The 56676-nt window shown below is 73.9% G+C and carries 50 protein-coding genes (1 of these 50 cut by a window edge); 32 read left to right on the plus strand and 18 right to left on the minus strand.

Annotated elements, in window-relative coordinates; genetic code table 11:
• Both ACIQ9G_RS20610 and ACIQ9G_RS20615 read left to right on the plus strand, forming a co-directional pair.
• Positions 1-3594: HAMP domain-containing protein (locus ACIQ9G_RS20610; RefSeq protein ID WP_403611365.1), on the plus strand; the 3594-nt coding region annotated here is incomplete at its 5' end.
• A gap of 97 nt (positions 3595-3691) precedes the next feature.
• Positions 3692-6208 (plus strand): SpoIIE family protein phosphatase, encoded by a 2517-nt coding sequence (locus ACIQ9G_RS20615; protein ID WP_403611367.1) that lies wholly within the window; start codon positions 3692-3694, stop codon positions 6206-6208.
• A gap of 9 nt (positions 6209-6217) precedes the next feature.
• On the opposite strand, the gene ACIQ9G_RS20620 is transcribed toward ACIQ9G_RS20615, so the two are convergent.
• Complete coding sequence (locus ACIQ9G_RS20620; protein ID WP_403611369.1) at positions 6218-6547, minus strand: STAS domain-containing protein; 330 nt, start codon at positions 6545-6547, stop codon at positions 6218-6220.
• Between the two features lie 350 nt (positions 6548-6897).
• Here ACIQ9G_RS20620 and ACIQ9G_RS20625 point away from each other — a divergent pair, with 350 nt between their 5' ends.
• A complete protein-coding gene (locus tag ACIQ9G_RS20625; RefSeq protein WP_403611371.1) occupies positions 6898-7299 on the plus strand; it encodes an STAS domain-containing protein in 402 nt (133 codons plus the stop codon).
• 147 nt (positions 7300-7446) lie between these two features.
• Here the strand turns inward: ACIQ9G_RS20625 and ACIQ9G_RS20630 are convergent, their stop codons facing one another.
• Positions 7447-7932 (minus strand): MarR family winged helix-turn-helix transcriptional regulator, encoded by a 486-nt coding sequence (locus ACIQ9G_RS20630; protein ID WP_403611372.1) that lies wholly within the window; start codon positions 7930-7932, stop codon positions 7447-7449.
• Between the two features lie 173 nt (positions 7933-8105).
• Here ACIQ9G_RS20630 and ACIQ9G_RS20635 point away from each other — a divergent pair, with 173 nt between their 5' ends.
• The 6 genes from ACIQ9G_RS20635 to ACIQ9G_RS20660 all read left to right on the plus strand — a co-directional run bounded on the left by ACIQ9G_RS20635 (position 8106) and on the right by ACIQ9G_RS20660 (position 14106).
• Positions 8106-9275: a PP2C family protein-serine/threonine phosphatase gene (locus ACIQ9G_RS20635; protein ID WP_403611374.1), complete on the plus strand. Its 1170-nt coding sequence runs from the start codon at positions 8106-8108 to the stop codon at positions 9273-9275.
• A gap of 218 nt (positions 9276-9493) precedes the next feature.
• Complete coding sequence (locus ACIQ9G_RS20640; protein ID WP_403611376.1) at positions 9494-10396, plus strand: STAS domain-containing protein; 903 nt, start codon at positions 9494-9496, stop codon at positions 10394-10396.
• Positions 10393-10812: an STAS domain-containing protein gene (locus tag ACIQ9G_RS20645; RefSeq protein WP_403611379.1), complete on the plus strand. Its 420-nt coding sequence runs from the start codon at positions 10393-10395 to the stop codon at positions 10810-10812. Before ACIQ9G_RS20640 ends, ACIQ9G_RS20645 begins: the two co-directional genes overlap by 4 nt.
• On the plus strand, positions 10812-11252 hold the full coding sequence (locus ACIQ9G_RS20650; RefSeq protein WP_403611381.1) for an anti-sigma regulatory factor: 441 nt from the start codon (positions 10812-10814) through the stop codon (positions 11250-11252). Before ACIQ9G_RS20645 ends, ACIQ9G_RS20650 begins: the two co-directional genes overlap by 1 nt.
• Positions 11252-12346, plus strand: a complete 1095-nt coding sequence (locus ACIQ9G_RS20655) for a SpoIIE family protein phosphatase (RefSeq protein ID WP_403611384.1) — start codon at positions 11252-11254, stop codon at positions 12344-12346. Before ACIQ9G_RS20650 ends, ACIQ9G_RS20655 begins: the two co-directional genes overlap by 1 nt.
• Complete coding sequence (locus tag ACIQ9G_RS20660; RefSeq protein WP_403611386.1) at positions 12343-14106, plus strand: PP2C family protein-serine/threonine phosphatase; 1764 nt, start codon at positions 12343-12345, stop codon at positions 14104-14106. Before ACIQ9G_RS20655 ends, ACIQ9G_RS20660 begins: the two co-directional genes overlap by 4 nt.
• Positions 14107-14148: 42 nt before the next feature.
• Here the strand turns inward: ACIQ9G_RS20660 and ACIQ9G_RS20665 are convergent, their stop codons facing one another.
• Positions 14149-14622, minus strand: coding sequence for a MarR family winged helix-turn-helix transcriptional regulator (locus tag ACIQ9G_RS20665; protein WP_403611389.1), 474 nt, complete (start codon positions 14620-14622; stop codon positions 14149-14151).
• A gap of 243 nt (positions 14623-14865) precedes the next feature.
• Between ACIQ9G_RS20665 and ACIQ9G_RS20670 the strand changes: the two genes are divergently transcribed.
• Both ACIQ9G_RS20670 and ACIQ9G_RS20675 read left to right on the plus strand, forming a co-directional pair.
• Positions 14866-16230 carry an NAD(P)/FAD-dependent oxidoreductase gene (locus ACIQ9G_RS20670; protein ID WP_403611392.1) on the plus strand — a complete coding sequence of 455 codons (1365 nt, stop codon included), beginning with the start codon at positions 14866-14868 and terminating at the stop codon, positions 16228-16230.
• 81 nt (positions 16231-16311) lie between these two features.
• Positions 16312-18594, plus strand: coding sequence for an FUSC family protein (locus tag ACIQ9G_RS20675; RefSeq protein ID WP_403611395.1), 2283 nt, complete (start codon positions 16312-16314; stop codon positions 18592-18594).
• 111 nt (positions 18595-18705) lie between these two features.
• On the opposite strand, the gene ACIQ9G_RS20680 is transcribed toward ACIQ9G_RS20675, so the two are convergent.
• The 4 genes from ACIQ9G_RS20680 to ACIQ9G_RS20695 form a co-directional block, all read right to left on the minus strand.
• Positions 18706-19137 (minus strand): hypothetical protein, encoded by a 432-nt coding sequence (locus ACIQ9G_RS20680; protein WP_356194037.1) that lies wholly within the window; start codon positions 19135-19137, stop codon positions 18706-18708.
• A gap of 112 nt (positions 19138-19249) precedes the next feature.
• A complete protein-coding gene (locus ACIQ9G_RS20685) occupies positions 19250-20086 on the minus strand; it encodes a DUF1206 domain-containing protein (protein ID WP_403611398.1) in 837 nt (278 codons plus the stop codon).
• Positions 20087-20257: 171 nt separating this feature from the next.
• A complete protein-coding gene (locus tag ACIQ9G_RS20690; protein WP_403611401.1) occupies positions 20258-21127 on the minus strand; it encodes a SigB/SigF/SigG family RNA polymerase sigma factor in 870 nt (289 codons plus the stop codon).
• 223 nt (positions 21128-21350) lie between these two features.
• The gene (locus ACIQ9G_RS20695) at positions 21351-21803 is read right to left on the minus strand and encodes an ATP-binding protein (RefSeq protein ID WP_403611404.1); all 453 of its coding nucleotides are present in this window, start codon (positions 21801-21803) and stop codon (positions 21351-21353) included.
• A gap of 278 nt (positions 21804-22081) precedes the next feature.
• Here ACIQ9G_RS20695 and ACIQ9G_RS20700 point away from each other — a divergent pair, with 278 nt between their 5' ends.
• On the plus strand, positions 22082-22303 hold the full coding sequence (locus ACIQ9G_RS20700; protein ID WP_403611406.1) for a 3-deoxy-D-manno-octulosonic acid transferase: 222 nt from the start codon (positions 22082-22084) through the stop codon (positions 22301-22303).
• 369 nt (positions 22304-22672) lie between these two features.
• The gene (locus ACIQ9G_RS20705) at positions 22673-23128 is read left to right on the plus strand and encodes a cyclic nucleotide-binding domain-containing protein (RefSeq protein ID WP_403611408.1); all 456 of its coding nucleotides are present in this window, start codon (positions 22673-22675) and stop codon (positions 23126-23128) included.
• 30 nt (positions 23129-23158) lie between these two features.
• On the opposite strand, the gene ACIQ9G_RS20710 is transcribed toward ACIQ9G_RS20705, so the two are convergent.
• Together ACIQ9G_RS20710 and ACIQ9G_RS20715 are read right to left on the minus strand one after the other, a co-directional pair.
• Entirely contained in the window at positions 23159-24469 is a 1311-nt protein-coding gene (locus ACIQ9G_RS20710) for an MFS transporter (protein WP_403611411.1), read from the minus strand.
• 89 nt (positions 24470-24558) lie between these two features.
• Complete coding sequence (locus ACIQ9G_RS20715; RefSeq protein ID WP_403611414.1) at positions 24559-25275, minus strand: TetR/AcrR family transcriptional regulator; 717 nt, start codon at positions 25273-25275, stop codon at positions 24559-24561.
• A gap of 166 nt (positions 25276-25441) precedes the next feature.
• Here ACIQ9G_RS20715 and ACIQ9G_RS20720 point away from each other — a divergent pair, with 166 nt between their 5' ends.
• Together ACIQ9G_RS20720 and ACIQ9G_RS20725 are read left to right on the plus strand one after the other, a co-directional pair.
• Positions 25442-26659, plus strand: a complete 1218-nt coding sequence (locus ACIQ9G_RS20720) for a saccharopine dehydrogenase family protein (protein ID WP_403611416.1) — start codon at positions 25442-25444, stop codon at positions 26657-26659.
• Positions 26660-26784: 125 nt separating this feature from the next.
• Positions 26785-27036, plus strand: a complete 252-nt coding sequence (locus ACIQ9G_RS20725) for a WhiB family transcriptional regulator (RefSeq protein ID WP_403611419.1) — start codon at positions 26785-26787, stop codon at positions 27034-27036.
• 165 nt (positions 27037-27201) lie between these two features.
• On the opposite strand, the gene ACIQ9G_RS20730 is transcribed toward ACIQ9G_RS20725, so the two are convergent.
• Complete coding sequence (locus tag ACIQ9G_RS20730; protein WP_403612614.1) at positions 27202-28569, minus strand: M1 family metallopeptidase; 1368 nt, start codon at positions 28567-28569, stop codon at positions 27202-27204.
• 237 nt (positions 28570-28806) lie between these two features.
• Between ACIQ9G_RS20730 and ACIQ9G_RS20735 the strand changes: the two genes are divergently transcribed.
• Positions 28807-29157, plus strand: coding sequence for a DUF488 domain-containing protein (locus tag ACIQ9G_RS20735; RefSeq protein WP_403611420.1), 351 nt, complete (start codon positions 28807-28809; stop codon positions 29155-29157).
• Positions 29158-29238: 81 nt separating this feature from the next.
• Here the strand turns inward: ACIQ9G_RS20735 and ACIQ9G_RS20740 are convergent, their stop codons facing one another.
• Together ACIQ9G_RS20740 and ACIQ9G_RS20745 are read right to left on the minus strand one after the other, a co-directional pair.
• Positions 29239-30912: an FAD-binding dehydrogenase gene (locus ACIQ9G_RS20740; protein ID WP_403611423.1), complete on the minus strand. Its 1674-nt coding sequence runs from the start codon at positions 30910-30912 to the stop codon at positions 29239-29241.
• A 24-nt stretch (positions 30913-30936) separates the two neighbouring features.
• Positions 30937-31560 (minus strand): TetR/AcrR family transcriptional regulator, encoded by a 624-nt coding sequence (locus ACIQ9G_RS20745; RefSeq protein WP_403611425.1) that lies wholly within the window; start codon positions 31558-31560, stop codon positions 30937-30939.
• A gap of 155 nt (positions 31561-31715) precedes the next feature.
• On the opposite strand from ACIQ9G_RS20745, the gene ACIQ9G_RS20750 reads away from it, so the two are divergent.
• The 3 genes from ACIQ9G_RS20750 (at position 31716) to ACIQ9G_RS20760 (ending at position 34460) form a co-directional block, all read left to right on the plus strand.
• Positions 31716-32348: an alpha-ketoglutarate-dependent dioxygenase AlkB gene (locus ACIQ9G_RS20750; protein ID WP_403611428.1), complete on the plus strand. Its 633-nt coding sequence runs from the start codon at positions 31716-31718 to the stop codon at positions 32346-32348.
• 92 nt (positions 32349-32440) lie between these two features.
• Positions 32441-33196: an MBL fold metallo-hydrolase gene (locus ACIQ9G_RS20755; protein WP_403611431.1), complete on the plus strand. Its 756-nt coding sequence runs from the start codon at positions 32441-32443 to the stop codon at positions 33194-33196.
• Between the two features lie 28 nt (positions 33197-33224).
• Positions 33225-34460, plus strand: coding sequence for a DUF4032 domain-containing protein (locus ACIQ9G_RS20760; protein WP_403611434.1), 1236 nt, complete (start codon positions 33225-33227; stop codon positions 34458-34460).
• A gap of 1 nt (position 34461) precedes the next feature.
• Here ACIQ9G_RS20760 and ACIQ9G_RS20765 read toward each other — a convergent pair whose 3' ends face one another.
• Complete coding sequence (locus ACIQ9G_RS20765; protein ID WP_403611437.1) at positions 34462-35334, minus strand: universal stress protein; 873 nt, start codon at positions 35332-35334, stop codon at positions 34462-34464.
• A 246-nt stretch (positions 35335-35580) separates the two neighbouring features.
• On the opposite strand from ACIQ9G_RS20765, the gene ACIQ9G_RS20770 reads away from it, so the two are divergent.
• The 4 genes from ACIQ9G_RS20770 to ACIQ9G_RS20785 all read left to right on the plus strand — a co-directional run bounded on the left by ACIQ9G_RS20770 (position 35581) and on the right by ACIQ9G_RS20785 (position 42115).
• Positions 35581-37257 (plus strand): FAD-dependent oxidoreductase, encoded by a 1677-nt coding sequence (locus tag ACIQ9G_RS20770; RefSeq protein ID WP_403611439.1) that lies wholly within the window; start codon positions 35581-35583, stop codon positions 37255-37257.
• Positions 37254-38720 carry an ATP-binding protein gene (locus ACIQ9G_RS20775; RefSeq protein ID WP_403611442.1) on the plus strand — a complete coding sequence of 489 codons (1467 nt, stop codon included), beginning with the start codon at positions 37254-37256 and terminating at the stop codon, positions 38718-38720. The genes ACIQ9G_RS20770 and ACIQ9G_RS20775 overlap by 4 nt, the downstream gene beginning before the upstream one ends.
• The gene (locus tag ACIQ9G_RS20780; RefSeq protein ID WP_403611445.1) at positions 38717-39067 is read left to right on the plus strand and encodes a UBP-type zinc finger domain-containing protein; all 351 of its coding nucleotides are present in this window, start codon (positions 38717-38719) and stop codon (positions 39065-39067) included. The genes ACIQ9G_RS20775 and ACIQ9G_RS20780 overlap by 4 nt, the downstream gene beginning before the upstream one ends.
• 99 nt (positions 39068-39166) lie before the next feature.
• Positions 39167-42115 (plus strand): helix-turn-helix transcriptional regulator, encoded by a 2949-nt coding sequence (locus ACIQ9G_RS20785; RefSeq protein ID WP_403611447.1) that lies wholly within the window; start codon positions 39167-39169, stop codon positions 42113-42115.
• Positions 42116-42235: 120 nt separating this feature from the next.
• On the opposite strand, the gene ACIQ9G_RS20790 is transcribed toward ACIQ9G_RS20785, so the two are convergent.
• On the minus strand, positions 42236-44029 hold the full coding sequence (locus ACIQ9G_RS20790; protein ID WP_403611449.1) for a M4 family metallopeptidase: 1794 nt from the start codon (positions 44027-44029) through the stop codon (positions 42236-42238).
• A 311-nt stretch (positions 44030-44340) separates the two neighbouring features.
• Between ACIQ9G_RS20790 and ACIQ9G_RS20795 the strand changes: the two genes are divergently transcribed.
• The 8 genes from ACIQ9G_RS20795 to ACIQ9G_RS20830 all read left to right on the plus strand — a co-directional run bounded on the left by ACIQ9G_RS20795 (position 44341) and on the right by ACIQ9G_RS20830 (position 53339).
• Positions 44341-45576: a serine hydrolase domain-containing protein gene (locus tag ACIQ9G_RS20795; protein ID WP_403611451.1), complete on the plus strand. Its 1236-nt coding sequence runs from the start codon at positions 44341-44343 to the stop codon at positions 45574-45576.
• A 75-nt stretch (positions 45577-45651) separates the two neighbouring features.
• Positions 45652-46329: an AIM24 family protein gene (locus ACIQ9G_RS20800; protein ID WP_403611453.1), complete on the plus strand. Its 678-nt coding sequence runs from the start codon at positions 45652-45654 to the stop codon at positions 46327-46329.
• Positions 46330-46498: 169 nt separating this feature from the next.
• The gene (locus ACIQ9G_RS20805; protein WP_403611455.1) at positions 46499-47716 is read left to right on the plus strand and encodes a tetratricopeptide repeat protein; all 1218 of its coding nucleotides are present in this window, start codon (positions 46499-46501) and stop codon (positions 47714-47716) included.
• Positions 47713-48753: a polyprenyl synthetase family protein gene (locus ACIQ9G_RS20810; RefSeq protein ID WP_403611458.1), complete on the plus strand. Its 1041-nt coding sequence runs from the start codon at positions 47713-47715 to the stop codon at positions 48751-48753. Before ACIQ9G_RS20805 ends, ACIQ9G_RS20810 begins: the two co-directional genes overlap by 4 nt.
• A gap of 82 nt (positions 48754-48835) precedes the next feature.
• On the plus strand, positions 48836-49795 hold the full coding sequence (locus ACIQ9G_RS20815; protein ID WP_403611460.1) for a threonine/serine dehydratase: 960 nt from the start codon (positions 48836-48838) through the stop codon (positions 49793-49795).
• 386 nt (positions 49796-50181) lie between these two features.
• The gene (locus tag ACIQ9G_RS20820; protein WP_403611463.1) at positions 50182-51804 is read left to right on the plus strand and encodes a serine/threonine protein kinase; all 1623 of its coding nucleotides are present in this window, start codon (positions 50182-50184) and stop codon (positions 51802-51804) included.
• Positions 51805-51844: 40 nt separating this feature from the next.
• Positions 51845-52816, plus strand: coding sequence for an LLM class F420-dependent oxidoreductase (locus ACIQ9G_RS20825; RefSeq protein ID WP_403611466.1), 972 nt, complete (start codon positions 51845-51847; stop codon positions 52814-52816).
• A 97-nt stretch (positions 52817-52913) separates the two neighbouring features.
• Entirely contained in the window at positions 52914-53339 is a 426-nt protein-coding gene (locus tag ACIQ9G_RS20830) for an SsgA family sporulation/cell division regulator (protein ID WP_403611470.1), read from the plus strand.
• 77 nt (positions 53340-53416) lie between these two features.
• On the opposite strand, the gene ACIQ9G_RS20835 is transcribed toward ACIQ9G_RS20830, so the two are convergent.
• Positions 53417-53914, minus strand: a complete 498-nt coding sequence (locus ACIQ9G_RS20835) for a DUF6328 family protein (RefSeq protein ID WP_403611473.1) — start codon at positions 53912-53914, stop codon at positions 53417-53419.
• A 151-nt stretch (positions 53915-54065) separates the two neighbouring features.
• Between ACIQ9G_RS20835 and ACIQ9G_RS20840 the strand changes: the two genes are divergently transcribed.
• On the plus strand, positions 54066-54434 hold the full coding sequence (locus ACIQ9G_RS20840) for a hypothetical protein (protein ID WP_403611475.1): 369 nt from the start codon (positions 54066-54068) through the stop codon (positions 54432-54434).
• A gap of 33 nt (positions 54435-54467) precedes the next feature.
• Here the strand turns inward: ACIQ9G_RS20840 and ACIQ9G_RS20845 are convergent, their stop codons facing one another.
• The 3 genes in view from ACIQ9G_RS20845 to ACIQ9G_RS20855 are tightly spaced (at most 13 nt apart) and all read right to left on the minus strand, a layout consistent with a single transcriptional unit that may run on beyond the window.
• Positions 54468-55445 carry an aldo/keto reductase gene (locus tag ACIQ9G_RS20845; RefSeq protein WP_403611478.1) on the minus strand — a complete coding sequence of 326 codons (978 nt, stop codon included), beginning with the start codon at positions 55443-55445 and terminating at the stop codon, positions 54468-54470.
• Positions 55446-55458: 13 nt separating this feature from the next.
• Positions 55459-56061 (minus strand): TetR family transcriptional regulator, encoded by a 603-nt coding sequence (locus ACIQ9G_RS20850; protein WP_403611481.1) that lies wholly within the window; start codon positions 56059-56061, stop codon positions 55459-55461.
• Positions 56062-56066: 5 nt separating this feature from the next.
• A protein-coding gene (locus tag ACIQ9G_RS20855; RefSeq protein WP_403611484.1) for an MFS transporter crosses the window boundary here: on the minus strand, positions 56067-56676 show its 3' end. Its footprint extends 884 nt past the window's final position; only the last 610 of its 1494 coding nucleotides appear in the window; the start codon falls outside the window, past its right edge — the gene reads right to left on this strand; the stop codon is at positions 56067-56069.

Consider the following 56676-nt stretch of genomic DNA (forward strand, 5'->3'; position numbering starts at 1 on the left):
ATCCTCGAACTGAAGAACACCATCAACACGATGGTCGACCAGCTCTCCGCCTTCGCCGACGAGGTCACCCGCGTCGCCCGCGAGGTCGGCACCGAAGGACGACTCGGCGGCCAGGCGGACGTCAAGGGCGTCAAGGGCACCTGGCGCGACCTGACCGACTCGGTGAACTTCATGGGCGGCAACCTCACCGCCCAGGTCCGCAACGTCGCCCAGGTCGCCACGGCGGTGGCTCAGGGCGACCTGTCCCAGAAGATCACCGTCGACGCCCGCGGCGAGATCCTCGAACTGAAGAACACCATCAACACGATGGTCGACCAGCTCTCCGCCTTCGCCGACGAGGTCACCCGCGTCGCCCGCGAGGTCGGCACCGAGGGACGCCTCGGCGGCCAGGCCCACGTCCGTGGTGTCTCGGGCACCTGGAAGGACCTCACCGACAACGTCAACGTGATGGCGTCGAACCTGACCGGTCAGGTCCGCTCCATCGCCCAGGTCGCCACCGCCGTGGCGCGCGGCGACCTGTCCCGGAAGATCACGGTCGAGGCGGCCGGCGAGGTCGCGGCCCTGGCCGACGTCATCAACACGATGGTCGACACGCTGTCCGCGTTCGCCGACGAGGTCACCCGCGTCGCCCGCGAGGTCGGCACCGAGGGACGCCTCGGCGGCCAGGCCCACGTGCCCAACGTGGCCGGCACGTGGAAGGACCTCACCGACAACGTCAACTCGATGGCGAACAACCTCACCGGCCAGGTCCGCAACATCGCGCTGGTGACGACCGCGGTGGCCAAGGGCGACCTGTCGAAGAAGATCGACGTCGACGCCCGCGGCGAGATCCTGGAGCTGAAGACGACCATCAATACGATGGTGGACCAGCTCTCCGCGTTCGCCGACGAGGTCACCCGCGTCGCCCGCGAGGTCGGCACCGAGGGACGCCTCGGCGGCCAGGCCGAGGTGGAGGGCGTCTCGGGCACCTGGAAGCGCCTGACGGAGAACGTCAACGAGCTGGCCGGCAACCTGACCCGCCAGGTGCGGGCCATCGCCGAGGTCGCCAGCGCGGTGGCGGAGGGCGACCTGACCCGCTCGATCACCGTCGAGGCCTCCGGCGAGGTCGCCGAGCTCAAGGACAACATCAACTCCATGGTGGGGTCCCTGCGCGAGACCACCCGGGCCAACCAGCAGCAGGACTGGCTGAAGACCAACCTCGCGCGGATCTCCAGCCTGATGCAGGGACACCGCGACCTGCCCGTCGTGGCCGAGCTGATCATGGAGGAGCTGACGCCCCTGGTGTCGGCCCAGTACAGCGCGTTCTACCTCGCCGAGGACGGGGCGCGCGGGCCCGAGCTGCGGCTGGTCGGCGCCTACGGCCGGCCCGACGACGACGAGCGGCCCACCCGCTTCTCCTTCGGCCGCTCGCTGGTCGGCCAGGCCGCGCGCAGCCGCCGTACGATCCTGGTGGACGAGCTCCCGCAGGGCTACGTCACCATCTCCTCGGGGCTCGGCCAGGCCGTTCCGGCCGCGCTGGTCCTGCTGCCGATCCTCTTCGAGGACCAGGTCCTCGGCGTGATCGAGCTGGCCTCGGTCACCCCCTTCACGTCGATCCACCGGGACTTCCTGGAGCAGCTGCGGGAGGCCATCGGCGTCAACGTCAACACCATCGTGGCGAACGCCCGCACCGACGAGCTGCTGGACGAGTCGCAGCGCCTGACCGCCGAGCTCCAGTCCCGCTCGGCGGAGCTGCAGGAGCAGCAGGAGGAGCTGCAGCGCTCCAACGCCGAGCTGGAGGAGAAGGCCTCGCTGCTGGTGGCGCAGAACCGCGACATCGAGGCGAAGAACCTGCAGATCGAGCAGGCCCGGCAGGAGCTCGAGGCCCGCGCGCAGCAGCTGTCGCTGGCCTCCAAGTACAAGTCGGAGTTCCTGGCGAACATGAGCCACGAGCTGCGCACCCCGCTCAACAGCCTGCTCATCCTGGCCCAGTTGCTCGCGCAGAACCCCTCGCGCAACCTCACCCCCAAGCAGGTCGAGTACGCGGGCATCATCCACTCCGCCGGTTCGGACCTGCTGCAGCTGATCAACGACATCCTCGACCTGTCGAAGGTCGAGGCGGGCAAGATGGACGTCGCGCCGGAGCGGGTGTCGCTGCGGCAGCTCATCGAGTACGTCGAGGCCACCTTCCGGCCGATGACGACCCAGAAGGGCCTGGACTTCGGGGTGACCACCGCGGCCGGCGCGCCGGCCGACCTGCTGACCGACGACTCCCGGCTGCGGCAGATCCTGCGCAACCTGCTGTCGAACGCGGTGAAGTTCACCGAGCAGGGCAGCGTGGAGCTGTCCATCGAGCCCGCGGCGGACGAAGCGGTGCCCGCCGGCGTGGTCCGCGGCGGGGCCGTGGTGGCGTTCCGGGTGAAGGACACCGGCATCGGGATTCCGGAGCAGCACCTGGAGTCCATCTTCGGCGCCTTCCAGCAGGCGGACGGCACCACGAGCCGCAAGTACGGCGGCACCGGCCTCGGTCTGTCCATCACGCGGGAGATCGCGCATCTGCTCGGCGGCGCCGTCACCGTGGACAGCGCGCCCGGCCGGGGCAGCATCTTCACCCTCTTCCTGCCCGTGGCGCGTCCCGACTTCGAGCAGCTGCTCACCCTCGGCCGGGCCCCGGAGAGCGAGCCGGCCGCGCTCGTCCCCGCCGCGGCGGCCCCCCAGCTCGTCGCACCGGAGCGGCCGGGTTCCCCCGGACAGCGCCGGCGCCGCCTGCTGGTCGTGGAGGAGCGGCCGCGCGGACTGCTGACCCTGGTCGCCGAGAGCGTGGTCGCCGACGTGGCCCGGCACACCCCGGACGACGGGGCCGCGCTGCCCACGATGGACGTGATCACCGCGGTCGGCGCCCACGAGGCGGCCGGTGCCCTGGCCGACGAGTCGTGCCACTGCGTCGTCCTCGACCTGGACATGCCCGACGGGGAGGCGTCCCGCTTCCTTCAGGCGCTGCAGGGCGACTCGGCGCTGGCCGGCGTGCCGGTGCTCATCCACAGCGGTCAGCGCCCCGACGTGGCCCGTGCCCAGGCACTGCGGTCGCACGAGGACGACGGGTCGCTGGAGTTCCTCTCCAGCCTGGACGAGCTGCGGGAGCGGATCGCGCTGCACCTGTCGGCCGAGGAGCCCGGTGACGTGCTGTCCCTGGTGCGGCCCGAGGACCCGCAGGACCTCGCGCCGCCCGTCGACGACGCCTTCGTCGGGCGTACCGTCCTCGTGGTCGACGACGACGCCCGCAACCTCTTCGCCCTCAGTGGCATCCTGGAGCTGTACGGCTTCCGGGTGCTCCACGCGGAGAACGGGCTGAAGGGCATCGAGACGCTGGTCGGCAACCCGGACATCGCCTTGGTGCTGATGGACGTGATGATGCCGGAGATGGACGGGTACACGGCCACGGCGGAGATCCGCAAGATGCCGCAGTACGCGGAGCTTCCGATCATCGCCGTCACCGCGAAGGCGATGCCCGGGGACCGGGAGAAGTCCCTGGCGTCGGGTGCCAGTGACTACGTCACCAAGCCCGTCGACACCCACGACCTGATCGCCTGCGTCCGACGCTGGTTGTCCGCATGAGCGCGCCGTCGTCCGTCCCGCCCGCGGGCGGGACGGGCGTGGTCCGAGGCCGTCCGGACCGCGCCCCGGGATCCCGCAGCGGAGGAGCATTCGCATCGTGACCACGTCCGAACAGCCACGTGAGCCGGCCGGCGCCGAGCCGTGCCCGGAGGAGGCGTCGGCGATTCCCCCGCAGCCGGAGCTGACGGACGTCGCCGACCCCGCGCAGCCGGAGCAGACGGACACCGCCGACCCAGGGCAGCAGACGGACGCGGCCGACCCCGCGCTCCGCGACCTGCCGGGCGGCGTCTCTTCCGGCTCCCCCGTCGGCAGGCTGGCCGCCACGGTGGAGCGGCTGCGCCGCGAGGTGCGGGACGCCCAGGCGGAGGCCGAGGGCCGGGCCCTGATCGAACTCGCCAAGGGCATCCTGGTCGAACGTCTGGGCTGCGGGCCGGCGCAGGCCGCCCGGCAGCTCGAGGAGCTGACCGACCAGGCCAAGGTGACTCCGCTGGAGTTCGCCGTCGAGGTCATCAACCAGGCCGCCCACGACCGGGTGGCCGAGGTGACCGACGCCTTCATCGCCGCCGCGACGGCAGAGGAGAACGGGTCGGCCGCCGTACGGCTGCGGGCGGCCGAGAGCGGGGCGCTGGCCGCGGACGACACCCAGGCCGTCGCCGACTCATTGCTGGAGCACGCCCTGCGCCCGCTCGGCGCGGTGGCCGTGGCGGTCTGGGCCGCGGGGCCCGACGGCTCGCTCACCCTGGCGGGCAGCGCCGGCTTCTCCCCCTCCGAAGGCACCCGGTGGCGCTATGTGCCCCCGGAGGTGGACACCGTGGCGCGGCGCGGCCTCACCGCGCGCGAGGGCCAGTGGTTCACCTCGCTCGCCGAGACCGGCCTGCCCACCATCGGACGGCACGTGCATCCGGACGGCGGCCGGGTGGCCGTACCCGCCGGCACCGGCGGCCGCATCCACGGTGTGCTGGAGATCGCCTGGCCGGGGCCGCTGGAGCCGCAGCCGCCCCAGGTGGTCCGCCAGCTGGAGGCGTTGGCCGAGCTGTGCGCGCACACGCTGGAGACGTACACGCAGCACCAGGACCTCACCACGGAGCCGCGGATCCTGCCGGACGCCGCCGAGCTGATCGACCTGGCCGACGGCCTGCACGACCCCGCCCTGGTGCTGGTGCCGCACATCGACGCCTCCGGGCAGCTCGTCGACTTCCGCATCCAGCACGTCAACGACCGTTTCCTCGACCCCGGGGGCCGGCCGCGCGCGGTGATCAACGGTGCGCTGCTGCTGGAGGCCTATCCCATGGCCGCCGGGAAGAGCGAGCTGTTCCAGCGCGTGGAGCGGGTGTACGCCACGGGCGAGTCGTTCCGCGCCCAGCGCATGCAGCTGACCGCGCTCGTGGACCAGGTGCCGCTGTCGGCGGTCGCGGACATCAGCATCAGCCGGCACGGAAACAGCGTGCTGCTGATCTGGCGTATCGAGGACGAGACGGCACGGCTGGCGAGCCTGCTCCAGCACGCACAGCGCCTCGGCCGTATCGGCGGTTTCGAGGAGAACGTGCTCACCGGCGAGATCACCTGGAACGGCCAGCTCTTCGAGCTGTACGGGCGGCCCCCGTCGAGCACCCCGGTGCCGCTGGAGGAGCTGCCGGCGCATGCGCACCCGGACGACACCGAGGCGATCCGCCGGTTCCTGCGCACCCTGCTGCACCACCTGCGGCCGGCCTCCGTGGCGTTCCGGCTGCAGCGGCCCGACGGGGTGACCCGCCACATCCGGGTGGTCGCCGAACCGGTCCTCGACACCGACGGCCGGCTGTTCGTGGTCCGCGGCGCCTACCAGGACATCTCGGCGCAGCACTGGACGGAGGTGGCGCTCGCCGCGACCCGGGACCAGCTGGCCCAGACCGAGCAGCAGTCCAGCGAGCGCAACCGGCTGGCGCTGCAGTTGCAGCACGCCATCATGCCGCCGACGCAGGCGCCGCTGGAACTGTCCGACCTCCAGGTGGCCGTGCGCTACCGGCCCGCGGAGACCGAGCAGCTGGTGGGCGGCGACTGGTACGACGCCGTGGTGCTGCCGTCGCGGAAGGTGCTGCTGTGCGTGGGCGACGTCTCCGGGCACGGCATAGAGGCCGCCACCAGCATGGTCGTCCTGCGCAACGCGCTGCGCGGCCTGGCCGTGACCGGCGCCGGGCCGGGCCAGCTGCTGTCGTGGCTCAACCTCGTGACGCGCCATCTGACCGGTGCCGTCACCGCCACGGCGGTGTGCGCCCTCTACGACCCGGAGCGGCGCAGCCTGCGCTGGGCCCGGGCGGGCCATCTGCCGCCGGTGCTGGTGCGGGACACGGAGGCGGCGCCGCTGCCCATGGTCAAGGGCATGTTGCTGGGTGCGCTGTCGGACGCGGTGTTCGAGGAGGCCGAGATGCGGCTCGCGCCGGAGGACACCCTGCTGCTGTACACGGACGGCCTGATCGAGCGCCGGGACTGGTCGGTGGTGGAGTCGCTGGCCCATCTGCTGTCCACGGCCCGCACCGCGCCGAGGACCCTGGACCAGCAGCTGGACCGCCTGCTGACCTACAGCAAGTCGGACACCGACGACGACACCTGCCTGGTGGGCATCCGGGTCACCTGATCCGGCGGCCTACCCGGCCGCGGGCAGGTAGTCCTCCCAGCGGGCCTCCGGCCACAGATCGGTGGCGAGGACCATCAGCCTGCGCGGCTGGACGCCGAGGCCCGCCACATGGAGCCGGCCGCCGTCGGGGCCGAAGGAGTCGCGGGCGGTCAGGATCAGGTGCAGCACGGCGCTGTCCACGAAGCGGACGTCGACGAGGTCGAGGGTGAGGTCGCGGACGGTACCGGGCAGACCCGCGACGGCCGCCTCCACGGCGGGCCGGGTCTGGTCGTCGATGTCGGTGTCCACGGTGAGCGTCGCGGCGGTGGCGCCGCGGTTCAATGAGACAAGAGTGCCCATCTGTATGGCCCCCCTCTCTGACGGGGGTGTCGGGCCGCGTACGGCCCGGGGGCTGACTCCACCGTGCCACGCATGGGCCGCCGAGTCGAACGACCCGGCGGGGGCGTACGCATGGCCGGGGCATTACGGGGTACACGCGCGGGGCGGTGAGAAGTACGGGAGCCGCAGGTGAGGGGGTACGGCTTGGGACCCGGCGTCCGCGGCACGTCCCCTCCCCCTGTGGCCCGGACGGACCATCGCTCGTCGGCGCCGATGAGAGCTTGATCACGCACCCGGGCGGATTCGGGGTGCATCGAAGGCGCCGGCAGGGGTAACCAGCCCCTGGCCGTCTGCACCCGTTGGAGGTACCCGTGCCCATTGCCCAGAATCCTCTGTCCGTCGAGGTCACCGTCCCCCGTAAGGACGTCGCCCTGCTCACGGTCGAGGGGTACCTGGACGTAGACACCGCGACCGAGTTGCAGGCCCATCTGGCCAACCAGCTCCACCACGGCCGTCGGCACTTCCTGCTCGACCTGTCCGGCGTCCCCTTCATGGACTCCTCCGGGATGAACATCATCCTGCGCGTGTACCAGGAGGTCCGCGACAAGCCGGGCAGCGTGCACATCATCGGGCCCACGCCCGCCGTGCGGCGGATTCTCGACCTCACCGGGGTCAGCATCACCGTGCCGGTGTCGGAGGACGTGGACGAGGCGCTCGCCCTGGTGGACAAGGAGCCGGGGCAGCCCGAGGAGCCGGGGGACCAGCAGGCCTGACGCGCCGGAAAGGCCCCTGGGCGGTTCGCGGGAGGAGGTGCGCCCGTACGGGCAACAGTTGTCGTTTGACAACTGTACCCGTGAGGCAACAAAGTGAGCGGGTTCAGTCACGCGGGAGGGACCACAGATGTGCCGGCGAGGAGGCCGTCAGGCCGTGCGGGCGTCGTCCGCGGCGCCGCTGCCGTGGATCTGCGCCGCCGCGGCGTCGCAGAACGCCTCGAGCCCGGTCAGCAGCGCGGCCCGCTGCGCGACGGGCATGCCCTCGAGGACCGACTGCAGCTCCGCCTCCCGGCGGGCGCGCAGGTCGCCCAGGAAGGCCCGGCCGCGGCGGCTGAGTTCCAACTGCACCTCGCGGCGGCTGCTGGCGGCGGTCTGCCGCCGTACGAAGCCCACCGCCTCCAGGCGGTCGCACAGCCGGCTCGTCGACGGCGGCGTGGAGCCCAGCGCGTCGGCGAGGGTGCGCAGGTTGATGCCTTCGTTGTGCTCCAGGATGAACAGCACGCGCAACTGCGAGGCGGACACCGGTGCTGTGGAGGCGCGTCCCCACAGCACCTCCAGCAGCTCGGCCGTCTCCGAGGTCACACGCGCCGCCTCTGAGGGATGCGGGCGCGGGTAGGAGGACGTCACGGTCACACTCTCGCAGGCTTCCCGGAACCTGTCAGCTCACCGGAGCCGGGACAGCGGTCCGCACACGGATCATCATGGAAACAACGGGCCGCGGCCACCACGGCACGGACGCGGCGCCGCAGCCCGGTGTGCGGCACACGGCCGCGTACCGCGACACAGAGAATGGCGTAACCGACATCGTGAACAGACTCGTGGCCGCCGAGCGCGCCCTGCGCTCCGCGGCTCCGCACCAGGTGGTGGACGCCCTCCGCGAAGTGCTGTGCAGCCAGTACGCCGCGCGGGACGTCGAGTTGCTGATGGCCGACTACGGGCTGACCGTGCTGCAGCCCGTGTCGGACTCCCCGCACATTCCGGACCCGCTGCCGGTGCACGGCAGCCCGGCCGGCCGCGCGTTCGGCGCGCAGGAGCCGTTCCTCGAGGACCGCGACGGCCTGACCCGGGTGCACCTTCCCGTCACGGTGCGCGGCGACCGGCTCGGCGTGCTGTCCGTCACCGTCCCCTCGGCGGCGGCGAGCGGTGAGCTGCTGGCCGAGCTCGACGAGCTGGCCCGGGCACTGGGCCACGAGGTGGTCGTCGCCGAACGCGACACGGACGTGTTCACGCGGGCCCGCCGCCGGGACCGGCTCACCCTGGCGGCCGAGATGCAGTGGCAGCTGCTGCCGGCCCGCTCCTGCTCCGGCGCCCAGTACGCGCTGGGTGCCCAGCTGGAGCCGGCCTATGCGGTCTTCGGCGACAACTTCGACTGGAGCGTCTCCGCCGACCGGCTGATCCTCTACGTCACCAACGGCATGGGCGAGGGCATCGAGGCGTCGCTGCTGACCAACCTCGGGCTCAACGCGCTGCGCAACGCGCGCCGGGCGGGCATTCCCATCGCGGACCAGGCGGCCCTCGCCGACCAGGCGATCTACGCGCACTACCGCGGGGCGGCCTACCTGTCGGTGCTGCTGCTGGACCTGGAGCTGTCCACCGGCCGGCTGCAGGTGGTCGACGCGGGCTCGCCGCGGATGCTGCGGGTGCGCGACCGCTCCGTCACGCCCGTGCCGTTCGAGCAGCAACTGCCGCTCGGCATGTTCGAGGAGACCGACTACATCCCCCAGCAGTTCACGCTCCGGCCGGGCGACCGGCTGGTCTTCGTGAGCGACGGGGTCTACGGCGTCGCCGCGCCCGGCGGCGAGGAGTACGGCGAGCGGGCGCTGAACCGGGCCATCACGTCGGCCGGGCTGCTGCCCGCGCCCGAGGTACCCGGGGCGGTGCTGCGGCAGCTGACCGGGCACCGCGGCAGACCCGAGCCGGACGACGACGCGCTGGTCGTCTGCGTCGACTGGTTCGGCAAGCAGCCCGCGCCGTAGGCCGGCAACCCGAGCCACCGGCCCGAACAGCGACTCCGACTTCACACACGCGTACGAGCAGAGGGGTGGATGCCTTGCCCCGACCGGATCGCGTGGACGGGACGAGGTGTCGTACGAGGTGGGCCCGTGGTTACAGTTGTCGCCCGGCAAAGGTCGCACCGCCGCCCCGCTGCACCAGCGGGTCCGTGCGGTGCCACGTGGATGAGGAGTGGAGCTAGGTGCCGGAGCACGAAGCGGCGGAGCAGCACGGATCACCGGCGCGCGAGGTCGGGGAGTTCCTGCACCGCCGCCGGGAGCAGATCGCCCAGCGCTGGGCCGAGGAGGCCCTCTTCCGTGCCGTGTTCACGGTGTCCCGGGACGAGGCGGTGGAAGCGGGCCGGGACGTGGCCGACGCCCTGGCCAGGGTCGCCGCCTCCGGGCACGTGGCGGACCCGGCGGACGACGGCTTCACCGTGGTGCGGGAGCAGCTGGCCCGGATGGGTGCCGCGCGGTCCCGGACCGGCCTGACCCCCTCGCAGGTGTCGAACGACGTGGACGCGCTGCGGCCGCCCGTGGTGGAGCTGCTCGTCGCCGACCTCGCGGACGGCCCCGCCGAGTGGGTGCGCGAGTGCGCGAACGCCCTGACCGTGCTCATGGGCACGCTGCGGCTGGTGGTGCAGCACGCGGCGCTGAGCGACGGCCAGGCCCTCATCGACCGGCAGCGCCTCCAGCTGCTGGAGGCGGCCACCCCCGTCGTCAGCCTGTGGGACGGCGTCGTGGCGGTCCCGCTGATCGGGACGCTCGACAGCGCACGCAGCCAGGTGGTGATGGAGAGCCTGCTGGAGGCGGTCGTCGAGCAGCGGGCCCGCTTCGCGATCCTCGACATCACCGGGGTGCCGACCGTGGACTCGCTGGTGGCCCAGCATCTGATGAAGACGGTCGCGGCCGCCCGGCTGATGGGCGCGGAGTGCGTGGTCTCCGGAATCCGGCCCGCCATCGCGCAGACCATCGTCCACCTCGGCCTGGACCTGGGCACGGTCGTCACCCGCGCGACCCTCGCCGACGCCCTGGCCCACGCCCTGCGCCGGCTGGGCACGGACATCGCCACCCCGACGGCACCGGACGGTGTGGGTCAGCGGTGATCGACGACTTCGCCCGGTCCGCCACGGGGCACGTCCCGGTGCTCCGGCTCGGTGACGTGCTCCTGATCACCCTGCAGGGAGATCTGTACGACAGCGCGGCGGAACAGCTCCAGCGGGACATCGGCGAGACCGTCGTCCGCACCCGCGCCACCGGTGTGGTCATCGACATCTCCGGCGTGGAGGTCGTCGACTCCTACCTGGGGCGCGTCCTGGCCGAGATCGCGGGCAAGGCCGGGCTGCTGGCCGCGCGGACCGTGGTGTCGGGCATGCGTCCCGCGGTCGCGATCACCCTGGTCGAGCTGGGCCTGACCCTTCCCGGACTGCGCACCGCGCTCGACACCGAGGACGCCCTGCGGCTGCTCGCCGGGCAGGATCCCGCCGCCGGCCCCGGCGGCACCTCCCCGGGGAGGGCCTGATGGAGACCGCCGCGGACATCCGGGCCTGCCTGCCGATCCGCTCGGACCGGGACCTGGTGTGGGTGCGCCAGCACGTGCGCCAGGCGGCCGGACGGCTCGGCTTCGGGCTGGTCGACCAGACCAAGCTGGTCACCGCGGCCAGCGAACTGGCCCGCAACACGCTGGTGCACGGCGGGGGCGGGGAGATGGAGGCGGACCACGTCGTCACCGGCCGGGCGCACGGACTCAGGCTGGCCTTCCGCGACGAGGGGCCGGGCATCGCGGACCTGAACCGGGCGCTGACCGACGGCTACACCTCCGGCGGCGGTCTGGGCATGGGGCTGGGCGGTGCGCGCCGCCTGGTGCACGAGTTCACCGTCGACAGCGCCCCCGGCGCCGGTACGACGGTCACCGTGACCTCCTGGGTGGCCCGTCCCCCGCATCCGCGTGAGGAGGCCTGATGCCGCGGCTGTGGGACGTTCCGGTGCACGACTCGACCCGGGTGCGCGACGCCCGGGTCGCGGCCGAGGGCGCCGCGGCGCTCGCCGGGCTCGACGATAGGCGTACGGCGGCCGCGGCGCTGGTGGCGACGGAGCTGGCCACGAACCTGCTCAAGCACGCCGGCGGGGGCCAGGTCCTCGTCGACGTCGTCGCGCCCCCGGTTGCGCGGGCGGGCTCGGGGCATCCGTCGCTCGTGCAGATCACCGCGATCGACCACGGCCCGGGCATGGCCGACGTCTGTGCGGCCCAGCGGGACGGCTTCTCCACCGCCCACTCGCTCGGCGCCGGCCTCGGCACCTGCAGGCGCGTCGCCGACGACTTCGCCCTGCACAGCGCGGCCGGCCGGGGCACCGTGGCACTCGCCCGGATCGGCCCCGCGGCCCCGCGGCGGGACGGTCCCGATCCGGCGCCCGCGGGCCACTCGGCCGGCCCGGAACGGCCGGCCCCGGTGCGGGCCGGCGGGGTCAACGTCCCCTTCGCCGGGGCCGCGTACTCCGGTGACGCCTGGACCTGGGTGCGGTCCGGGGACCGGCTGACCCTGATGCTGGCCGACGGTCTCGGCCACGGCCCGGAGGCGGCCCGCGCGTCGTCCGAGGCGGTGCGGACGCTGCACCGCGCGGCGCACCTCGGGCCCGCCGAACTGCTCGGGCGGCTCGACGAGGCGCTGCGCGCCACCCGGGGCGCGGCCGTCGCCCTGGCCCAGCTCGACCTGCGGACCGGGCTCCTGCGCTTCGCAGGCATCGGCAACATCGGCGCACGGCTGCGCGAGGGCGACGGCTGGCGCGCCCTGCTGTCGCGGCCCGGCATCGTCGGTCTGCACCGGCCTACGACCCTGACCGAGCACGAGGCGCCCTGGACGGCGGACCGGCTGCTGATCCTGCACAGCGACGGTCTGCCCAGCCGGTGGACGCCCCCGTCCGGACCCGTCCTGCCGGCGGCCGATCCCGCCGTGACGGCCGCCGTGACCCTCCGCGACACCAGCAGCCCCGCCCACCCGGTACGGGACGACACCACCGTGGCCGTCCTGACTCCGACCCCGCCGGACCGCCCATGAAGCGCACTTGGCAGATCACCGACGTCACCGACGCGGCCCGGGCCCGCATCGCCACCGCGCGGCTGGCCGCCGCGTACGGCGTGCCCACGCTCGAACGGACCCGCCTGGCCACCGCCCTCAGCGCCCACCTGCGGCAGTGCCTCACCAAGGGCGGCACCTGGCGGCTGGACCTGGAGGCCCCCGCGCCCGCCGACGGGGACGCGCTGCTGCACGCCACCGTGACCCCCTCCCCCGGCACCGGTCCCGCCGGGGACCCCCCGTGGCACACGACGGTCACCTGCTCCGAGGCCGCGGACGCCCCGGACGGCGAGGTGCCGGACGACCCGGCCACGCTGGCCGAGGCGCTGCTCGGGGCCGACGAGGACACCGCGCTGACCCTGGAGAAGCTCGCCGAGCAGGAGGAACTGGTCTCCTTCCACCGGGAGGAGCTGCACCAGACCAACCAGGGCGTCCTGGCGCTGCACGGCGAACTCGACGCCGCCGGACGGGCCCAGCGGGAGGCCTTCGCCGCCGAGCGCAAGGCGCGCACCGAGGCCGAGGCCGCGCGCCGCCGGCTGACCTTCCTGGCGGACGCCAGCGCCGTCCTGACCGCCTCGCTCAACCACGACGAGATCGTGCGCCGTCTGCCCGACCTGCTGGTCCCCGAGTACGCCAGCAGCGTCGACGTCTGGCTGTTCGAGCAGGAGGACCAACGGCACCGCTCCGCGCCCCACCCCGCCGCCGCCGTGATCGCGGCCCGCACCGGGCGGCCGCAGTACGCCGCCGACCGCCCCGGCGGCCTGCCCGGAGTCGACGACCAGCCGCCGTCCGCACTGGATCCGGAGCGGCCCCTGCTGTGCGTTCCGCTGCCCACCCGGCGGGCCCCGCTGGGCGTGCTGACGCTGTCGCCCCCCGGAGAGCACTGGGATCCCGACGACGCCGTGATGCTGATCGAGCTCACCCGGCGTGCCAGCATCGCCATAGACAACGCGCGGCGCTTCGAGCACAACCGCGACATCGCCGAGACCCTCCAGCGGGCCCTGCTCACCGACCTGCCCACCACCCCCGGGCTGGGCCTGGCCGCCCGCTATCTGCCGGCCACCCACGGTCTCAACATCGGCGGGGACTGGTACGACGCGTTCCGGCAGCCCGACGGGAGCCTGATCACCGTCATCGGCGACGTGACCGGGCACGGGCTGCACGCGGCCGTGATGATGAGCCAGCTGCGCACCGCGCTGCGGGCCTACGCCGTCGACGGCGGCAGCCCGGGCCAGCTGCTGACCCAGCTGCACACGTTCCTGCACCATCTGCAGCCCGACCTGTTCGCCACCGCGGTCATCGCGCGGTTCCGCCCCGGTGATCCGAGGCTCACCTGGGCCGCCGCGGGTCATCCGCCGCCGGTGCTGCGGATGCCCGACGGTCAGGTGCGGATCCTCGACGCCAAGCCCGGCGCGATGCTGGGCATCCCGCTGCGGCAGGAGATCCGGGACCACACCGTCCACCTCTCCCCCGGTGCGACGCTGGCGCTGTACACCGACGGCCTGGTGGAGCGGCGCGCGCAGGGCATAGACCCCGGCATCGAGCGGCTCGCCGCGGCGCTCGCGGCGTGCGACTCGGCGGACCTGGACGCCGACCTCGACGGCTCGGCGGACCGGCTGCTGCCCCCGCTGCTGAGCGACTCCGAGCGCGACGACGACGTCTGCCTGCTGCTGTGCCACATCGACAGCGGCGCCGAACTGGAGGGGCGCCCGGTGGCGGGGGCGGACGGCCGGGCCCGTTGAGCGGGGCCCGCGGTCCTCGGGACCGGGCGGGGCCGGCCGGGGTCAGCCGGGCGGCAGTGGCCGGTCGTGCGGGGCGGTGTGCGCCTGGTGGAAGGCGATCAGCCCCTGGTGCAGCGCCGCGCTCTGCTCCGGTGTCATGGTCCGGAACACGTCGGCGAGACGGCGTACGCGTCCCTCGGTGACCTCCGCGAGCAGCCGCTGCCCGTGGGCGGTCACCACCAGTTGCACCTCGCGCCGGTTGTGCGGCTGGAGGGTGCGCTCCAGCAGGCCCGCGGCCTCCAGCCGGTCGCACAGCCTGCTGGCGGTGGGCAGACCGATGCCGAGGTGCTCGGCCAGCGCGGTCAGATTGAGCTCGGGCCGGTGGCGTACGGTCTTCAGCGCGACCAGCTGACGGGCGGGCAGCCCCGGGGTGATCTCCTCGGCCGCGGAGAACCAGAGCGCGACGACGCACTCGACGGCGTCCACCACCCCCCGGGCGAGTCGGTCCCACTGCTCGGGCCCCTGTTCGCAGGCCACGTCAGTTCCCCTCGGCCACGCCACTTGTCATGTACGTCGGGCTACCCGAAAGGTCACGGACTACACGACCGACATGTGCCGCGATACGTGGCCCGATCTTGGGAACCCGCCTGGAAGAACCGTGTCCGGCGGCGGGCGGGCGGCCGGCGGCGCGGCGGGATCGAAGAGGTGCGAAGCGGCGGCCCAGGGGCAGGCGCACGAACGAGAGACAGACCGCCCGGAGCCGCAGAAGGGAAGAACACCGTGACACGACCCAGGATCCTGGTGGTGGGCGCCGGCTTCGCCGGAGTGGAGTGCGTCCGCCGCCTGGAACGCAAACTCGGCCCCGACGAGGCCGACGTCACGCTGGTGACGCCGTTCGCCTACCAGCTCTATCTGCCGCTGCTGCCCCAGGTCGCCTCCGGCGTGCTGACGCCCCAGTCGATCGCCGTGTCCCTGCGCCGCAGCAAGAGGTACCGCACCCGCATCATCCCGGGCGGGGCCATCGGTGTGGATGTGAAGGCCAAGGTGTGCGTCATCCGCACCATCACCGACCAGATCGTCGACGAGCCGTACGACTACATCGTGCTGGCGCCCGGCAGCGTCACCCGGACGTTCGACATCCCGGGCCTGACGGAGTACGCCTTCGGCATGAAGACGCTCGCCGAGGCCGCCTACATCCGCGACCACGTCATCTCCCAGCTCGACCTGGCCGACGCCAGCGAGGACCCGGCCGAGCGCGCCTCGCGACTGCAGTTCGTGGTCGTCGGCGGCGGGTACGCCGGCACCGAGACCGCCGCGTGCCTGCAGCGTCTGACGCACGCCGCCGTGAAGCGCTATCCGCGGCTGGACCCGAACCTGATCAAGTGGCACCTCATCGACATCGCGCCGAAGCTGATGCCGGAACTGGGCGACAAGCTGGGCCGCAGTGCCCAGGAGGTGCTCAAGCGGCGCGGCATCGAGATCTCCCTCGGGGTCTCCATCGCCAAGGCCGCGCCGGAGGAGGTCACCTTCACCGACGGCCGGGTGGTGCCCACGCGCACCCTGATCTGGACGGCGGGCGTGGTGGCGAGCCCGCTCATGGCCACGCTCGGCGCGGAGACGGTCAAGGGCCGGCTCGCGGTCACCGCCGAGATGTGCCTGCCCGGCAACGACGGGGTGTTCGCCCTCGGCGACTCCGCCGCCGTGCCCGACCTGGCCAAGGGCGACGACGCGGTCTGCCCGCCGACCGCGCAGCACGCCCTGCGGCAGGGCAAGAAGGTCGCCGACAACGTCATCGCGGCCCTGCACGGCCGGCCGTTGCAGCCGTACGAGCACAAGGACCTGGGACTCGTCGTCGACCTCGGCGGGAAGGACGCCGTGTCCAAGCCGCTGGGTGTGGAGCTTCGCGGGGTGCCGGCCCAGGCGGTGGCCCGCGGCTACCACCTCGGGGCGCTGCGCACCAATGTCGCCAGGACCCGCGTCCTGACGAACTGGATGCTCAACGCGGTCGCCGGGGACGACTTCGTGCGGACCGGCTTCCAGGCCCGCAAGCCCGCCCAGCTGAAGGACTTCGAGTACACGGACGCGTACCTGACGCCGGAGCAGGTGAGCGAGCACGTGCGGCGGGCGCAGTCGCTGGACGTCTGAGGAAGCGGGCCCGCTCCGCCGCGCGCCGCGGCCGGACCGCCGCGGGCGGTCGGGCCGCGGCATGTCATGCTGGACGAGCGGATGATCACGTGGAGCGGGAGAGAGTACGGCGGCGTGAGGGCAGCGGAGGGGTCGGTCTGGACGCGTCTGAGGGATCGGATCACGGCGTCCGATCCCGGGCTGCTGAGGCTGGCGGCCGGATCACGGACGGCGGGCGCCATGGCCCTGACCCTGGCCGTGCTCGGCGTGCTGCGCGCGCCGGTGACGCACCTGGTGGCCGGGGCGATCGCGTCGATGGTGGCCACCTTCGCCATCCGGGAGAAGCAGCGCGCCGGGCAGGCCGTCACCCTCGCCCTCGGTCTGCTGGTGGCGCTGGTGTCCGTGTCGCTGGGCGCCCTGCTCAACACCCGGGTCGTGGCCGGGGACCTCTTCTTCGTCGCGCTGATCTTCGGTGCCGTCTACAGCCGCAGGTTCGGTGACCGGGGCACCGCGCTCGGCCTGATCGGTTTCCAGACCTACTTCCTGTCCCTGTTCGTCGGCGCGACACCGGCGACGCTGCCGGGGCTGTACGGGGTCCTCGCCCTCGCGTTCGCGTGCAGCGCGTTCGTCCGTTTCGCGGTGGTGTACGAGACGCCTACGGGCATCCTGCAGCGGCTGCGCCAGGCCTTCCGCGTCCGTCTGGCCCAGCTGGTGGCCGCGCAGACCGCGTTGCTCGACGCCGGGCCCGACGAGGTGGACAAGGTCCTCGCGGAGGTCCGGGACCGCACCGCCCGCCTGCACGAGACGGCCATGATGATCCAGGGCCGGCTGGAGGAGGGGACCTCCGACGAGGCCGTCGCCCGGACCGTGCAGCGCCGGATCGCGGACGCCGAGATCGCCGCCGAGCGGCTGGGCCTGCTGCTCCTCGGCGCCCGCGGCGCCGAGCGCGCGGACACCCTCACGCTGCACCTGCCCGGCGCGCCCGCCCCCGCGGGCGGCCCGTGGCCGGTGCGGGACGAGCAGACCGACACGCTGCGCCGTGATCTGTCCGCCCTGCGGATGCTCGTGCTGCGGCCCGTCGGGGAGGGCGGCGGCACCGCGATGGCCCACGTGCGCAACCGGCTCCTCGGTTACCGGGAGGAGGAGAACCTCCCGTCGGCGCCGCCCGCCGTGCAGGACGTCTTCCGGGCCGTCGGCGAGGCGGCGCGGGCCGTGCTGGGACTCAGGATCGCGCTGGACGGACCGCAGGACGAGTCCGACGACACCCCCGCGACGGCGCGCTCGCGGGAGGAGCTGGACGCCGAGAACGCGGCCATCGAGGGCGCGGAGGAGAGCGAGGCGGAGGAGGAGCGGCCCACCGGGCTGCGGCGGCCCACCACCCGCGCGGCCGTGCAGGTCTCCGTGGGCTCGGCCCTGGCCATCGTCGGCGGCGAGTTCCTCTCCAGCCAGCGCTGGTACTGGGCGGTGCTGACCTGCTGGATCGTCTTCATCAACACCTCGTCCACGGGCGAGATCCTGGTGAAGGGCTACCGCCGGCTGGTGGGCACCGTGCTCGGTGTCGTCGCCGGTATCGTGCTGGCGGGTCTGGTCGGGCCCCACACCTGGACGGCGCTGGCGCTGGTGCTGGTGTTCGTCTTCGCGATGTTCTACACGGCGCCGCTGTCGTACACGCTGGTGTCGTTCTTCGTCACCGCGGCGCTGGGCCTGCTGTACACCCTGCTGCACACCTACAGCCTGTCGGTGCTGGTGCTGCGGGTGGAGGAGACGGCGCTCGGCGCGGCCTGCGGGGTCGTCGCGGCGGCGCTGGTGCTGCCGGTGCGCACGGACCTCCGTACGAACGAACTGCTCGGCACGGTGCTGGAACGGCTCACCGACGTGGCGGACGCCGCGGTGGACCAGCTCAGCGGCGGCCCGTCGGCCGATCTGCTGGACCAGGCACGCGACCTGGACCGGGCGCTCGGCGACCTTCGGGCGGCGACGCAGCCGCTGACCCATCCGATCACGCCGCTGCGGGCGCGGCGCAGCACGGCGCAGTACGTGGTCGCGCTCCTGGAGACCTGCGCCTACCACGCGCGGTCCCTGGCCGCGACGGCCGAGCTGCTGCCCTCGAACCCGTCCATCGCGGCGGATCCCCGGCTGCGGCCGGCGTGCGGCCGTATCACGCGCAACATCGCGGCGATCGGCGCGCACGTGTCCGACGAGCACGCCACCGACGAGGTGGAGGCCGGGCCGAGCATCGCCTCCCTGCTGGAGACGGACGGGTCCGGCGCCCGGCGCTACGACCGGATCACGGGCCGCGTGCTGCGGCATCTGCAGCGTCTCGACGAGGCGGTGGTGGGGCTGGCCCGCCCGCTGGGCGTGCCGGTGGCGGCGCGCAAGCAGTGACGGCCCGTGGTCGGGCCGGTCCCCGGACCGGCCCGACCACGGGCCGGAGCACAGGTGCGGGAGCCCGCGGCGCCGGTGCGTGGGCCGCGGGTCGAGGACCCGGGAGCGGGGTCAGAAGTCGGTGGGCATGTCGCTCACTTCGGCGATGCCGCGCAGTTCCTCGGTCTCCCGGTGCCGGTCCCGGATGTAGTCGGCGATCTCGGTGAGGCGGTCCGGGTCGGACGCGGTCACCGCGTCGGTGACCACGCGGACCGGGCCGGTCTCGTCGATGTCGAGGACGACCAGCTCGTTGTCGAGCCTCCCGGTCACCGCGGTGGCGATGACCAGGGCGGCCTCGTCCCGTATCTCCTGGGGCAGCCCCTGTGCCTGCGCTCCCTCCAGCGGGAAGTCGACCGTCGCGGGCCCCCGTTCGTCGAGGGCGCGCAGCACCGGGTCGACCACGTCGAGCAGCAGCTCGTAGTCCTCCTCGGGCATCCGGACGCGGAGAAGGTCGAGGTACACCTCCACGGCCCGGCCGTCGGGCGGAAGCTCGTCTTCGTTCATCCGCTCCGTGTTCCCCGCCAGGGACGGATCAGACCCCGCGCGGGGAAGACGGCGTGAAGCGGGTGGCTCCGGTGGCACGGGTGAAGGGACGCGCGGGCCCGGCCGCAGCGGTTCAGACCCGGCGCCAGCGCGCCAGCGCGAAGGAGAACAGGCCGAACAGCACGAGCCCGGCGGCCACCAGCGCCAGCAGCCACGGGCCGGCCGGTGTGCCGGCGAAGGCGCGCAGCGTGTCGTCGAGCCCCTTGGCCCGCTCGGGCCGGGCGTCGACGGCGGCGCGGATCGCGAAGCCGCCCGCGGCCGTGAACACCAGGCCGCGCGCGGCGCCGCCGCCCACCCCGGTGACGTCCACCAGCCGCCGGACCCTCGGCGACATCTGCCCGAGCTTCATCTTGTCGCGGTAGGAGCGCCGCACGGCCTGCACCGCGATGACCACGCCCGCGATCACGACTCCGGCCGCGGCCGCGCCGACGAGCCACTGGCCGGCCGGCACGTCCAGGACCCTGGCCGTCAGGTCACGGGACTGCTTGTCGCTGGACCGGCCGCCTTTTCCGGAGCCCGCCGCGAAGGCCAGTACCGACCAGGCGACGGTCACGTAGAAGACGCACCGGACAACGGCCAGCAGCCGCTTGCCCGCCTTGCGGCCGTCGGCACCCGCGGAGCCGAACGCCGCCTCCGACAGCCGCCACACGGCCATGCCGACCAGGCCGATGCCCAGCGCCCACAGCAGGACCGAGCCGAAGGGCTCGTCCGCGATCGTGGCGAGGGCGCCGCTGCGGTCCGCCTGGTGCTTCCCGTCTCCGAAGGCGACGCGCAGGGCCAGCACGCCGACCAGCAGGTAGATCACTCCCCGGGCGGTCAGTCCCGCCCGGGCGGCCCCCTCCGTCACCGAGCCGTTCGCCGCCTGCCGCGCCTTCATGCGCCCGGCACGGGCCGTGACACTCGTTTCCATCCGTACCTCCCGCCCTCCGGATGCCCCGGCGGGAAGCGAACATACGCGGCCCCGCGGGCACGGCCTCCGGCGCTGAGGCCGTGCCGCGCGCGACGTGTCGCGGAGGCGCTGGTTCCGCCGTAGGGCCGGCCGGAGCCAGGGGGACGGGGGTCCCGTGATCGCGGCGGAAGGTCAGGCGGACGCCGGGCGGGTTGCGTCGCCCCGGCGGGTCACCCGCTCCGCCAGCACCTCCGCCCGGACGCGGGCGCAGCTGCGGCTGATGAGCCGGGAGACGTGCATCTGGGAGATGCCGAGCCGGTCGGCGATGCGGCTCTGGGTCATGTCCTCGAAGAAGCGCATGTAGAGAATGGCGCGTTCGCGTTCGGGCAGCCTGCGCAGGCCCTCCTTCGCCGACTCGCGGTCGACGACGACGTCGTACGAGGAGTCCGCGGCGCCGAGGGTGTCGGCGAGGCTGTAGCCGTCGCCCTCGGCGGCGGACGACAGTTCGGCGTCCAGCGACAGGGTGCTGAAGCTCTCCAGGGCCTCCATTCCCGCGCCGACCTCCTCCTCCGTCAGCCCGCTGTGGCGGGCTATGTCGGCGATGGAGGGCTCGGGGCTGCCCGGGTTCTGGGTCAGTTCACGGCGCGCGACGCGCACCTTGTTGCGCAGCTCCTGCACCCGGCGAGGCACCCTGAGCGCCCACATCCGGTCGCGGAAGTGCCGCTTGACCTCGCCCGTGACGGTCGGGACGGCGTAGCTCTCGAAGGCCCCGCGGTCCGGGTCGAAGCGGTCGATCGCCTTGACCAGTCCCAGCGCCGCCACCTGCCGCAGATCCTCGATCGACTCCCCGCGGTCGCGGAAGCGGCCCGCGATGCGATGGGCCATGGGGAGCCAGAGGGTCACGAGTTCGTCGCGCACGGCGTCCCGCTCGGGGCCGTCCTCCAGCGCGGCCAGGCGATGGAAGAGGGCCATGGTGTCGGGGGCGTCGTCGTGCGGCCGCCGGGTGGGAGCGGCCTGGTCCTCGGGTGTACCGGAACGGCCTGTTGACATTTCGATGAGCATGCGGAATCGCTCCTGAACGGTGGTTCCAGGGAATTACCGCGGAAGAAGTGGGCTGTCCGGTGCTCCGGAAGACGTCCCGGAGCAGCCCTACCGCTTCCGCCGGCGCGCCTCCGGTCCGAAGCACGAGATTGCGACTGCCCTGGGGGTGGGGGAACAAACTCCGCTTCCTGCAAACAAATGCATCGGCCAGTCGGCGTGCCGGGTCGGTACACCTGCAAACGGGTCAGTACAGAGGAACGACGGCGGTGATGCACTTGCCGCCGGAGGGCAGGTCCGACACCTGGACCTCGCGCGCCAGCCGGCACACGATCGGCCAGCCGCGGCCGTTCAGCCGGTGCCGCCCCAGCGGGTCCACGGGTGGCCGGGCCACGGGAAGGCGGTCACTGTGGTCGCTCACGCAGACGCGCACGCCGCACTCGTCGACATCGACGTGGAAGTCGGTCACGCCGCCGCCGTGCAGGATCGCGTTGGTGGTGAGCTCCGACGCGACGAGCTGGGCGTCCGCGAGCGCGTGCGCGTCACACGGGGCGTGGCCGGTTCGGCAGCAGGCGGCGACGGCGCGTTCCACCTCCCGCCGCGCTTCGGCCGGTTCGCACGGCCCGGGGCCGGGCGGTACGGGCGGTCGCCTCGCGCCCGGGGACTCGTCGGTGGGTGGGGTCCTGTGCTCCTCGCACATGTCCTCGCTCCCTGGCTGATGAAAGGTAGAAGCCGGACCTGGCCGGAAGGAAGCGGTGTGCGCCCAGCGCGTGCGGCCTCGACGGACCCCACGTGCGGCGCGGACACCGCGGCTCTCCCTTTCCGGCTCACCTCTCCACGCCCGGCCAAACCTGGGTCCGGCCGGTCCGCGGGAGCTCCCGCCGGTTCACGGGACGCCCTGCCGTGGCGGTGGCACGTCTGCCGGGCGCGTGCGTCCGGGAGTCGTCGGGACGGCCCGCGCGGGGTAGGTGCCAGGACATGACGGAAGTCGTGGACTCAGACGAGCTGTTGCGGCGGATCCAGCGCGCCAGGGGCTGTGCGCGGGACGAGGAGCGGAGATGGCGCGCCCGCCGGGTCGATCTCGGGCCGACCGACCCGGAGGCGGCGCAGGAGGCGGCGGTCCGCGTCCTGGCCTACGAGACCGTCCTGCGGGTGCTGGACGAGATCCTCACCCCGGGCCGGCACGACGCGGAGGGCTGAGGGCACCGCCACCCCGAACGAGAGGTTGAAAGTGAAACCGGTCACCTGACCCGCTGCCGGTTACATGAAACCGAGCAGGATGGTTTACGGTTCATACATACGCGGCGACGGGGTCGACCCACCGTCCTCCGTACGCCGCCGCGAACGGCCCTGGCTGGTCTCCCCCGTCCAGCCAGGGCTTTTTCATGCCCTGGCGCGGGCCCCCGCCCCCCCCCCCCCCGAGCGACCAGCCCCCGTCCGCCCCCGGCCGGGTGGCCCGCGCCGCCCCGGACCGGCCTCGCCCCCGCCGAGGTGCCCGGGGCGGCGGCAGCGGCTGAAATGGGCGTAGGGAAATGCGCGGAATCCATCGCCGGCGAGGAGCCCAGCGTCATGACCAAAGCGATAAAGCTGCTGACCGCCCTCCCCCATGCGCAACGCGAGCGCTTGATGGAGCTGGCGAAGGAGGTCTCCTTCCCCGAGGACGCCAGGATCTTCGAGGCGGGCGGCACGGCCGACCGGTTCTGGGTGATCCGCTCCGGCGCGGTCCACCTGGACCAGCGGGTGACGCCGCTGCGCCGGGTGACGGTCGCGAGCCTCGGCGCAGGCGATCTGCTCGGCTGGTCCTGGCTGTTCCCGCCGTACCAGTGGGACTTCGGCGCCGAGGCCTTCAGCAAGGTGCGCGCCTACGAGTTCGAGGCGCCGCCCGTTCTCGCGCTGTGCGTGGAGGATCCGCTGCTCGGGCTGTCGCTGGTGCGGACCGTCTGCGAAATCCTCGCCCACCGGCTGGAGATGACCCGGGGAAAGCTGCTGGAGCAGTACTCGATCCCCCGGCGCGGCGCGCTGTAGTCCCCGGCCCCGGCCGTCGGGCCGGGCGCGTCAGACGCGGTAGCGGCGCAGGGCGGGCACGGCGGCGGCCAGGCCCAGCATGAGGGCGACGACCAGCAGCCCGCCGCCCGTCACGGCCGCGCGGGGGCCGAAGGCCGAGCCGGCGGTGCCGTGCAGCACGTCCGCCAGGCGCGGGCCGCCCGCGACGACGACGGTGAAGACGCCCTGCATCCGGCCGCGCATCTCGTCGGTGGCGGCGGACAGCAGGATCGCGCCGCGGAAGACCATGGAGACCATGTCGGCGACTCCGGCGGCGGCGAGGAAGGCCACGGCGATCCACAGATCTCGGCTCAGACCGGACCCGGCGACGGCCGCTCCCCACGCGGTGACCGACCCGATGACCATCCAGCCGTGCCGGCGCGCCCGGGAGAAGGTGCCCGAGAACAGCCCGCCGGCCACGGCGCCGACGGGGACGGCCGCGAACAGCAGACCGAGCGCCAGGCCCTCGCCGTAGGGGGCGTAGGTCTCGGCGGCGAGCTGCGGGAACAGGGCCCGGGGCATGCCGAAGACCATGGCGATGACATCCGCGAGGAAGGACAACAGCAGGACCTTGTGCCGCGCGATGTAGCGGAACCCGGCGGCGATCTCCCGCAGCCCGGCACGGCGGGCCCCGCCGCCCGCCGCCGGTGGCAGCGGCGGCAGGCGCAGCACCGCCCAGACCGCGACGCACAGGGCGACGGCGTCGGCGAGATAGAGCTCGGGCAGCCCGACAACGGGTATGAGCGCGCCGGCGAGCAGCGGCCCGGCCACGAGCCCGGTCTGCGCGACGGTCGAGCCGAGGGCGCCGGCGGCGGGCAGTTCGTGCGCCGGGACCAGCCGGGCGATCGAGGCGTTGCGGGCCGGGGAGTTGAGGCCGAAGAAGGCCTGCTGCACGGCGAGCAGCGCCATCAGCGCACCCACCGAGTCGAGTCGGGTCACGGCCTGCACCCAGAACAGCAGGGATGTGACGGCGATGCCGCTGTTGGTGACCAGCAGCAGCCTGCGGCGGTCCACGGTGTCGGCGACCGCACCGCCCCACAGCGCGAACACGACCATCGGCAGCAGCCCGGCGAGGCTCGCGTACCCCACCCACGCCGAGGAGCCGGTGATGTCGTAGATCTGCTTGGGCACGGCCACCGCGGTGAGCTGGCTGCCCACGGCGGTGACGACGGTCGAGGACCACAGTCTGCGGTAGGCGGGGCGGCGCAGCGGGCGCGTGTCCATGGCCCAGCGGCGCCGGTCGCGCGGGGCGGGGCCGTCCGGGTCCGGGGCGGCCGCGGCCGGGGCGGCCGTGCTGCTGTCGGGGCTCTCGCTCGTGTCCACCGGGCTTCCTGATTGCTCGTTACATCTTGTTGTCCGCCCCCACTATCGCAGCACCGGCCGGGCCCCGGGCACGGCGCTGGAGGCCACGCTCAGGACGGGGTGGCGCGCAGCGCCTCCAGGCGGGCGGCCGCGCTGTCCAGGAGCATCTCCAGGGCCGTCGGATAGGCGCTGGTGACCATGCGGGTGGCGAGGAGGGGGGCGGCCTCGGCGATGCGCGGGTGGGTGGCGGCGGGCAGCCGGGCGTAGGTGGAGCGCCACATCGCGTCGTCGGCGCGCAGCGCGGCGCTCGGCAGCGCCAGGGAGGCGGCGTCCAGGGCGGCGAAGGCCAGGGTCTGGTCGATGAAGGCGTGGTAGATGCGCACGGTGTCCGGCAGCGGGAAGCCGGCACCGCGCAGCACCTCCAGGACGGCCTCGTCGGCGGCGAGTTCGTTGGCCCGGCCGGTGACCCGGTTGGTCGTGACCAGGGCGGCCTGCGGGTGGGCGACGTACACCGCGTGGATGCGCAGCCCGACGGTGCGCAGGTCCGCCCGCCACTCCCCCGTCGGCGCCCAGTCCCGCAGGGCCTGTCCGACGAGGGCGTCACCGATGGCGAGGGTCAGGTCGTCCATGCCGCGGAAGTACCGGTAGAGGGTGCTCGGGTCGCAGTCGAGGGCCAGGCCGAGCCGACGGGCGGTGAGTCCGGCGCTGCCGTGCTCGCGCAGCAGCCGCAGCGCGGTCCCGACGATCAGCCCCTCGGACAGCACGGTGCCGCCGCGGGTGGGCCGGCGCCGCCGCCGCTTCTCCTCGGGCACCACGGTCTTCGGCATCGTCCGCCTCCTCGGTTCCGGGGCTCCTCGGCTCCGCGCTTATGCCAACGCCATTGACCTTACGCGACCGGGCCGCGTTGTATCGGCCGCCGAGGGCGCGCCTCGACCTTCCCGGCCGGGGACCGAACGGTGGTCCCCGGCCCGAGACCGAAAGGAAGTTCCCGTCATGCGTGTACTGCTCGTCGGAGCCGGTGGCGTGGGCACCGCGATCACCCGGATCGCGGCCCGGCGTGCCTTCTTCGAGACGATGGTCGTCGCCGACTACGACCCGGCGCGGGCCGAGGCAGCCGTGGCGGCCCTCGGGGACGACGGCCGGTTCGCCGCGGAGCGCGTCGACGCGGGCGACGAGGCGGCGGTGGCCGGCCTGCTGGCCCGGCACCGGTGCGACGTGCTGCTGAACGCGACCGACCCGCGTTTCGTCATGCCGCTGTTCCGGGCCGCCCGCGCGGCCGGCGCCGGCTATCTCGACATGGCGATGTCCCTGTCCCGGCCGCACCCGGAGCGGCCGTACGAGGAGTGCGGGGTCAGACTCGGCGACGAGCAGTTCGCCGCGGCGGCCGACTGGGAGAAGGCGGGCGCGCTGGCGCTGGTGGGCATGGGGGTGGAACCGGGCCTGTCGGACGTGTTCGCGCGGTACGCGGCCGACGAGCTCTTCGACGAGATCGAGGAGATCGGTGTCCGGGACGGCGCGAACCTCACCGTCGACGGATACGACTTCGCCCCGTCCTTCAGCATCTGGACCACCATCGAGGAGTGCCTGAACCCGCCGGTGGTCTACGAGGCCGGGCGCGGCTGGTTCACCACGGAGCCGTTCAGCGAGCCGGAGGTGTTCGACTTCCCCGAGGGCATCGGGGAGGTGGAGTGCGTGAACGTGGAGCACGAGGAGGTGCTGCTCGTGCCGCGCTGGGTCGACGCGCGACGGGTCACCTTCAAGTACGGCCTCGGCCGGGACTTCGTGGACACCCTGAAGACCCTGCACCGGCTGGGCCTGGACCGCACCGAGCCGGTCACCGTGCCGGGCCCCGGCGGGCCCGTCGCCGTGTCGCCCCGGGACGTGGTCGCCGCCTGCCTGCCCGACCCGGCCACGCTGGGCGACCGGATGCACGGCAAGACCTGCGCGGGCACCTGGGTGCGCGGCACCCGGGACGGCGCGCCGCGCGAGGTGTACCTGTACCACGTGGTCGACAACCAGTGGTCGATGACGGAGTACGGCTGCCAGGCGGTGGTGTGGCAGACGGCGGTGAACCCCGTCGTGGCCCTCGAACTCCTGGCGGGCGGCGCCTGGTCGGGGACCGGCGTGCTGGGTCCCGAGGCGTTCCCCGCGCTCCCCTTCCTCAACCTGCTGACGGAGTACGGCTCTCCGTGGGGTCTGCGCGAGCAGTGAGCGTGTGGGGATTGTGCGAAGGTCTCGTCGTCACGGACCTGCGCTGTTTCACCACGCGTCGTCCGGACACCCGAGGACGAGTACACCCTTGGCACGGACGACTTTCGATCGCAGGTGACGTTTCTATGGACAACTGGCGAGACCACGCCGCGTGCCGCCAGGAGGACCCCGACCTCTTCTTCCCGATCGGCACCACCGGACCGGCGCTGATGCAGGCGGAGCAGGCCAAGTCGGTCTGCCGGCGCTGCCCCGTGCAGGAGCAGTGTCTGCAGTGGGCGATGGACACCGGGCAGACCATGGGCGTGTGGGGCGGCACGACCGAGAACGAGCGCCGCGCCCTCAAGCGGCGCACCGCCGCCCGGCGCCGTACCGCGTAGCGGCCCTCCGGCCCTCCGGCCCTTCGGCCCTTCGGCCCTTCGGCCCGTCTCCCGCCCCGGCGACACCGGGGGCGGGAGACGGGCCGCCGCACGTGCGGCGGATGCGCGGGGCCGGCGACCGGCGGCTAGGGCGCCGTTGGGCCGGCGGCTCGGGCGCTCAGGCGCTCAGGCGCTGCGGGGCTTGCCCGGCTCGTACAGCCAGGTGTGGAGCAGTCCGGCCACGTTCTTGCCGGACACCCGCTCGGCCAGCGCGGTGAACTGGGCGGTGGTGCCGTGCCCGTGACGATGCCCGGCGGCCCAGGCGCGCAGGATGCGGAAGAACGCGGGGTCGCCGACTGCCCGGCGCAGTTCGTGCAGGGCCATGGCGCCGCGGGCGTAGACGGGGGTGCCGAAGAGGTGCGCGGGGCCGCCCGGGTCGCCGGGCGGGTAGGCCCACAGCCCGTCGCTCGCCGGGCGGGCGTACAGCTCGTCGAAGGTCTTCTGCGCGTCGGCACCGCCGTGCTGCTCGCTGTAGAGCCACTCGGCGTAGGTCGCGAAGCCCTCGTTGAGCCAGATGTCCTTCCAGCGGGTGAGGGAGACGGAGTCGCCGAACCACTGGTGGGCGTTCTCGTGGACCAGGGTGCTCAGGGCGGGCGCGCGGTCGTAGACCGGCCGGCTCTGCGTCTCCAGGGCGTATCCGACACCCGGCGCGTGGTCCACGATGGAGCCGGCCGCGCGGAAGGGGTACGGCCCGAACAGCCGGCTCTCCCAGGCGAGGACGGACGGCAGCTTCTTCAGGACGGGCGCGGCGGCGGCCGCCTCGCGCGGGTCGACGGCGTTGTAGACCTCGATGCCGTCGCGGGTGGTGTACCGCTCGACGTCGAACGTGCCGACGGTGGCGGTGGCCAGGTACGCGGCCATCGGCTCGCTCTGCCGCCAGCGGAAGGTGGTGCGGCCGTGGGCGGTGTGCCGGCCGCGGTAGACGCCGTTGGCGACCGCGGTGTGTCCTTCGGGCACGGTGAGGGAGAAGTCGTACGACGACTTGTCCTTGGGGTGGCCGTTGGCCGGGAACCAGGTCATGGCGCCCTGCGGCTCACCGGCGACGAAGGCCCCGTCGTCGGTGGGGATCCAGCCGTCCCGGGAGCCGTCGGGGTCGGTCACCGGCTCGGGCGTGCCGCCGTAGTCGACGGTGACGCGGAAGGTGCGGCCCTTGCGCAGGGCGGTGCGCGGGGTGATGACGAGTTCCTGGCCGTCGCGGCGGTAGGCCGCCTTGACGTGGTCGACGGTGACGCCGGTGACCTTCAGGCCCTTGAGGTCGAGGTCGAACCGGGTCAGCCGCTGGGTGGCGCGGGCGGTGAGCTCGGCCCGGCCGTCGAGGTGCCGGGCGTGCGGGTCGTACCGCAGGGCCAGGTCGTAATGGGCGACGTGGTAGCCGCCGTTGCCCTCGAGCGGGAAGTAGGGGTCGCCGGCGCCCGCGGAGCCGGCGGTGCCGGCCGCGGCGGGGCCGGCGGCGGCCAGCAGCGCCGCGACGGCGACGGGAACGGTCGTGACCACGGCTTCGCGCCGGAGGACGGCGATCCGTCCGGCGGTCCGCTTCCGGGGTGGCGTCACAGGGTCTCCTTGGGGGGGGTGGCCGGTGATCAAACGCCCTCAGCGTAGGGGCCGTCCGCCGCGGCCGCGCCCTCGTTCAGGTCAAGTCACAAGCGTGGTCCGCCGGATGGAGCCTCTTGCCGGGGCCGCCGACGTATGCTCCGCCCCACGATCCGTCAGCGTGACGAGGAGGACCCGACCGTGAGCGTCCGTGTGCGCCGCATCTACGAACCGCCCGAGCCCGACGACGGCGTGCGCGTCCTGGTCGACCGGCTCTGGCCGCGCGGCGTCTCCAAGGCGGACGCGCACGTCGACGAGTGGCCCAAGGGCCTGACGCCGTCCACCGAGCTGCGCCGCTGGTACCACGAGGGCGACGCCTCGCACGAGGAGTTCCGGCGCCGGTACGAGGCCGAGCTCGACCGGCCCGAGGCCGCCGAACTCCTCGACCATGTACGGGCGTTGACGCGTAAGGGGACGGTGACGCTGCTGACCGCGTCGAAGACACCCGAGGAGAGCCACGCGTCGGTCCTGGCCGCGCTGCTCGGCGGCTGAACCCGCCCGGGAGCGCGTGCGGGACGCCGCCCCGGAGCTCCACCTGTGCGGGCCCGCCCCGGGCGGAGCCGTCCCGTGCGCTCAGGCGGTCTGCCGTGCCGCGGCCCGCCCCGCCGCGCGGCCCGAGAAGAGGCAGCCGCCGAGGAAGGTACCCTCCAGGGCGTTGTAGCCGTGGACGCCGCCGCCGCCGAAGCCGGCCACCTCACCGGCCGCGTACAGGCCGTCGACCGGGTGGCCGTCGGTGCCCAGGGCGCGGGAGTCGAGGTCGGTCTGGATGCCGCCGAGGGTCTTGCGGGTCAGGACGTGCAGCCGGACGGCGATCAGCGGCCCGGCCGCCGGGTCGAGGACGCGGTGCGGGGCGGCCACCCTGCCGAGCCGGTCGCCGATGTAGCGGCGGGCGTTGCGGATGCCCTGGATCTGGGCGTCCTTGCTGTAGGGGTTCGCCAACTGCAGGTCGCGGGCCTCCACCTGGCGCCGCACCTCGGCCGCGTCGAGCAGCGGCTTGCCGGTGAGGCCGTTCATCTTCTCGACGAGCCGCTCCAGGGTGTCGGCGACCACGAAGTCCGCGCCGTGCCGCAGGAAGTCCCGCACGGGTCCGGGCGCGCCCTTGCCGAGCAGCCGGTCGCGCAGCACCGCCCGGCGGTCCTTGGCGGTGATGTCGGGGTTCTGCTCGGAGCCGGAGAGCGCGAACTCCTTCTCGACGATCTTCCGGGTGAGGACGAACCAGGAGTGGTCGTGGGCCGCGATGTCCTCGGTGGTGCGCAGATGCCGCAGGGTGCTCAGCGTGTCGTATCCGGGCAGGCACGGGTCGGGCAGCCGGCGGCCGAGGGCGTCGAGCCAGACCGAGGAGGGGCCGGGCAGGATGCGGATGCCGTGGCCGGGCCAGATCGGGTTCCAGTTCTGCAGGCCCTCGGTGTAGTGCCACATGCGGTCGCGGTTGACCAGGCGGACCCCGGCGGCGGCGCTGATGTCGAGCATCCGGCCGTCGACGTAGGCGGGGACGCCGGTGACCATCTCCGAGGGCGGGGTGCCGAGCCGCTCGGGCCAGTGGCGGCGGACGATGTCGTGGTTGGCGCCTATGCCCCCGGTGGTGACGATGACGGCCTGGGCGGTGAGCTCGAACTCGCCCGCGGCGTCCCGGTTGGAGGCCACCCCGCGGGGCGAGTCGTCCGCGGCGAGGACGGTTCCGCGCACGCCGCGCGCGGCGCCCTCCTCGACGACCAGCTCGTCGACCCGGTGCCGGTGGTGGAAGGTCAGCAGCCCGTCCCGGGCGGCCTGCCGGGCGTGGTCGGCGAACGGCTCCACGACGCCGGTGCCGGTCCCCCAGGCGATGTGGAAGCGCGGTACGGAATTGCCGTGCCCGTCGGCCCGCAGATCGCCGCGCTCGGCCCAGCCGACGGTGGGCAGCAGCGTGATGCCGTGCCCTTCCAGCCAGGACCGCTTCTCCCCCGCCGCGAACTCGACGTAGGCGCGGGCCCAGCGCACCGCCCAGGAGTCCTCGTCCTCCAGCCGGTCGAACCGCGCGCTGCCCCGCCAGTCGTTCCAGGCCAGGTCGAAGGAGTCCTTGACACCGAGGCGGCGCTGTTCCGGGGAGTCGACGAGGAACAGCCCGCCGAGGGACCAGTACGCCTGACCGCCGAGGTTGGCGGCGTTCTCCTGGTCGACGAGGGCGACCCTGCGGCCCCGGCTGGTCAGCTCGTGCGCCGCGACCAGGCCCGCGAGGCCTGCTCCGACGACGATGACGTCCGCGTCCATGGCGACCGTTCCTTCCTCAGTTCCTCATCCGGGGGTGCCGCTGCCGTCGGTGAGCAGGGCGGTGAGCAGCTGCCCCAGCCAGACGCGGGCGCGCTCGACGTCCTTGTCCAGCAGCAGCTGGGTGGTGACTCCGTCGTACGCGGCGACGACCGCGTGGGCGGCGCCGTCGGCGTCGCCGAGCACGGCGGGCAGTGCGGTGTGGCCCCGGGCCCGGGTCAGGCGCTCCGCGACGGCCCGGCGCAGCCGCGCCCGGTGCTCCAGCAGGGTCTGGGCCACGGCCGGGTGGCGGGCCGCGTGCACCAGGAAGTCGGTCTTGACCAGGAGCCAGTCGAGATCGAGCAGCAGCACCTCGGTGACCCGGTCGACGGCGGCGGGCACGTCGAGGTCCGGACCGTCGAGCGCGAGCGCCCCGGCCACCTGGTCGGCGATCAGGTCGGCGCGCTCCCGGTACAGGGCGAAGAACAGCTCGTCCAGGGTGGCGAAATTGGAGTAGAAGGCGCCCCTGCTGTAGCCGGCAGCCTCGCAGACCTCCTCGATCGACACCCGGCCGAAGCCCTTGGCGGCGAAGACCGCGAAGGCGGCGTCGAGCAGCTTGGCCCGCGTGCGCACGCGGCGCCTGGTGACGCGCCCGGCCGTTCCTTCCAGCACGTCTCCCGCCCCCCTTCCGCACCGCTTCCGTGTCCCGTCCGTGTTCGATACGGGAATGTATCCGATACATCTGTGTATCGAAAGGGGCCGACACTGCCCGGCAGTGCCGACCATGCGAAGGGAACAAATTTTCGATTAAGGAGTATGCTGGAGCCATGACCGCGCACCACCTCCAGGCCTCCCTCTTCGCCCAGGCCGACGAGCTCCGCCTCGGCCCGCTGACCGGGCTGCGCCGCACCCCGCTCGGCACGGGCGCCTGGATCGACGTGCTGCCCGGATGGCTCGCCGGGGCCGACGACCTCTTCGAGCAGCTCGCCGCCGAGGTGCCGTGGCGCGCGGAGCGCCGGACCATGTACGACCAGGTCGTCGACGTACCGCGGCTGCTCGCCTTCCACGGCGCCGGCGACCCGCTGCCGCACCCGGTGCTCGCCGAGGCCCGCGCGGCACTGTCCGCGCACTACGCCGACGAGCTGGGCGAGCCCTTCACCACGGCCGGGCTGTGCTACTACCGCGACGGCCGGGACAGCGTCGCCTGGCACGGCGACCGGATCGGGCGGGGCGCGCGGGAGGACACGATGGTGGCGATCCTCTCGGTGGGCGCCCCCCGGGACCTGCTGCTGCGCCCGGCGGAAGGCGGCGGCGGGACCGTCCGGCGCCCGCTGGGGCACGGCGACCTGATCGTGATGGGCGGCTCCTGCCAGCGCACCTGGGAGCACTGCGTGCCCAAGACCACCCGGGCCGCGGGAGGACGGATCAGTGTCCAGTTCCGTCCGGCGGGCGTGCGCTGAGGACGCAGTTCCGCCTCCCCCGTCTCCCCGGCGCCGGCACGATCTGGTGGGATGTCCCCGTCGGGCGGCCACCACGGGATGCGGGGAGATCGATGCGGGCGGATGTGCGGCATGTCGCGGACGGCACCTACTTGGTGCACGGCAGCAACACCAACTGGGTGATCCTCACCGACGGGGACGCGGCCACACTGATCGACACCGGGTATCCCGGGGACCGGCGGCAGCTGCTCGACTCGCTGACGGCGGTGGGCAGTTCACCCGACGCGGTACAGGCCGTGCTGATCACCCACGCCCACAACGACCATCTGGGCTCGGCCGAGTACCTGCGGGACACCCACGGCACGCCGGTGCACCTGCACGAGGCCGAAGTGCCGCACGCGCGGCGGGAGTTCCTGCACCAGGTCTCCGTCGGCCGGGTGCTGCGCAACGGCTGGCGCCCCGGGGTGCTGCCGTGGGCGGTGCACTCCCTGCGCGTCGGCGGCACGGCCCACATCCCGGTGGCCGCACCCCAGGCGTTCCCGGCGGTGGGCCCGCTCGACCTGCCGGGGCGGCCCGTCCCCGTGCACACGCCCGGCCACACACGCGGCCACGTGGCCTTCCACCTGCCGGACGCCGGGGTGGTGGTCTCCGGCGACGCCCTGGTGAGCGGCCATCCCACCTCGCGGATCGCCGGACCGCAGCTGCTGCCCGACATGTTCCACCACGAACGCGCCCGCGCGCTGTCCTCGCTGGACATACTCGAAGGCCTCGACGGCGACGTGCTGCTGCCCGGCCACGGGCCCGTGCACCGCGGCCCGGTCCGGCAGGCCGTCCTGCGGACCCGGGAGCGGGCCCTGCCGGGCGGTTAGGGTCGCGCCGGGCGGTTAGGGTCGTGCCATGGCCCTGCAGATCAACGCCACCAACCCGGAGCATCCGGCCCTCCTGCTCGAACTGCCGTGGGACGTGCCGCTGGAGGAGTGGCCGCAGGAGTACCTCGTACCGCTCCCCCGCGGCATCTCCCGGCACGTGGTGCGCTATGCCCGCGCCGGCGACGAGGTGATCGCCGTCAAGGAGCTCGCCGAACGTCCCGCGCTGCGCGAGTACGGGCTGCTGCGCGACCTGGACCGGCTCGGCATCCCCGCCGTGGACGCGCTGGCCGTGGTCACCGGCCGCGCCGACGGCGCGGGCGGCCCGCTGGAGCCGGTGCTGATCACCCGGCACCTGGGCGGCTCGATGCCGTACCGCTCGATGTTCGAGACCACGCTGCGCCCGGCGACCATGCACCGCCTGATGGACGCGCTGGCGGTGCTGCTGGTGCGGCTGCACCTGGTCGGGTTCGCCTGGGGCGACTGCTCGCTCTCCAACACCCTCTTCCGCCGCGACGCCGGCGCGTACGCCGCCTATCTGGTGGACGCGGAGACCGGTGAGCTCCACCCCCGGCTCAGCGACGGGCAGCGCGGGTACGACCTCGACCTGGCCCGCGTGAACATCAGCGGCGAGCTGCTCGACCTGGAGGCGTCCGGGGCGCTGCACCCCTCCGTGGACCCGGTGGAGTTCGGCACCGAGATCTGCGCCCGCTACGGGCGCCTGTGGGAGGAGCTCACCCGCACCTCCGTCTACCCGGCGGGCAAGTACCACTACATCGAGCGCCGGATACGGCGGCTCAACGACCTCGGCTTCGACGTCGCCGAGATGCAGATCCAGTCGTCCTCCAACGGCGACACGGTCACCTTCGTGCCCAAGGTCGTCGACGCCGGTCACCACCAGCGGCAACTGCTGCGGCTGACCGGCCTGGACACCGAGGAGAACCAGGCCCGGCGGCTGCTGAGCGACCTGGAGAGCTGGATGGCCACCCAGGACGACCACGCGCCGGGCGACGGGACGGCCGCGCGCCCGGAGGTCCTCGCGCACCGCTGGGTGCGCGAGGTGTTCCGTCCCACCGTGCGGGCCGTGCCGCCGGAGCTGCGCGGCGGCGTGGACCCGGCCGAGCTGTACCACCAGCTGCTGGAGCACCGCTGGTACCTGTCCGAGCGGGCGCAGCACGACATAGGCCTCGACACCGCGGTCGAGGACTACGTCACCACCGTCCTGCCGAAGGCGCGCGCGACGCTGGAGCCGACGACACCGCGCTGAGTCACGGGTGCGGGACGACCGCCACCGGGCACGCGGCGTGGTGCAGCATCGCGTGCGCCACCGAGCCGATCGGCGCGCCCATCGCGGTGCGGTGGGAACGCCGGCCCACGACCATCAGTTGCGCCCGCTCCGCCGCCGACAGCAGCACCTGCCCCGCGCTGCCCATCTCGACGTACTCGACCACGGGGACGTCGGGGAAGCGCTCCCGCCACGGCCGCACCGCCGCGGCCAGCCCCTTCTTCTCGTACGGCTCCAGTCCCCCGGCCTCGTCGAGGAGCTCGAGGGAGCCGGGGCTGTAGGCGAACACCGGCGGCAGGGTCCAGGCCCGGACGACGCGGACGGTCGCGCCCCGGGCGGCCGCCGTCTCGAAGGCGAACCGCAGCGCGGGGGCGCTGTCCTCCGGCTCGCCGTGCTGGCCCACCACGATCTCCCGGCCGGCGGCCTCCGCGGAGGGGGCGTCGCCTGCGCGCACCAGGACCACGGGCCGCTCCGCCGCGGCGATCACCCGCTGTCCCACGGAGCCGACCAGGAAGCCGACGAAGGCGCCGTGCCCGCGGGAGCCGAGCACCAGCATCTCGGCCTCGGCGGCGGCGCCGACCAGCGCGTCCACGGCTCCGTCCTGGAGGACGGCGGTGGTCACGGACAGTCCCGGCCGGCGGTCGGTGACGGTCCGGGCGGCCTCGTCGACCGCCTCCCGCACCCGCGCCAGCTGCGTGTCCCGGTCGCCCGCCTCGAACGCCTCGTGCGGCTCGAACCGCCAGGCGCCCACCACCCGCAGCGGCAGCCCGCGGCGCTCGGCCTCCCGGCCGGCCCACGCCAGCGCGGCGAGGCTCTCCTCCGATCCGTCCACCCCTGCCGTGATCGGACGCGTCATCCGGTGTGCCTCCCTGAGTCGCGGTCGAGTCCTGCGGGGTCCAGTCTTCCCCACTCCGCCCGCCACGATCTTGCCCCACTCCGCCCGACCGGACTTTCCCGGACCCGGCCGCCCCCCGCTCCTTCCCACTCCCGATGTGCCGCTCGCCGGGGCGATCGAACATACGATGGGCGGAAGTCGGCGCGGTGGCCCCGTCCGCGACGGGGTGCGCCGGGCCCCCGACCGACCGCTCGGGGTGGGAGACGCATGGCCCAGGCCGCGGAGGCAGCGCGGACCGTCATCATGACCGTGGACGACGATCCGGGAGTCTCCCGCGCCGTCGCCCGTGACCTCCGGCGACGCTACGGCGAGTCGTACCGGATCGTGCGCGCGGAGTCCGGCGCGTCCGCGCTGGACGCGCTGCGCGAGCTGAAGCTGCGCGGCGACCTGGTCGCCGTGATCCTCGCCGACTACCGGATGCCGCAGATGAACGGCATCGAGTTCCTCGAACAGGCGCTGGACGTGTACCCGGGCGCCCGGCGGGTGCTGCTGACCGCCTACGCCGACACCGACGCGGCCATCGACGCGATCAACGTCGTGGACCTCGACCACTACCTCCTCAAGCCCTGGGACCCGCCCGAGGAGAAGCTCTACCCGGTCCTGGACGACCTGCTGGACGCCTGGCGCGCCAGCGACCACCGCCCGGTGCCCCGCACCAAGGTGGTCGGACACCGCTGGTCGGCGCGGTCCTCGGAGACCCGGGAGTTCCTCGCGCGCAACCAGGTGCCCTACCGCTGGTACTCCTCCGACGAGCCCGAGGGCAGGCGACTGCTCGCCGCGGCACGGCAGGACGGACAGCGGCTGCCGCTGGTGATCACACCGGACGGCACGCCGCTGGTCGAGCCCGAGGCACCCGAACTCGCGGCCCACGTGGGACTGGCGACCACTCCCGCGGCCGACTTCTACGACCTCGTCGTGATCGGCGGCGGCCCGGCCGGCCTGGGCGCGGCGGTGTACGGCGCCTCCGAGGGACTGCGGACGGTCCTGGTGGAACGGTCGGCGACCGGCGGCCAGGCCGGCCAGAGCTCCCGGATCGAGAACTACCTCGGCTTCCCGGACGGCGTCTCCGGCGCGCAACTGACCGACCGGGCCCGGCGGCAGGCGGCGAAGTTCGGCGCCGAGATCCTCACCGCGCGCGAGGTGACGGGCCTGGAGATCAACGGCTCCGCACGCACCGTGCGGTTCTCCGACGGCTCGGCGGTCGCCGCGCACAGCGTCATCCTGGCGACCGGCGTCTCCTACCGGCAGCTCCCGGCGCCCGGCGCTGACGAACTCACCGGCTGCGGCGTGTTCTACGGCTCGGCACTCACGGAGGCGCCCTCCTGCCAGGGCCACGACGTCTACGTCGTCGGCGGCGCCAACTCCGCCGGGCAGGCCGCGATGTACCTGTCCCGGGGGGCCAAGTCGGTCACGCTGCTGGTGCGCGGCGCCTCCCTGTCGGCGTCGATGTCGTACTACCTGATCCAGCAGATCGAGGAGGCGCCCAACATCGCGGTGCGCTGCGGCACCGTCGTCGAGGCCGCGCACGGCACGAACCGGCTGGAGCAGCTCACGCTGCGCGACGTGGCGAGCGGTGAGCGCGAACGGGTCGACGCGCAGTGGATGTTCGTGTTCATCGGCGCCGCCCCGCTGACCGACTGGCTGGACGGCACGGTGCTGCGCGACGAGCGCGGGTTCATCCTGGCCGGGCCCGACCTCACGGCGGACGGCCGCCCGCCCGCCGGGTGGGAGCTGGACCGGCCGCCGTACCACCTGGAGACGAGCGTCCCCGGCGTGTTCGTGGCGGGCGACGCGCGCGCCGAGTCCGCCAAGCGCGTCGCGTCCGCCGTCGGAGAGGGAGCCATGGCCGTGATGCTCGTCCACCGCTATCTGGAGCAGTCGTGAGCGGGCGGCCGATGCCGTGCAGCCCACGGGAGATCGGCTCGCTGTTCCTGTTCGAGAAGCTGTCCGCCGAGCAGTTGGGCCGGCTGTGCGGCGAGGGGCGGGTGGAGAGCTTCGAACCCGGCCGGGTGTACGCCGAGGGGGACCCGGCGACCTGCTTCTACGTGATGCTCGAGGGCACGGTGGTGCTCTCCCGCCGGGTCGGCGGCGACGACGTGGAGGTCGGCCGCACCTCGCAGCGGGGTGTGTACGCGGGCGCCATGCAGGCGTACCTCGGCGACCGGGTCCGGCAGGTGTACAACAACTCGCTGCGGGTCACCGAGCCCACCCGGTTCTTCGTGCTGCCCGCGGACACCTTCGCGAGCGTCGTGCGGGAGTGGTTCCCCATGGCGGTGCACCTGCTGGAGGGGCTGTTCTTCGGCGCCAAGAGCACCCAGGCGGCGATCGGGCAGCGGGAGCGGCTGCTGGCCCTCGGCTCGCTGTCCGCCGGGCTCACCCATGAGCTCAACAATCCCGCGGCGGCGGCCGTCCGGGCCACCGCGACGCTGCGGGAGCGCGTGGCGAAGATGCGGCACAAGCTCGCCGTGATCGCCGAAGGCCCCTTCTCCCGCGACGCGTTGGCGCGCCTCATCGACATCCAGGAGCGCACGGCCGAGCGGGTCGCCAAGGCCCCGGCGCTCAGTCCGCTGGAGGCCGCCGACCGGGAGGACGCCCTCACCGAGTGGCTCGAGGACCACGGCATGGACAACGGCTGGCAGCTGGCGCCCACGTTCGTGCAGGCCGGACTGGACGTCGACTGGCTGGAGCAGGTCGCGGCGGCCGTGGGCGAGGAGATCCTGCCGGGCGCGGTGGGCTGGCTCAACTACACCGTGGAGACCGAACTCCTGATGGACGAGATCCAGGACTCCACCACCCGCGTCTCCCGGCTCGTCGACGCCGCCAGGCAGTACTCCCAGCTGGACCGCGCCCCCTACCAGGTCGCCGACGTGCACGAACTCCTCGACTCCACGCTGCTGATGCTGTCGGGCAAGATCGGTCCGCGCATCGAGGTGGTCAGGGAGTACGACCGTACGCTGCCGAAGATCCCCTGCTACCCGGCCGAGCTCAACCAGGTGTGGACGAACCTGATCGACAACGCGGTCTCGGCGGTCGCCGGCGTGGGCGGGGAGGGCACGCTGACCGTGCGGACGGCGCGGCACGACGACCGGCTGCTGGTCGAGTTCGAGGACAGCGGGCCCGGGGTGCCGCCGGAGATCCGCGACCGCATCTTCGACCCCTTCTTCACCACCAAACCGGTGGGTCAGGGCACCGGCCTCGGCCTGGACATCTCCTGGCGGATCGTCGTCACCAAGCACCACGGCAGCCTCCGTGTGGAGTCGGTGCCGGGCGACACCCGCTTCCAGGTCCTGCTGCCGCTCACCGCCGCCCCCGATGACACCCCGCCCACCCCCGAGGAGGCCGCATGACCGGCGACTTCGCGATCGACCCCGACGTCCCGCCGAGCGGCACCGGCTGCGTCGAGTGCGACGCGGCCGGCGGCTGGTGGTTCCATCTGCGGCGCTGCGCCGTGTGCGGCCACATCGGCTGCTGCGACGACTCGCCGTCCCGGCACGCCACCGCCCACTACCGGGCCACCGGGCACCCGGTGATCCGCAGCTTCGAGCCGGGCGAGAGCTGGTTCTGGAACTACGACACGAACGAGCTGTACGAGTCCGGCCCCGACCTCGCCCCGCCGTCCGGCCACCCGGCGGACCAGCCCGCCCCCGGCCCGGCCGGACGGGTCCCGGCGAACTGGGCGGACACCCTGCGCTGAACCACCGCCGACGGCACGGCCCGAGCCGGACCCACCGCCGGGCCCGGGCCCGCGCGACGGCGGAGGCGGGAGGCCGGAGCCGCGTGTCAGGATGGGGGCGTGCCGCACCGCCCCCTCACCGCGCCGCTCATCGGCCGGGACGCCGAACTGACCCGCCTCGCCGAGGTGCTGGAGCGTGCCCGCGCCGGCGAGGCGCGGGCCGTGCTCGTCGCCGGGGACGCCGGGGTGGGCAAGACGCGGGTGCTGGACGAGGCCGCCGGGCGGGCCGCGCGCACCGGGACGACCGTGGTCACGGGCCACTGCGTGGACCTGGGTGACGTGGGCCTGCCGTACCTGCCGTTCACCGAGGTCCTGGGCGCGCTCGCCGCCGACGGCCGGTTCGCCTCCGTGCTGGCCGCACACCCCGTGGTGGACCGGCTGCTGGGGGGCGGCACGGAGACCGAGCGGGACCCCGGCGGGCGGCTGCGGCTGTTCGAGGACATGGCCGGGCTGCTCGCCGATCTGGCGCGGACCGCCCCGCTGCTCCTCGTCCTGGAGGACCTGCACTGGGCCGACCAGTCCTCCCGCGACCTGCTGCGGTTCCTGCTCAGCCGCGGCATCCTGCAGCGGCCCGCGGGCGGCGCGCCCGCCCACCGCCTCGCGGTGCTCGCGTCGTACCGCGCGGACGACCTGCACCGCCGCCATCCGCTGCGCCCGCTGCTCGCCGAACTGGTGCGGCTGCCCGCCGTGGAGCGCCTGGAGCTGCGGCCGCTGGCCGACGCCGAGGTCACCCGGCTGGTCCGGGCGCTGCAGGACCGGCCGCTTCCGGAGGCCACCGTCCACCGCATCGTGGAGCGCGCCGAGGGCAACGCCTTCTACGCCGAGGAACTGGTCGCGGCCACGGACGCGGACGCGCACGGCGTGCCCGCCGGCCTCGCCGACGTGCTCCTCATCCGCTTCGAGCAGCTCACCGACACCGCGCAGCAGGTGCTGCGCACGGCCGCCGTGGCCGGACGCCGTGTCGAGCACGAGCTGCTGCGCGACGCGGTCGGGCTGCCCGAGGAGGAACTGGAGCCGGCGCTGCGCGAGGCGGTGGGGCGGCAGTTGCTGGTGCCCGGCGAGGGCGGCACCTACGCGTTCCGGCACGCGCTGGCCAGGGAGGCGGTGTACGCCGATCTGCTGCCGGGCGAACGGGCCCGGCTGCACGGCGCGTTCGCCCGGCTGCTCGCGGCCTCCGGCCGGCCGGCCGAGACCGCGGCCGAGCGCGCCCACCACTCCCGCGAGAGCCACGACCTGGCCGAGGCGCTCGCCGCGTCCCTGGAGGCGGCCGGCCACGCCCAGCGGGTGGGTGCGCCCGCCGAGGAGCTGCGGCACCTGGAGACGGCTCTGGACCTGTGGTCGTCGGTGGAACCGTCCGCGCGGCCGGCCGGCGAGGGGCTCGACCGCGTGACGCTGACCCTGCGGGCCTCGGCGGCGGCCGCGCGCGCCGGCCGGGGCCACCGCGCGGTCTCCCTCACCCGGGCCGCGCTCGCGGGCCTCGACCAGGAGGCGGACTCCGAACTCGCCGCCCGCGTCCGCTACACCCTGGCCGGCAACCTCCTGGGCGTGGACAGCCTGTCGGCGGCGTTCGCCCACAGCAGCGAGGCGCTCGCGCTGATCCCGGCCGAGCCTCCGTCCCGGACCTGGGTGTGGGCGGCGGCCACGCATGTGGTGGCGGCCCGTCACGTCGGGGAGACGGACACCGCGCTACGGGTCGCCCGCCGGGCCCTCGCCGTCGCCGAGGAGCTCGGGATGCACGACGCCCGCGCCGACCTCCTGGTCTCCCTCGCCGTTCTGGAGGGGGGCGGGCGCCGCACCGCCGAGGGGCGCGCCCGGCTGGCCGAGGCCCGGGACCTGGCCCGGCGCGCCGGGAACGCGCCGGTGGAGATGCGGGCGCTGTTCAACCTCGCCGTCGGCTGCTTCGAGTCCGGTGACCTCCAGGAGAGCCTGCCGTGGGCCACGGAGGGACTGGACCGGGCCCGCCGTGCCGGGCTGCTGTCCTCGCCGTACCCGCTGGAGATGCGTTACCTGCGTCTGCTGGTGCTGTACACGCTGGGCCGCTGGGACGAGTGCCTCGCCGCGGTGGCGGCCGACTCCGAGGTGCCGGACACGGCGGGCGGGTACGCCGCCGGGCCGGCCCTGTACGTCGGCCTCGCACGCGGCGAGCAGGGGGTGGAGGAGCGGGCCGAAGCCCTGCTCCGGGGGCCGTTCGACTGGATGGCGACGCTGGTCGCGGGCATCGTGCTCACCGACGCCGCCGCCCTGCGGGGCGACGCGGAGGGGGCGGTGGCACGGCTGCGGCGCACGGTGGCGGCCCTGGCGGACGAGTCGGGCAGGCGCCCGGACGTCACGGTCCGGCTCGCCGCGCTCGCGCTGTCCGCGGTCGCCGACAGGGCAGGGGAACCGCGGCCCGTCGGCGGCACCGGGCCGTGGCGGGACACGGCGACCGAACTCGTCGAGCTGGCTCGGGAGGTGGCCCGGGGCAAGGACGGCGCTCCGCAGGGCCCGGAGGGCGAGGCCTGGCTCGCCCGTGCCGAGGCGGAGTGGCTGCGCGCCGTCCGGGGGCCGGACGCGGCGGCCTGGGAGAAGGCGGTCACCGCCTTCCGTGACGGTGACGTCCACGAACGGGCGCGCTGCGAACTGCGGTACGCCGAGGCCCTGGTGGCGGCCGAGCGGCGCGAGGAGGCCGCGGTGTGGGCGCGGGCCGCGCGTGAGACCGCCGAGCGGCTCGGCGCGCGGCCGCTGCTGACGCGGGTGGACGCGCTGCTCCGCCGCGCCCGGCTCACCGGCGCGGCGCCGGCCGGGGACCGCGCGGGCGTCCTCACCGCCCGGGAGCGGGACGTGCTGGGGCTGCTGGCGCGCGGCCGCAGCAACCGGCAGATAGGCGAGGAGCTGTTCATCACCGGCAAGACGGCGAGCGTCCATGTCTCCAACATCCTCGCCAAGCTGGGCGCGGCGAGCCGTACCGAGGCGGTCGCCATCGCCTGGCGGGACGGGCTGATCGCACCGGAGCCGACGGTCTCCGGGTGACGGCGGGGCCCGGCGGTCCGGGCCCGGCGGCGCCGCGCCGTCCGTCCGGCCGTGCGGGAGGCGGAAGCGCGGATGCCCCGCTCGGGGCGGGGCATCCGGGTCACCGTCCGCGGGGAGCCGTCAGTGACGGTCCGCCGGGGTGTTGGCAGCGGTGACGTTGACCGCGGCCCAGGCCCGGTCCACCGTCTTGTACTCCGTGCTGCTCGCGCCGTAGAGGTCCTTGGCCGCCTTCAGCGTCGCGACGCGCGCGTCGTGGAAGTCGGTCGTCGAGACCATGTAGCGGGTCAGCGCACGGTAGAAGATCGCCGTGGACTTGGTCCGGCCGATGCCCTTCACCGTCAGCCCGTGGTAGGTGGGCGAGTCGTAGGTGAAGCCGCCGATCGTCCTGCGGCCGCTGCCCTCGGCGAGCAGGTAGAACGCGTGCGAGGAGACGCCGGATCCGGCGTGCACCTCGGTGTCGTACACCGCGGGCGACCAGTAGTCGATCGTGCCCTCGAGCTTGTCGAGGGAGGGGTGGTCCAGGCGGCGCAGGAACTTCTGGGCCAGGCCGAGCTTCTCGCCGAGGAGGTAGTTCGGCGGGTTCTTCGGGTTGTTGGTGAAGAACTCGACGTCGGAGCCGAAGATGTCGGCCAGGGACTCGTTCAGCGAACCGGGCTCGCCGTACTGGTTGCCGTCGGCGTCGACGCGGGTGGGCTCCAGCCGGGCGGTGGCGTCCACCACGCCGTGGGTGAGCTCGTGGCCGGTGACGTCGAGGACGACGAGCGGCTTCTTGAACATCCGGCCGTCGCCGTCGCCGTACAGCATGCAGTCGCAGGTCGGGTCCCAGAACGCGTTCGCGATCCGGTTGCCGAAGTGGACCATGGCCTTGGCGCCCTTGCCGTTGTTCTCGATGCCCTTGCGGCCGAAGGTCTTCTTGTAGAAGTCCAGCGTCTTGGTGACGCCGTACTGCGCGTCGACGGCCGCGCTGGTGCGGCTGGAGGTGGAGCCGTTGCCCCACTTGTTGGTGGTGCTGGTGAACTTGGTGCCCCGCGAGAAGTTCTCCAGCTGCCGGTTCTTGGCGTCCCGCGTCTCCGTGCCGTAGCGGCTCGGGTCCCGCAGCAGGAAGCTGGTGCGGGCGGTCCGGGTGGTGGTCAGCGAGACCTTGCCCACGAAGAGGGAGGAGCCGGTGCCCGTGGCGGGCGCCGGGTAGCGGGAGGCCGCGGTGGCGGGGACGGCGCCGAAGGCGGACAGCGGGGCGTCGCCGGTGGCCGGGTTCAGCGTCTCGCCCCGCTCGCGCAGGGTGTCGAGCAGCTTCGGCGACAGGAACTCGTCGCTGTCGGGGGTGTTGCTGCGCACCGAGCCGGTGACGGCGTCGACGACGACCGTCCGGGAGCCGTTGCCCCCGGTGGTGGCGCTGCCGGTCACCCGCACCTGGTAGGCCAGGGCGGACGCGCCGTCGCGGGCGTCCACCACGAGTTCGGCGTCGCCCGCGTCACCCCGGGCGACGGAGGCGGCCTTGGCCGCCGCCTGCCGCGGCGTCAGCCGGGCCTCGGTGGTGGCGGGTTCGACGGTGTGGCCGGCCGCCCGGGTGACTCCGGTGTACGCCAGCTTCGCGTCGAGGTGGACGACGAGGTCGCCGCCGAGCACGGGCATGTCCTGGTGGGTCCGGACGAACCGGACGTGGCGCGCCCCTTCGGGGTCGAGCATCACGTCCTGGGCCCGCAGCCCGTCCCCCCGGGTGACGCCGGTCGCCGAGGCGTGGGCGAAGGCGGCGGCGCGGGCGGCCTCCACCACGGATGCGGCCGAGGTGCCGGCGGACGACACGGCGTGGTCCGTCCCCGTGGCGGGAGTGGCGAGCGCCGTGCCTGCCAGGCCCGTGACGGCCGTCGTCACCGCGACGGCGACCGCCACGCTGCGTATGTGGGGTCTGCGCACTCTTGAGGGTCCTTCGTTCGGGAGAGCGGCCGGGATCACCGGGCGCCCTGGGACATGGCGCATCGGCGCCACGGGGGCTGGTCGGGCCCCGGGGCGAAACCCTGATGGATCAGTCATGTCCATGTAAAGCGCGAATGAAGTATTCCGTGCGCTTCATGGCAATCCTTTGCCAATCCGTCCCACTCAGTGATCAGCGAGCGACCAACTGTGTGTCGTCTGGGGAGATGTGACGGGGTGCGAGAGGGTTGCCTCGCCCGAATGTGATCGATCTCGCACGGGCGACGCGCGGACGGCGACGGGAGAGGGAACGCATGGCCTCACGAACGGTGCGCAGGAGTGCGGTGCTCGGGCCGCTGGTGCTGACCCTGCTGGCGGGTCCGGCCCACGCGGTGGACGGCCGCCCGGGGGGAGCGCCGTCCGCCGCCGCGTTGCCGGCCCCGGACACGGCGGGCCTGACCGCCGTGCTGCGGACGGCCCTCACGCAGGGCGCGCCCGGCGCGATGGCGCGGATCGACGACCACCGCACGGCGTGGGACGACCACGCCACGGTGTACCAGGCCACGGAAGGGGTCTCCGACCGCACGACCCGGGCACCCATCGGCACGGCCGACCGCTTCCGCATCGGCAGCGTGACCAAGACCTTCTCCGCCGTCGTCCTGCTGCAACTGGCCGCCGAGGGCAAGGTGAAGCTCGACACCTCCGTCAACCGCTACCTGCCGGGCCTGCTCCCCGACGACCGGATCACGGTCCGGCAGGTGCTGAGCCACCGCAGCGGCCTGTACGACTACACGTACGACATGTTCGCCGAGTCGGTCTCCGGCTTCGAGGCGGTCCGCACCAAGGTCTTCACCTACCGTCAGCTGGTGGCCCGCTCCCTCCAGCACCCGCTCACCCATGCGCCGGGCTCCGCCTACGCCTACTCCAACACCAACTTCGTGGTCGCCGGGCTGCTCATCGAGAAGCTGACGGGGCACGCGGTGGGCACCGAGTACGCCAACCGCGTCGTCAAGCCGCTGAAGCTCGCCGACACCTTCTACGTGCACCCCGACATGAAGATCCCCGGCCGGCACACCCACGGCTACCTCACCCCGGACGCCTCCGGCGCCCCGCTGGTGGACGCCACCGAGCAGACGATGTCCTGGGCGCAGAGCGCGGGCGCGGTCATCTCCAGCGCCCGCGACCTGAACACCTTCCTGTCGGCGCTGCTCGGCGGCCGGCTGCTGCCCGCCGCGCAACTCGCCCAGATGGAGAAGTGGCTGCCCGCCGGCACCGGTCAGGCGTACGGGCTCGGGCTGCGCCGGCGCGACCTGTCCTGCGGGGTGTCCGTCTACGGGCACACCGGCGCCGTCCAGGGCTTCTACACCTACGCGTTCACCACCAAGGACGGCCGCCGCAGCCTGACCGCCCTCACCAACACCTCCAACAACGGCACGGTGCACCAGACCATGCTGCGCACCCTGGAGTCGGCGTTCTGCGGCAAGCCGGCCACGTCGCGCCGGACGGCCACCCCGCCCGACCCCGCCGTGACGAACGACCTCGCCCGGTGATCCAGGGCCCCTCTTTCGGATCTTGCCGGGGACAGGCCCTGGTCGGAACGCATCGCTCCGGGCCACGATGCCCGGATGAAGGGTGACCTCTTTTCCAGTGAGCACATGGTGCGGCCCGCGTCCGCGCCCGGGATGACCGTCGAGAACGCCAAGTGCGTCAAGTACACGGTGGACGGCGAGATGCTGGCCCGGCAGGGCTCGATGGTGGCCCACCGCGGCGACCTGCGGTTCGAGCGCAAGGGCCAGGGTGTGGGCGGCATGATCAAGCGGGCCGTCACCGGAGAGGGGCTGCCGTTGATGGCCGTGCGCGGGCGGGGCGAGGCCTGGTTCGCGCACGAGGCGCAGAACTGCTTCGTCGTCGAGCTGGGCGGGGGCGACGAGTTCACCGTCAACGGGCGCAACGTCCTGTGCTTCGACGCCTCGTTGTCGTACCAGATCAGGACGGTGAAGGGCTCGGGCATCGCCGGCGGCGGGCTGTTCAACAGCGTCTTCACCGGGCAGGGCGCGCTGGGGCTGGTGTGCGAGGGCAATCCGCTGGTCATACCGGTGACGCCGGAGCAGCCGGTGTACGTGGACACGGACGCGGTGGTGGGCTGGACCGCCCACCTCCGTACGTCACTGCACCGGTCGCAGTCCCTCGGCTCGATGCTGCGCGGGGGGTCCGGCGAGGCCGTGCAGCTGATGCTGCACGGCGAGGGCCATGTCGTCGTACGGCCCAGTGAGGTGACGCCGCAGAAGGCGCAGCAGCACTGAGCGAGCCGGGCCCCGTGAGGTGATCTGCGCCCCACAGGCAACCCCGTCGCGCGCACCGGCGTCTTGACCTGCGACAGACCAGCCCCGGCCCCGCGCTCGGTCGCGACCGGGGCTGGTTTCCGACGCACTATACACAACATGTATACACACCGTGTATAGAAAGGTACGCATGTACGGCAAGGCATTCGCCCCGGAGTACCAGGGCGCCCTCACCTCCCTGTCCGTGAACTCCTCGCTCACCGACGTCCTGGCCGCCGGGAGAGAGCGGTTGGCGGCCGCCGAACGGGCCGGGCAGCGGATCGAGGCGGCCCGTTCCGGCCTCGCGGTCGCCGAGGCGCACCGCCGGCTCGGCCAGGTGGGCGAGGCGGACCGCGCCTGGAAGGCGAGTTACCGGGCCGCCCGGGAGGCCGGTGACACGGGCGCGATGGCCTGGGCACTGTGGAGCGGCGGCACCCTGGCCCGGCAGCGCGGCGCGTTCGCGCTGGCGTGGCGGCTGCTCGGGCACGCGGCCGAACTCGGCGAACGCGGCGGGGACGTGGTGGTCCGCGGCTACTCGCTGGCCGGCCTCGCCGAGACCGGCCGCATCCAGGGCGACTACGAGGCCGTGGGCCGGCTGCACGAGCGGTTGCTCGCCGAGGCCCGCAGGCGCGGCGAGGCCCGGCACACGGTGTGGGCGCTGGAGGGCATCGCGCAGATGCACCGCAACACCGGCTCGTACGACACCGCGTACGCCCTGTTCGAGGAGGCCGCCGGCATAGCCGCGCGCGCCGAGGACCGCCGGGGGCACGCCTGGGCGCTGCGCGGTCTCGCCGACCTGCGGTCCGTGCGCGACGGGGACGTGACGGGGGCGCTCGCGCTGCTGTCGGAGGCGGAGGAGTCGTGCCGGGCGATGAACCTGGCCGGCGCGCTGGCCTACAACCACAAGATGCGGGGCAACGTGCTCTACCGCGCCGGTCGGTACGCCGAGGCGCGGGACGTCTACCGGCAGGCGCTCGCGGAGTTCCGCGCCATCGGCGAGCCGCGCGGCCAGGCGCTGTCCCGCCTCGGCCTCGCCAAGTCCCTCGCCCGGCTGGGCCGCGACCGCGCCGAGACCGCGGCCGAACTAGCCGACCTGGCCCGCACGATGGACCGCATCGGGCTCCGGCACGCGCGGGAGATGGTGACCCGGGCCCAGGAGGAGTTCGTGGACGCGGACGCGGCGGCCGCCGCCATGCCTGCCGGAGCCGTCTTGCCGTCCGCCACCACCTCCCCCGCCGACACCGCTCCGCCCGCCTGCTCCGCTCCCCCCACCGGCGCCGCCTCCCCCGCCGGCACCGCTCCCGCGGTCGGATCCCCTCCCTCCAGCGAGGGCCCCGCCTCCTCCGTCTCCCCCGAGGTCGTGCGATGACCGCCGGCTCCCCCGTCGCGCCCGTAAAGGTGGACTTGCCCGAAGTCCTGGACCGGTGCAGGGCGTTGGTGCGGCCCGCGATGGAGGCGGCTGTCGGCGGGCTGCATCCGTGGGTGGGTGAGATGGCCGGCTACGCGCTCGGCTGGTACGAGGTCGGCGGGGCCCCCGCGGCGGCCGCGCCCGGCGGCAAGGGCGTGCGGCAGGCACTGGCGGTGCTGGGGGCCGAGGCGGCCGGGGCTCCGGGCCGCACCGGGGTGCCCGCGGCGGTCGCGGTCGAACTGGTGCACACCTTCTCACTGCTGCACGACGACATCATGGACGGCGACGCCACACGGCGCCGCCGACCGGCCGTGTGGAAGGCCTACGGCACCGGCCCGGCCGTCCTCGCGGGCGACGCCCTGTTCGCGCTGGCCGTCGAGACGCTCGCCGCGGCCCCGGAGGGTCCGGCGGCCCTGCGCCTGCTGTCGGCGGCACTGGCCGATCTGCTGCGCGGGCAGGCCGACGACCTGCAGTTCGCCGCCCGTCCCTGGACGGGCCCGGACCGAGTGCTCCCGGAGGCGTACCGGACGATGGCGGAGCACAAGACGGGCGCGCTGCTGGGCTGCGCGGCCGCGCTGGGCGCCCTGCTCGGCGGGGCGCCGCGGGCGACGGTGGACGCGCTGGACCGGGCCGGCCGGCACCTCGGGACCGCCTTCCAGGTGGTCGACGACATGCTGGGCCTGTGGGGCGATCCCGCCGTCACGGGCAAGCCGGTCCACGCCGATCTGCGCGAGCGCAAGAAGACGTACCCGGTGCTGGCCGCGCTCGACGCCCCTCATCCGGCCGCCCGGCGGCTGGCCGAACTGCTGGAGTCGGACGGGGATCCCGCCCGAGCGGCCGCGCTGGCCGAGGCGACCGGCGGCCGGGACGCGGCGCTGGAGGAGGCCCGGCGGCAGGTCGCCGCGGCCCGGACGGCGCTGGCCGCCGTGCCCCTGCGGGCCGCGGCCGCCGCCGAGCTGGACGCGCTGCCCGCCTTCCTGCTCGGCCGCGCCCTCTGAACGTGTTGACCCGCGCCGCGTCCCCGGGTCAGGGTCGGGGCGGCGCGGATCATCGCCCCCCGCGCCGGAAAGGTGAACTGCCTTGATCGGCATCTCGGAGATCGAAAGCGCGGCCGAGCGGATCGCCGCACACGTGGTCCGCACCCCGACCGTGCCGAGCCCCGGCCTGTCCACGCTGCTCGGTGTCCCGGTGACGGTGAAACTGGAACTGCTCCAGCGCACCGGTTCGTTCAAGGCGCGCGGCGCGACGGCGAAGCTGCTGTCGCTCGGCGACGCGGAGCGGGACGCGGGTGTGGCGGCGGTCAGCGGCGGCAACCACGGCATCGCGCTGGCGGTCATGGCGGCCGCGCTCCAGGTGAAGGCCACGGTCGTCATGCCGCGGTCGGCGCCGGCCCGGTCCATCGAGACCGCGGAGGCGGCCGGGGCGGAGGTGCGGCTGACCGACGACATGGACGGCGCGTTCGCGCTGGTGCCGCGACTGCGGGACGAGGGCCTCACCCTGGTCCATCCGTTCGACGATCCGGTCGTGGTCGCCGGACAGGGCACCGTGGGCCTGGAGCTGGCGCAGGACGCGGGCGACCTCACCGACGTCCTCGTCAGCGTCGGGGGCGGCGGGCTGATCTCGGGTGTCGCGGCGGCGCTGCGCGCGCTCCGCCCCGGGGTACGGATCTGGGGGGTGGAGACCGAGGGCGCCGAGGCGATGTCCGAGGCGCTGCGGGCCGGGGGTCCGCGGCCGGTGGCGCTCTCCTCGGTCGTGACGACGCTCAGCGCCCCTGCGGTGTCGCACCTGACGTACGACCATGTCCACGCCCTCGTCACGGAGGTGCTCGTGGTTCCGGACCGGGAGGCCGTGCGGGGCTGCCTCGCCCTCGCCGAGCACGCCAAGGTGTGGACCGAGCCGGCGGCGGGCTGTCTGCTGCCCGCCGCCCGGCTGGTGCGGGACCGGGTCGGGCCGGACGCCCGGCTCGGGCTGGTGGTGTGCGGGGGCAACGCGACCACGGCGGACATCCTGTCCTGGGCCGAGCGCTTCGGACTGCGCTGAGCCGCCGTCGCGAATGCGCCGTACCGGTGCCGCGGGGGTCGAATTCGGCCGACGATCGAGTTTACCGGTGGTTACCACAGGTGGGCCGGGCCTTATTCGACCGCCGGATTCTCGCGCGGAAATCCCGCGGGCGTCCCGCTCGGGCGGAAACGGAACTTCTCCGGCCTCTTCCGGTCGGGTCCGTCGGCCGTCCGAGCAGCGCACTTGTCCCGCGACGGCCGGGTCCGGCCTCCCGCGTCCGGCGACGTACGGATTTCGTCGCACACACGGCCGGAACTCTTGAGCGAAAGGCAGGAACTGCCGACTCTTCGCCGATCCTTTGAACGCACCCCGCCGCGGCCGTCGTACCACTGGGAAAGGTGAGAGCCACGGGGTTTCAGCGAGGGATGACCATGGTCGAGGCGCACGTCTCCGGACACGATCTGGTGGCCGGACGGTACCGGCTCCTGGAGGTCGTCCACCGCGAGACGAACCAGGTCTGCTGGTACGGCGAGGACGTCGAGGCGGAGCGCCCCCGCCTGCTGACCCAGACCGGCCTCCCCGCCGGCACCGGGGAGGAGAGCGCCCGCCGGGTCACCGCCCGTGTCACACGCACCGCCGAGACCATGGGGCTGCTGCGGCCGGGCCGGGTCGCCACGGTCGTCGACGCCGTCACGGAGGCCGGCACCCTGTGGACGGTCACCGAGTGGATCGACGGCACGCCCCTGGGCGAACTGCTCGCGGCGGACGGCGCGTTCAACTACGTAAGGACGTCCCGGATCGGGCTGGAACTGCTCGACGTGCTGGAGGCCGCGCACGCCGAGGGCATCACGCACGGCGAACTCGGCCCCGGCCAGGTGTTCGTGCGGGAGCGGGGCGGGGTCGTGGTGACCGGGTTCGGCCTCGCGGGCGCCACGCTCGCGCCCCGGGTCACCGCACCCTCGTACGCCTCGCCGGAGCAGGCCCGCGACGAGCGGATCGGGCCGGCCGCCGATCTGTGGGCGCTCGGCGCGCTGCTCTACACGATGGTCGAGGGGCGCCCGCCGTACCGGGACCGGGGCCGGCCCGAGGTGACGCTGAGGAGCGTGGACCGGCTGCCGCTGCGTGCCCCGGTGCGGGCCGGCCCGCTCACCCAGGTCGTGCAGGGGCTGCTGCGGAAGGACTCGAGGGAGCGGCTGACCCGCCCCGTGGCCCGCGCGGCGCTCACCCGCGTGCTCCACGAGGATCCCGCGACGCTCGCGCCGGGCGGGGTCCGGCCCCGGCTGCGCGGCGCCTGCGCCGCGGCCCGGGACGCGGGCCGCGTCTGGAGCCGGCGGACCATGGCAGTGGGCACCACGCTCGCGGTGGTGACCGTGGCCGTCGCGGTCCTGGCCGCGACCCATCAGCTCCCCGGCACCGGCACCACCGGATCCGGTGCCGGTGCCGGTGCCGGTGCCACCGACCGCTCCGCCCCGCGCCCCGCCCTGCCCGGCACCGCTCGACCGGCCGCCCCGCCGGCGGCCTCCGCTCCGACGACGGTGCCGCCCCCGGCGACGGCGCCGGGCCCGCCGTCGGGCTTCCGCGTCTACGACGCCCCCGAGGGCTTCTCCGTCGCCCTGCCCACGGGCTGGAAGCGGCTGCGCACCACCCGCGCCTCCGACCTCGCCTACCGCGTCGTCTTCGGCGCGGCCGGGGACGGGGCGGGTAGGGGGGACGGGCGCACGCTGGCGGTGACGTACAGCGAGCGGGTCGGACCGGACCCGGTCGCCGTGTGGCGCGACGACGTCGAGCCCGGCCTGGAGCGGACCTCCGGGTACCGCCGGATCGGCTCGATCCGCGCCACCACGTACCAGGGCTACCGGGCCGCCGACATGGAGTGGCTGTCCGGAACGGGCGCGGACCGGGTGCGCACCTTCGGGCGCGGCTTCCTCCTCGGCGGCCACCGGGGCTTCTCGCTGCGCTGGACGACCCCCGCCGAGGACTTCGCGACGACCTCCGCCCGGCAGGCGCTCGCCGTGTTCCTGCGGACCTTCCGGCCCTCCCCGGACTGATCCGCCGTTTTCCGTCCGGGGAGCCGGGGACTCGCCGGACATGGTGCAAATCGGATACACGATGATGACCGAGCAGGCCGGGCCCCGTGAGCTGGTCGACCATGTGGTGCGGGCGGAGGAGGCCGGGTTCGACTTCTCGGTGACCTCGGACCACTACTTCCCGTGGCTGCGCTCGCAGGGACACTCGCCCTACGCGTGGAGCGTCCTCGGCGCCGCCGCCCAGGCGACCTCGCGCATCCCGCTGATGACCTACGTGACCTGCCCGACCTTCCGCTACCACCCGGCGGTCGTGGCGCAGAAGGCGGCGACGATGCAGCTGCTGTCGCAGGGCCGGTTCCGGCTCGGCCTCGGCTCGGGCGAGAACCTCAACGAGCACGTGGTGGGCGGCGGCTGGCCGTGCGTCGACGTACGCCACGAGATGCTGGAGGAGGCCGTGGGCATCATCCGCGACCTGTTCCAGGGCGGTCATGTCACCCGTCACGGCACCCACTTCGACGTGGACTCGGCACGGTTGTGGGACCTGCCGGACGAGCCGCCGCCGCTCGGCATCGCCGTCTCCGGCGAGCAGTCCTGCCGCCTGGCCGGCCGGCTCGCGGACCTGGTCGTCGCCACCCAGCCCGAGGCCGGCCTGCTGGAGTCCTTCGACCGGCACGGCGGGGCGGGCAAGCCGCGCGTGGGCCAGCTGCCGGTCTGCTACGACCCCGACCGCGACGCGGCCGTGCGGCGTGCCCACGACCAGTTCCGCTGGTTCGGCAGCGGCTGGAAGGTCAACTCGGAACTCCCCCATCCGGACGCGTTCGAGGCGGCCACCCGGTTCGTCACACCGGACGACGTCGCCGGGTCGATCCCGTGCGGCGACGATCCGGACGCCTTCGTCGAGGCCGTACGCCCCTACGCCGAGGCCGGGTTCACCGAGATCGCGCTCGTCCAGATCGGCGGCGAGTCCCAGGAGGCGTACCTGGACTGGTCGGCCAAGACGCTGCTTCCCGCGCTGCGCGACGCCCTCGGCTGAGCCGGGAAGAAGAGAATCACCCGGACGCCGGAGCATCTCGCGCGGGAAAGGGGTACTAGACGGCTCTACGTCCCGAAGTCCCCGGAAGGCCCTCCACGTGAACAACCTCGTACACAAAACCCTCGTCGTGCAGTTGCAGGCCGGTGCCGCGGACCGCTTCCCCGTGCTGGCCCACTTCAGCTACGAGGCCGACGACCCGTTCGCGGTGACGGTCGTCTTCAGCCACGACGGCCGGGTGCTCGCCAGGTGGAAGCTGGACCGGGAGATGCTCGGCGAGGGGCTGTCGCGCCCGGTGGGCGCCGGGGACGTGCGCTTCCGCCCGGTGTCGAACGGCCCGTGGCAGGAGCTGTGCATGGAGTTCTACGGCAGCCCCCACCCCGACGGGGGCCGGCACCACGCCACGGTGTTCGTGTGGGCGCCGGGCGTGGCCGCCTTCCTGCGGGAGACGCGCGAGATCGTGGCGCCGGGCGAGGAGCAGGTCCTCGTGGACGACTTCCTGGCCGAGGTCATCGCCGGGGGCTGAGCGCCCGGGGCGGCGGTTCCGCCCCGGGGCCCGTCCCCGGCCGAGGGGACGGCCGGCGGCTCGCCGCCCCCGGCGGCTCACCGTGAGGTGTGCTGATGGCGGGTCCACAGGGGCAGGGCGTACCAGCACAGCACGTACCAGGCCACCACGCCCGCGACCAGCCAGGGCACCCAGCCGTCGTGGGTCGCGACCCGCAGGATCAGGAACAGGGAGCTGGTCATCGTCGCGAGCAGCAGCACGAGGCCGACGAAGGTGAGCCGGGAGGCCCAGCGCACGGCCTCCGGCTTGACCCGGCGCCCCGCGACCAGGCGGTGCAGGGAGACCGGGCCGATGAGCGCTCCGGTCGCGCACGCGCCGAGAACCACGGTGACGATGTAGACGACCTGGTTGGCGTGGCTCAGCGTCTCGTACTTCGGCTGGAACACCACGGTGAGCAGGAAGCCGAACAGGATCTGCACCCCGGTCTGGGCGACCCGGACCTCCTGGATGAGTTCACCCCACTTCCGGTCCGCCCTCTCCTCCTCCGTCTCGTCGCGCCCGCGCCGCTTCTCCGCGCCGTCCCCGGTGTCCGTCACGTCGTCTCCCCTTTCCCGTGACCGTGTGTCGTCCTCACCCCAGATTCCCCGGCGGGCGGGAATCCTGCCTGGTCGACCGCCGGTTTGGGTGATCGGCCGACGGTTACCCGGGCGAGACGGACCGGAAGTCGAGGCGAGGAGGTTCCGGCAGATGTCCGGCACACAGCTGACGGTGACGTTCAGCGGCGGCCAGGTCGCCGACGACCGGGCGGTCGTCGAGGCGCTGGAGAGGGACTTCGGGGCGCCGGACGAGCGCCCCACCGACGAGAACGCGACCGTGCGCACGGCGACCTTCTCCGGCGTCACCGCAGGGCAGGCCGCCGGGGGCACGGCCGGGCGGGAGCCCGGCGGCACGGGGGGCGGCGGCCACCTGTCGGCGCCCGTCACCGTGACCCTCCAGGGCACCCCGGGGGCCGTACGGAAGGCGAGCGACCTGCTCGCCCACGCCTTCACGGCCCATGACGAGGGCGCCGCCGCCGGCGACCAGGAGCAGGAACGGCAGCTGCGCCTGGAGCCGTGACGGGAACGCCGTCCGCCAGGAGGGCCCGCCGGTCTACCAGCGGGCCTCGACCTGGTCCTTGACGCGCCGGTCGTAGAGGTCCTCGATCGCCGCGAGGGTCGCCTCGGACAGCGGGGGCAGCTTGGCGGCGGCCGCGTTGGCGCGCGCCTGCTCCGGCGAGCGGGCGCCCGGGATCACGGTCGTGACGCCCGCCTGCTGCACGATCCAGCGCAGCGCGAGCTGGGCCGGGGTGTACCCCTCGGGGGCGAGTGAGGCGAACTCGGCCGCGGCCTCCACGCCGGTGGCGAAGTCGACACCGGAGAAGGTCTCGCCCTGGTCGAAGGCCTCCCCGCGCCGGTTGAAGGTGCGGTGGTCGTCGTCGGCGAAGACGGTGTCCTTGGTGTACCTGCCCGACAGCAGGCCCGAGGCGAGCGGGACCCGGGCGATGACGCCGACGCCCGCCTCCCGCGCGGCCGGGAGCACCTCGCGCAGCGGCTTCATGCGGAACGGGTTCAGGATGATCTGCACGCTCGCCACGTTCGGCCGGGCGATCGCCGTGAGCGCCTCGGCGCAGGTCTCCACGCTCACGCCGTACGCGGCGACGCGCTCCTCGTCCACGAGGGTGTCCAGGGCGTCGAACACGGCGTCCGTGGAGTACACGGGGGTCGGCGGGCAGTGCAGCTGCACCAGGTCGATGCGGTCGACGCCGAGGTTGCGCCGGGAGCGGTCGTTCCAGGCGCGGAAGTTGTCCAGGACGTAGTTCTCCGGGATCTGGTCGACGCGGCGGCCCATCTTGGTCGCGACCAGGACGTGCAGATCCGGCCGGGAGCTGAGGAAGGAGGCGATGGCCGACTCGCTGCGCCCGTCTCCGTAGACGTCGGCGGTGTCGAAGAAGGTCACGCCCGCCTCGGCCGCCGCCTCCAGCACGGCCTCCTTGTCCGCCACGTCGCCCCAGTCGGCGCCCAGTTGCCAGGTGCCCAGGCCGATCACCGACGCGTGCTGGCCCGACCTGCCGAATCCACGTTCTTCCATGCCGGTCAGTCTGTCACCCCCCGGGGTGTCCGGGGGTGAGGTGGATCTGCACCGTGGGCGCGTACCTCTCGACCAGGTCGTCGATCGCGCTGTGGCGCAGCCCCGGGCCGCGCGCGATGCCGTACATCACGCCCAGTCCGAGCAGTGCGGCGACGGCGAGTTCGGCGCTCAGGCCCGCGTCGGGGCCGGTGAGGCGCTCGGCGAGGCGTTCGGTCACCTGGGTGCGGAAGTTGGCGCGCAGGACGTCGCCGTGCGCGCCGTGCAGGGGCGCGAAGACGATCCGCAGGACGGGGTCGGCGCCCCGCTCGCGCTGGCTCTCCAGGACGTGGCGGACCATGTGCCGGCCGAGGACGTCGAGCGGTGCGTCCAGCAGCGCGGCGGAGTCGTCCTCGAAGGACATGACCCGGGCGAAGAGGGCGTCCTTGGAGCCGAAGTACTTCAGGACCAGGGGCGGGCTGACCCCGGCGCGTTCGGCGACGGCCTTGAGCGTGATGTGGCCGTGCGCCTGGCGGGCCAGGAAGTGGCGGGCCGCCTTGAGGATGGCCGCCTTGGTCGCCTCGGCGTCACGGCGGGCGGGGGCGGGTGGGGATGCCGGGGTGCCCGGTGGGACGGTCATGGCGCTCACGCTCCCTCCAGGGCCTCGTCGCGGGCGCCCGGGGTGCGCCCGCGGGACCGGCGGATTCCGCCGGGGGCGCGGTCGCCGGGGATGGACAGGGCGGCGGCGCAGGCGGCCAGGGCGACCGCGCCCGCCATCGCGAACGCCAGCAGATAGCCGTGCAGCGTGGCCACCTGGACACCGCCCACCGGGCTGCTGTGGTGCACGAGCACGGCGGCGACGGCGGCGCTGGAGGTGGCCTGGCCGATGGTGCGCATGAGCACGTTGACGCCGTTGGCGGAGGCGGTCTGCCCGGCGGGGACGGCGCGCAGGATCAGTGTGGGCAGCGCCGAGTAGGCGAGCGTGGTCCCGGTCGCCACCACCGTGGCGCCCAGAATGATCATCCACAGGTCGCGGCTGTCGGCGATGCGCACCGCGTAGCCGCCGGCGATGACCGCGGCCCCCAGAGCGAGGGTGATCCGCGGCCCGCGGGTGGCCGAGATACGGGCCGAGAGGGGCGAGAACAGCAGCATGGTGATACCGCCGGGCAGCAGGCACAGGCCGGTGGCGACGATCGACAGCCCGAGCCCGTACCCGGTGGCCTTCGGCGCCTGCACCAGTTGCGCGGTCACCAGC

The organism is Streptomyces sp. NPDC096152 (genome assembly GCF_044763235.1).
Taxonomy (GTDB): domain Bacteria; phylum Actinomycetota; class Actinomycetes; order Streptomycetales; family Streptomycetaceae; genus Streptomyces.

Coding starts and splice junctions, on each gene's coding strand:
- ACIQ9G_RS20620 (WP_403611369.1), bottom strand. CDS start 6,547: ATGGGCACTCTTGTCTCATTGAACCGCGGCGCCACCGCCGCGACGCTC.
- ACIQ9G_RS20650 (WP_403611381.1), top strand. CDS start 10,812: ATGGAGACCGCCGCGGACATCCGGGCCTGCCTGCCGATCCGCTCGGAC.
- ACIQ9G_RS20655 (WP_403611384.1), top strand. CDS start 11,252: ATGCCGCGGCTGTGGGACGTTCCGGTGCACGACTCGACCCGGGTGCGC.
- ACIQ9G_RS20660 (WP_403611386.1), top strand. CDS start 12,343: ATGAAGCGCACTTGGCAGATCACCGACGTCACCGACGCGGCCCGGGCC.
- ACIQ9G_RS20675 (WP_403611395.1), top strand. CDS start 16,312: ATGATCACGTGGAGCGGGAGAGAGTACGGCGGCGTGAGGGCAGCGGAG.
- ACIQ9G_RS20680 (WP_356194037.1), bottom strand. CDS start 19,137: ATGAACGAAGACGAGCTTCCGCCCGACGGCCGGGCCGTGGAGGTGTAC.
- ACIQ9G_RS20685 (WP_403611398.1), bottom strand. CDS start 20,086: ATGGAAACGAGTGTCACGGCCCGTGCCGGGCGCATGAAGGCGCGGCAG.
- ACIQ9G_RS20690 (WP_403611401.1), bottom strand. CDS start 21,127: ATGCTCATCGAAATGTCAACAGGCCGTTCCGGTACACCCGAGGACCAG.
- ACIQ9G_RS20695 (WP_403611404.1), bottom strand. CDS start 21,803: ATGTGCGAGGAGCACAGGACCCCACCCACCGACGAGTCCCCGGGCGCG.
- ACIQ9G_RS20700 (WP_403611406.1), top strand. CDS start 22,082: ATGACGGAAGTCGTGGACTCAGACGAGCTGTTGCGGCGGATCCAGCGC.
- ACIQ9G_RS20705 (WP_403611408.1), top strand. CDS start 22,673: ATGACCAAAGCGATAAAGCTGCTGACCGCCCTCCCCCATGCGCAACGC.
- ACIQ9G_RS20715 (WP_403611414.1), bottom strand. CDS start 25,275: ATGCCGAAGACCGTGGTGCCCGAGGAGAAGCGGCGGCGGCGCCGGCCC.
- ACIQ9G_RS20720 (WP_403611416.1), top strand. CDS start 25,442: ATGCGTGTACTGCTCGTCGGAGCCGGTGGCGTGGGCACCGCGATCACC.
- ACIQ9G_RS20725 (WP_403611419.1), top strand. CDS start 26,785: ATGGACAACTGGCGAGACCACGCCGCGTGCCGCCAGGAGGACCCCGAC.
- ACIQ9G_RS20740 (WP_403611423.1), bottom strand. CDS start 30,912: ATGGACGCGGACGTCATCGTCGTCGGAGCAGGCCTCGCGGGCCTGGTC.
- ACIQ9G_RS20750 (WP_403611428.1), top strand. CDS start 31,716: ATGACCGCGCACCACCTCCAGGCCTCCCTCTTCGCCCAGGCCGACGAG.
- ACIQ9G_RS20755 (WP_403611431.1), top strand. CDS start 32,441: ATGCGGGCGGATGTGCGGCATGTCGCGGACGGCACCTACTTGGTGCAC.
- ACIQ9G_RS20760 (WP_403611434.1), top strand. CDS start 33,225: ATGGCCCTGCAGATCAACGCCACCAACCCGGAGCATCCGGCCCTCCTG.
- ACIQ9G_RS20765 (WP_403611437.1), bottom strand. CDS start 35,334: ATGACGCGTCCGATCACGGCAGGGGTGGACGGATCGGAGGAGAGCCTC.
- ACIQ9G_RS20770 (WP_403611439.1), top strand. CDS start 35,581: ATGGCCCAGGCCGCGGAGGCAGCGCGGACCGTCATCATGACCGTGGAC.
- ACIQ9G_RS20780 (WP_403611445.1), top strand. CDS start 38,717: ATGACCGGCGACTTCGCGATCGACCCCGACGTCCCGCCGAGCGGCACC.
- ACIQ9G_RS20795 (WP_403611451.1), top strand. CDS start 44,341: ATGGCCTCACGAACGGTGCGCAGGAGTGCGGTGCTCGGGCCGCTGGTG.
- ACIQ9G_RS20800 (WP_403611453.1), top strand. CDS start 45,652: ATGAAGGGTGACCTCTTTTCCAGTGAGCACATGGTGCGGCCCGCGTCC.
- ACIQ9G_RS20805 (WP_403611455.1), top strand. CDS start 46,499: ATGTACGGCAAGGCATTCGCCCCGGAGTACCAGGGCGCCCTCACCTCC.
- ACIQ9G_RS20810 (WP_403611458.1), top strand. CDS start 47,713: ATGACCGCCGGCTCCCCCGTCGCGCCCGTAAAGGTGGACTTGCCCGAA.
- ACIQ9G_RS20820 (WP_403611463.1), top strand. CDS start 50,182: ATGACCATGGTCGAGGCGCACGTCTCCGGACACGATCTGGTGGCCGGA.
- ACIQ9G_RS20825 (WP_403611466.1), top strand. CDS start 51,845: ATGGTGCAAATCGGATACACGATGATGACCGAGCAGGCCGGGCCCCGT.
- ACIQ9G_RS20840 (WP_403611475.1), top strand. CDS start 54,066: ATGTCCGGCACACAGCTGACGGTGACGTTCAGCGGCGGCCAGGTCGCC.
- ACIQ9G_RS20845 (WP_403611478.1), bottom strand. CDS start 55,445: ATGGAAGAACGTGGATTCGGCAGGTCGGGCCAGCACGCGTCGGTGATC.
- ACIQ9G_RS20850 (WP_403611481.1), bottom strand. CDS start 56,061: ATGACCGTCCCACCGGGCACCCCGGCATCCCCACCCGCCCCCGCCCGC.